General features: G+C 64.5%; 54 protein-coding genes, 1 tRNA gene and 3 pseudogenes (2 of these 58 cut by a window edge). 27 read left to right on the top strand and 31 right to left on the bottom strand.

Annotated elements, in window-relative coordinates; translation table 11 throughout:
* On the top strand, window positions 1-179 hold the 3' end of the coding sequence (locus D1F64_RS22560; protein ID WP_117414247.1) for a cyclic nucleotide-binding domain-containing protein. The gene continues 319 nt to the left of window position 1, outside the view; 179 of the gene's 498 nt are visible here — the last part of the coding sequence; the start codon falls outside the window, past its left edge; it ends in the stop codon at window positions 177-179.
* Between the two features lie 75 nt (window positions 180-254).
* Here D1F64_RS22560 and leuD read toward each other — a convergent pair whose 3' ends face one another.
* The 3 genes from leuD to D1F64_RS22545 form a co-directional block, all read right to left on the bottom strand.
* A complete protein-coding gene (gene leuD, locus D1F64_RS22555) occupies window positions 255-860 on the bottom strand; it encodes a 3-isopropylmalate dehydratase small subunit (RefSeq protein WP_117414246.1) in 606 nt (201 codons plus the stop codon).
* A 114-nt stretch (window positions 861-974) separates the two neighbouring features.
* Window positions 975-1934 carry an N-acetyl-gamma-glutamyl-phosphate reductase gene (gene argC / locus D1F64_RS22550; protein ID WP_117414804.1) on the bottom strand — a complete coding sequence of 320 codons (960 nt, stop codon included), beginning with the start codon at window positions 1932-1934 and terminating at the stop codon, window positions 975-977.
* Between the two features lie 136 nt (window positions 1935-2070).
* Complete coding sequence (locus D1F64_RS22545; protein ID WP_117414803.1) at window positions 2071-3822, bottom strand: DEAD/DEAH box helicase; 1752 nt, start codon at window positions 3820-3822, stop codon at window positions 2071-2073.
* A gap of 535 nt (window positions 3823-4357) precedes the next feature.
* Here D1F64_RS22545 and D1F64_RS22540 point away from each other — a divergent pair.
* From D1F64_RS22540 to D1F64_RS22525, 4 genes are all read left to right on the top strand, one after another.
* Window positions 4358-5314: a homocysteine S-methyltransferase family protein gene (locus D1F64_RS22540; protein WP_117414245.1), complete on the top strand. Its 957-nt coding sequence runs from the start codon at window positions 4358-4360 to the stop codon at window positions 5312-5314.
* A gap of 145 nt (window positions 5315-5459) precedes the next feature.
* A complete protein-coding gene (gene xth / locus D1F64_RS22535) occupies window positions 5460-6266 on the top strand; it encodes an exodeoxyribonuclease III (protein WP_117414244.1) in 807 nt (268 codons plus the stop codon).
* A gap of 5 nt (window positions 6267-6271) precedes the next feature.
* Window positions 6272-6664, top strand: a complete 393-nt coding sequence (locus tag D1F64_RS22530; protein WP_117414243.1) for a RidA family protein — start codon at window positions 6272-6274, stop codon at window positions 6662-6664.
* Window positions 6665-6947: 283 nt separating this feature from the next.
* Window positions 6948-7583 carry a carbonic anhydrase gene (locus D1F64_RS22525; RefSeq protein WP_117414242.1) on the top strand — a complete coding sequence of 212 codons (636 nt, stop codon included), beginning with the start codon at window positions 6948-6950 and terminating at the stop codon, window positions 7581-7583.
* 10 nt (window positions 7584-7593) lie between these two features.
* Here the strand turns inward: D1F64_RS22525 and pqqE are convergent, their stop codons facing one another.
* The 7 genes from pqqE to D1F64_RS22490 all read right to left on the bottom strand — a co-directional run bounded on the left by pqqE (window position 7594) and on the right by D1F64_RS22490 (window position 13864).
* A complete protein-coding gene (pqqE, locus tag D1F64_RS22520) occupies window positions 7594-8685 on the bottom strand; it encodes a pyrroloquinoline quinone biosynthesis protein PqqE (RefSeq protein WP_117414241.1) in 1092 nt (363 codons plus the stop codon).
* Entirely contained in the window at window positions 8682-8990 is a 309-nt protein-coding gene (gene pqqD, locus D1F64_RS22515; RefSeq protein WP_117414240.1) for a pyrroloquinoline quinone biosynthesis peptide chaperone PqqD, read from the bottom strand. Before pqqD ends, pqqE begins: the two co-directional genes overlap by 4 nt.
* A gap of 1 nt (window position 8991) precedes the next feature.
* Window positions 8992-9828, bottom strand: coding sequence for a pyrroloquinoline-quinone synthase PqqC (gene pqqC, locus D1F64_RS22510; protein ID WP_346432281.1), 837 nt, complete (start codon window positions 9826-9828; stop codon window positions 8992-8994).
* Window positions 9825-10790: a pyrroloquinoline quinone biosynthesis protein PqqB gene (gene pqqB, locus D1F64_RS22505; RefSeq protein WP_117414239.1), complete on the bottom strand. Its 966-nt coding sequence runs from the start codon at window positions 10788-10790 to the stop codon at window positions 9825-9827. Before pqqB ends, pqqC begins: the two co-directional genes overlap by 4 nt.
* Window positions 10791-10829: 39 nt before the next feature.
* Window positions 10830-10931 (bottom strand): pyrroloquinoline quinone precursor peptide PqqA, encoded by a 102-nt coding sequence (gene pqqA / locus D1F64_RS22500; protein ID WP_117414801.1) that lies wholly within the window; start codon window positions 10929-10931, stop codon window positions 10830-10832.
* Window positions 10932-11353: 422 nt separating this feature from the next.
* Window positions 11354-12385: an aspartate-semialdehyde dehydrogenase gene (locus tag D1F64_RS22495; RefSeq protein ID WP_117414238.1), complete on the bottom strand. Its 1032-nt coding sequence runs from the start codon at window positions 12383-12385 to the stop codon at window positions 11354-11356.
* A 417-nt stretch (window positions 12386-12802) separates the two neighbouring features.
* Window positions 12803-13864 carry an FAD-dependent monooxygenase gene (locus D1F64_RS22490; protein WP_162901718.1) on the bottom strand — a complete coding sequence of 354 codons (1062 nt, stop codon included), beginning with the start codon at window positions 13862-13864 and terminating at the stop codon, window positions 12803-12805.
* 168 nt (window positions 13865-14032) lie between these two features.
* Here D1F64_RS22490 and D1F64_RS22485 point away from each other — a divergent pair, with 168 nt between their 5' ends.
* Window positions 14033-14470 (top strand): sugar ABC transporter substrate-binding protein, encoded by a 438-nt coding sequence (locus D1F64_RS22485; RefSeq protein ID WP_117414236.1) that lies wholly within the window; start codon window positions 14033-14035, stop codon window positions 14468-14470.
* 77 nt (window positions 14471-14547) lie between these two features.
* Here the strand turns inward: D1F64_RS22485 and D1F64_RS22480 are convergent, their stop codons facing one another.
* The 3 genes and pseudogenes from D1F64_RS22480 to leuB all read right to left on the bottom strand — a co-directional run bounded on the left by D1F64_RS22480 (window position 14548) and on the right by leuB (window position 16670).
* Window positions 14548-14964 (bottom strand): hypothetical protein, encoded by a 417-nt coding sequence (locus D1F64_RS22480; RefSeq protein ID WP_117414235.1) that lies wholly within the window; start codon window positions 14962-14964, stop codon window positions 14548-14550.
* Complete coding sequence (locus D1F64_RS22475) at window positions 14900-15523, bottom strand: GNAT family N-acetyltransferase (RefSeq protein WP_117414234.1); 624 nt, start codon at window positions 15521-15523, stop codon at window positions 14900-14902. Before D1F64_RS22475 ends, D1F64_RS22480 begins: the two co-directional genes overlap by 65 nt.
* A gap of 35 nt (window positions 15524-15558) precedes the next feature.
* Window positions 15559-16670, bottom strand: a pseudogene (gene leuB, locus D1F64_RS22470) (3-isopropylmalate dehydrogenase).
* Between the two features lie 124 nt (window positions 16671-16794).
* On the opposite strand from leuB, the gene D1F64_RS22465 reads away from it, so the two are divergent.
* Complete coding sequence (locus D1F64_RS22465) at window positions 16795-17421, top strand: GNAT family protein (RefSeq protein ID WP_117414800.1); 627 nt, start codon at window positions 16795-16797, stop codon at window positions 17419-17421.
* On the opposite strand, the gene D1F64_RS22460 is transcribed toward D1F64_RS22465, so the two are convergent.
* The 7 genes from D1F64_RS22460 to tsaD all read right to left on the bottom strand — a co-directional run bounded on the left by D1F64_RS22460 (window position 17422) and on the right by tsaD (window position 22894).
* Window positions 17422-18594: a M20 aminoacylase family protein gene (locus D1F64_RS22460; RefSeq protein WP_117414233.1), complete on the bottom strand. Its 1173-nt coding sequence runs from the start codon at window positions 18592-18594 to the stop codon at window positions 17422-17424. It lies immediately after the preceding gene.
* 181 nt (window positions 18595-18775) lie between these two features.
* Complete coding sequence (locus D1F64_RS22455) at window positions 18776-19348, bottom strand: 50S ribosomal protein L11 methyltransferase (protein WP_346432280.1); 573 nt, start codon at window positions 19346-19348, stop codon at window positions 18776-18778.
* Between the two features lie 115 nt (window positions 19349-19463).
* Window positions 19464-19883, bottom strand: a complete 420-nt coding sequence (locus tag D1F64_RS22450; protein WP_117414799.1) for an EVE domain-containing protein — start codon at window positions 19881-19883, stop codon at window positions 19464-19466.
* 2 nt (window positions 19884-19885) lie between these two features.
* Window positions 19886-20173: a YciI family protein gene (locus D1F64_RS22445; RefSeq protein WP_117414231.1), complete on the bottom strand. Its 288-nt coding sequence runs from the start codon at window positions 20171-20173 to the stop codon at window positions 19886-19888.
* Between the two features lie 83 nt (window positions 20174-20256).
* Window positions 20257-21255 carry an NAD(P)H-dependent glycerol-3-phosphate dehydrogenase gene (locus tag D1F64_RS22440; RefSeq protein ID WP_117414230.1) on the bottom strand — a complete coding sequence of 333 codons (999 nt, stop codon included), beginning with the start codon at window positions 21253-21255 and terminating at the stop codon, window positions 20257-20259.
* Window positions 21252-21719, bottom strand: coding sequence for an NUDIX domain-containing protein (locus tag D1F64_RS22435; protein WP_117414229.1), 468 nt, complete (start codon window positions 21717-21719; stop codon window positions 21252-21254). Before D1F64_RS22435 ends, D1F64_RS22440 begins: the two co-directional genes overlap by 4 nt.
* Window positions 21720-21817: 98 nt before the next feature.
* Window positions 21818-22894 carry a tRNA (adenosine(37)-N6)-threonylcarbamoyltransferase complex transferase subunit TsaD gene (gene tsaD, locus D1F64_RS22430; RefSeq protein ID WP_117414798.1) on the bottom strand — a complete coding sequence of 359 codons (1077 nt, stop codon included), beginning with the start codon at window positions 22892-22894 and terminating at the stop codon, window positions 21818-21820.
* Between the two features lie 160 nt (window positions 22895-23054).
* Between tsaD and hemC the strand changes: the two genes are divergently transcribed.
* The 5 genes from hemC to D1F64_RS22405 all read left to right on the top strand — a co-directional run bounded on the left by hemC (window position 23055) and on the right by D1F64_RS22405 (window position 28746).
* Window positions 23055-23978 (top strand): hydroxymethylbilane synthase, encoded by a 924-nt coding sequence (gene hemC / locus D1F64_RS22425; RefSeq protein WP_117414797.1) that lies wholly within the window; start codon window positions 23055-23057, stop codon window positions 23976-23978.
* Between the two features lie 7 nt (window positions 23979-23985).
* On the top strand, window positions 23986-24735 hold the full coding sequence (locus tag D1F64_RS22420) for a uroporphyrinogen-III synthase (RefSeq protein ID WP_117414228.1): 750 nt from the start codon (window positions 23986-23988) through the stop codon (window positions 24733-24735).
* Window positions 24736-25407: 672 nt separating this feature from the next.
* Window positions 25408-26787: a hypothetical protein gene (locus tag D1F64_RS24055; protein WP_205470582.1), complete on the top strand. Its 1380-nt coding sequence runs from the start codon at window positions 25408-25410 to the stop codon at window positions 26785-26787.
* 17 nt (window positions 26788-26804) lie between these two features.
* Entirely contained in the window at window positions 26805-28508 is a 1704-nt protein-coding gene (locus tag D1F64_RS22410) for a heme biosynthesis HemY N-terminal domain-containing protein (protein ID WP_117414227.1), read from the top strand.
* Window positions 28509-28670: 162 nt separating this feature from the next.
* Window positions 28671-28746 (top strand) — tRNA-Thr (locus D1F64_RS22405).
* A 964-nt stretch (window positions 28747-29710) separates the two neighbouring features.
* Here D1F64_RS22405 and D1F64_RS22400 read toward each other — a convergent pair.
* From D1F64_RS22400 to galE, 6 genes and pseudogenes are all read right to left on the bottom strand, one after another.
* On the bottom strand, window positions 29711-30820 hold the full coding sequence (locus tag D1F64_RS22400) for a mannose-1-phosphate guanylyltransferase/mannose-6-phosphate isomerase (protein WP_346432279.1): 1110 nt from the start codon (window positions 30818-30820) through the stop codon (window positions 29711-29713).
* Window positions 30781-31128, bottom strand: a complete 348-nt coding sequence (locus D1F64_RS25575; RefSeq protein WP_346432278.1) for a sugar phosphate nucleotidyltransferase — start codon at window positions 31126-31128, stop codon at window positions 30781-30783. Before D1F64_RS25575 ends, D1F64_RS22400 begins: the two co-directional genes overlap by 40 nt.
* A 112-nt stretch (window positions 31129-31240) precedes the next feature.
* Window positions 31241-33172 carry a sulfate adenylyltransferase subunit CysN gene (gene cysN, locus D1F64_RS22395; protein ID WP_117414226.1) on the bottom strand — a complete coding sequence of 644 codons (1932 nt, stop codon included), beginning with the start codon at window positions 33170-33172 and terminating at the stop codon, window positions 31241-31243.
* Window positions 33172-34077, bottom strand: coding sequence for a sulfate adenylyltransferase subunit CysD (gene cysD, locus D1F64_RS22390; protein ID WP_248304554.1), 906 nt, complete (start codon window positions 34075-34077; stop codon window positions 33172-33174). The genes cysN and cysD overlap by 1 nt, the downstream gene beginning before the upstream one ends.
* 177 nt (window positions 34078-34254) lie before the next feature.
* A pseudogene (gene cysQ / locus D1F64_RS24970) lies at window positions 34255-35023 on the bottom strand (3'(2'),5'-bisphosphate nucleotidase CysQ).
* A gap of 119 nt (window positions 35024-35142) precedes the next feature.
* Window positions 35143-36132 (bottom strand): UDP-glucose 4-epimerase GalE, encoded by a 990-nt coding sequence (galE, locus tag D1F64_RS22375; RefSeq protein ID WP_117414223.1) that lies wholly within the window; start codon window positions 36130-36132, stop codon window positions 35143-35145.
* Window positions 36133-36466: 334 nt separating this feature from the next.
* Between galE and galU the strand changes: the two genes are divergently transcribed.
* From galU to D1F64_RS22315, 12 genes and pseudogenes are all read left to right on the top strand, one after another.
* Window positions 36467-37345, top strand: coding sequence for a UTP--glucose-1-phosphate uridylyltransferase GalU (galU, locus tag D1F64_RS22370; protein WP_117414222.1), 879 nt, complete (start codon window positions 36467-36469; stop codon window positions 37343-37345).
* A gap of 318 nt (window positions 37346-37663) precedes the next feature.
* On the top strand, window positions 37664-39259 hold the full coding sequence (locus D1F64_RS22365) for an ABC transporter substrate-binding protein (protein WP_117414221.1): 1596 nt from the start codon (window positions 37664-37666) through the stop codon (window positions 39257-39259).
* Between the two features lie 123 nt (window positions 39260-39382).
* Window positions 39383-40393, top strand: a complete 1011-nt coding sequence (locus tag D1F64_RS22360) for an ABC transporter permease subunit (RefSeq protein ID WP_117414220.1) — start codon at window positions 39383-39385, stop codon at window positions 40391-40393.
* Window positions 40394-40397: 4 nt separating this feature from the next.
* On the top strand, window positions 40398-41309 hold the full coding sequence (locus D1F64_RS22355; RefSeq protein WP_117414219.1) for an ABC transporter permease subunit: 912 nt from the start codon (window positions 40398-40400) through the stop codon (window positions 41307-41309).
* 2 nt (window positions 41310-41311) lie between these two features.
* Window positions 41312-42295 (top strand): ABC transporter ATP-binding protein, encoded by a 984-nt coding sequence (locus D1F64_RS22350; RefSeq protein ID WP_117414218.1) that lies wholly within the window; start codon window positions 41312-41314, stop codon window positions 42293-42295.
* 47 nt (window positions 42296-42342) lie between these two features.
* A complete protein-coding gene (locus D1F64_RS22345) occupies window positions 42343-43311 on the top strand; it encodes a dipeptide ABC transporter ATP-binding protein (RefSeq protein ID WP_305764475.1) in 969 nt (322 codons plus the stop codon).
* Window positions 43312-43610: 299 nt separating this feature from the next.
* Window positions 43611-45500, top strand: coding sequence for a feruloyl-CoA synthase (locus tag D1F64_RS22340; RefSeq protein ID WP_117414216.1), 1890 nt, complete (start codon window positions 43611-43613; stop codon window positions 45498-45500).
* 51 nt (window positions 45501-45551) lie between these two features.
* Window positions 45552-46757: a thiolase family protein gene (locus tag D1F64_RS22335; protein ID WP_117414215.1), complete on the top strand. Its 1206-nt coding sequence runs from the start codon at window positions 45552-45554 to the stop codon at window positions 46755-46757.
* Between the two features lie 49 nt (window positions 46758-46806).
* Window positions 46807-47226, top strand: coding sequence for a thioesterase family protein (locus D1F64_RS22330; RefSeq protein ID WP_117414214.1), 420 nt, complete (start codon window positions 46807-46809; stop codon window positions 47224-47226).
* A 271-nt stretch (window positions 47227-47497) separates the two neighbouring features.
* Window positions 47498-48571 (top strand): aromatic ring-hydroxylating dioxygenase subunit alpha, encoded by a 1074-nt coding sequence (locus D1F64_RS22325; protein ID WP_248304553.1) that lies wholly within the window; start codon window positions 47498-47500, stop codon window positions 48569-48571.
* A gap of 5 nt (window positions 48572-48576) precedes the next feature.
* Window positions 48577-49328 (top strand): annotated as a pseudogene (locus D1F64_RS22320) (GntR family transcriptional regulator).
* A gap of 31 nt (window positions 49329-49359) precedes the next feature.
* Window positions 49360-50364: a PDR/VanB family oxidoreductase gene (locus D1F64_RS22315; protein WP_117414212.1), complete on the top strand. Its 1005-nt coding sequence runs from the start codon at window positions 49360-49362 to the stop codon at window positions 50362-50364.
* A gap of 96 nt (window positions 50365-50460) precedes the next feature.
* On the opposite strand, the gene D1F64_RS22310 is transcribed toward D1F64_RS22315, so the two are convergent.
* The 5 genes from D1F64_RS22310 to D1F64_RS22290 all read right to left on the bottom strand — a co-directional run bounded on the left by D1F64_RS22310 (window position 50461) and on the right by D1F64_RS22290 (window position 53664).
* On the bottom strand, window positions 50461-50661 hold the full coding sequence (locus D1F64_RS22310) for a hypothetical protein (RefSeq protein WP_117414211.1): 201 nt from the start codon (window positions 50659-50661) through the stop codon (window positions 50461-50463).
* Entirely contained in the window at window positions 50655-51257 is a 603-nt protein-coding gene (locus tag D1F64_RS22305; protein WP_162901717.1) for a hypothetical protein, read from the bottom strand. Before D1F64_RS22305 ends, D1F64_RS22310 begins: the two co-directional genes overlap by 7 nt.
* Window positions 51258-51372: 115 nt before the next feature.
* Window positions 51373-51825 carry a DUF3237 domain-containing protein gene (locus D1F64_RS22300; RefSeq protein ID WP_117414209.1) on the bottom strand — a complete coding sequence of 151 codons (453 nt, stop codon included), beginning with the start codon at window positions 51823-51825 and terminating at the stop codon, window positions 51373-51375.
* Window positions 51826-51835: 10 nt separating this feature from the next.
* Window positions 51836-53131, bottom strand: coding sequence for a TRAP transporter permease (locus D1F64_RS22295; RefSeq protein WP_117414208.1), 1296 nt, complete (start codon window positions 53129-53131; stop codon window positions 51836-51838).
* A complete protein-coding gene (locus tag D1F64_RS22290) occupies window positions 53128-53664 on the bottom strand; it encodes a TRAP transporter small permease (RefSeq protein ID WP_117414207.1) in 537 nt (178 codons plus the stop codon). The genes D1F64_RS22295 and D1F64_RS22290 overlap by 4 nt, the downstream gene beginning before the upstream one ends.
* A gap of 709 nt (window positions 53665-54373) precedes the next feature.
* Between D1F64_RS22290 and D1F64_RS22285 the strand changes: the two genes are divergently transcribed.
* From D1F64_RS22285 to D1F64_RS22275, 3 genes are all read left to right on the top strand, one after another.
* Window positions 54374-55099, top strand: coding sequence for a crotonase/enoyl-CoA hydratase family protein (locus D1F64_RS22285; protein WP_117414206.1), 726 nt, complete (start codon window positions 54374-54376; stop codon window positions 55097-55099).
* Window positions 55100-55230: 131 nt separating this feature from the next.
* Complete coding sequence (locus tag D1F64_RS22280) at window positions 55231-55500, top strand: helix-turn-helix domain-containing protein (RefSeq protein WP_162901716.1); 270 nt, start codon at window positions 55231-55233, stop codon at window positions 55498-55500.
* A gap of 445 nt (window positions 55501-55945) precedes the next feature.
* Window positions 55946-56628: the 5' portion of a TRAP transporter substrate-binding protein gene (locus D1F64_RS22275; RefSeq protein WP_117414204.1), read on the top strand. The gene runs 352 nt beyond the window's last position; the window shows 683 of its 1035 coding nt (coding positions 1-683); its start codon is at window positions 55946-55948; the stop codon falls past the right edge of the window.

The raw sequence follows: 56628 nt of genomic DNA, 5'->3' as shown, positions 1-56628 counted from the left end.
GCATTCGCCGCGCGTTGTTCAAGCGGATGCTGCAGGAGTATCCCGACATCGCCGAGGCGCTGCGCGTCAAACTCACTGACCGGCTGCGCGCGACAACGAGCGAGATGAGCCGGGTCGCCGACACGCTCGACGAGATCAGCGCCTTCGCGGCCGCGGAAGCAGGCAAGACTGTGCGCTGAAGGCTTCCGGTTTGTTCAACAAAAAAGGCGCGGCCCTCGCGGGCGGCGCCTTTTCGATTCAGCGAATGCCCGCCCTTATGCCCAGGGATGGGTCTCGAGGTTCTTCGCCTCGAAGGCGGCGATGGAATCGGCCTTTTCCATGGTCAGGCCGATGTCGTCGAGGCCGTTGAGCAGGCAATGCTTGCGGAAGGGGTCGATCTCGAAGCTGATCGTGCCGCCGTCGGGACCCTTGATCTGCTGGGTCTCGAGATCAACGGTTACCGTCGAGTTGGAGCCGCGCGAGGCGTCGTCCATCAGCGCGTCGAGCTGTTCCTGGGTCACCTGGACCGGCAGGATGCCGTTCTTGAAGCAGTTGTTGTAGAAGATGTCGGCAAACGAGGTGGAGATCACGCAGCGGATGCCGAAATCCAGAAGGGCCCAGGGCGCATGCTCGCGGCTCGAACCGCAGCCGAAATTGTCGCCGGCCACGAGAATCTTCGCATCACGATAGGCCGGCTTGTTGAGAATGAAATCGGCGTTCTCCGATCCATCCTCGTTGTAGCGCATCTCGGCAAACAGCGCGGTGCCAAGGCCGGTGCGCTTGATGGTTTTCAGGAACTGCTTGGGGATGATCATGTCGGTGTCGACATTGATGATCGGCAGCGGCGCGGCAACACCGGTGAGCGTCGTGAACTTTTCCAAGGGAAACCTCTTTAATCTGGCGAACCGGACGCGACATCGGGCTGTGCGCCTTCGCGGCGTCGTATCCTCGTCTCACGTCGGTCTTTACAACAGGGTTCTGCGGCGCGGCAAGGCTCAGGCGGCTTCTTGTGCGAGGCTCTTGCGAGCGTCGCACCCAAGCATCAGGTTCAGGTTCTGCACGGCGGCGCCGGACGCGCCCTTTCCGAGATTGTCATAGACGGCGGCGAGCACCACCTGACGCCGCGCGTCATTGGCAAACACATACAGCCGCATGGCGTTGGTGCCGTTGAGCGTGCGCGGGTCCAGTTCCGGCACTTTTTCGACGGCCGCGTAATCGGCCACCTCGACGAAGCCGCTGGCGGGATCGAACCAGTCCGAAATCGCCGCATGCAGGGTCTTGCCGGTCACCGACGCGGGCAGATTGCCCAGTTGCAGCGGAACCATGGTGACCATGCCCTGCTTGTAGGCGCCCACGGCCGGCTGGAACAGCGGGTCGATGTCCATGCATGAGTAGCTGCGCATTTCGGGCAGATGCTTGTGGCCGAATCCGAGTGCATAGGGGATCCACGGCGGCGCCTCACCCGGAGCCATCGCCTCGTAATCCTCGATCATCTTTCGGCCGCCGCCGGAATAGCCCGAGATCGCGTTGACCGTAAAGGGATAGTCCGCGGGAAGCAGGCCGGCCTCGATGAGCGGTCGCACGCAGGCAATCACCCCTTGCGGATAACAGCCCGGATTGGCGACCCGCTTGGAGGCGGCGATCACGGAGGCCTGATCGGCGGTCATTTCGGCGAAGCCATAGGCCCAGTCGGGATCCACGCGATAGGCGGTGGAGGCGTCGATCACCCGGGTTTCCGGGTTCTCGATCAGCGACACGGATTGCTTCGCCGCATCGTCCGGCAGGCACAGGATCGCGATGTCGGCGGCGTTGAGCATGTCGCGCCGCGCGCCCAGGTCCTTGCGCCGATCGTCGGCGATGGACATCAGTTCAATGTCGCGACGAGGCGCCAGCCGCTCGCGGATCTCCAGACCCGTTGTGCCGGCTTCGCCATCGATGAAAATCTTCGCGACCATCGTCCTCTCCTGCATTCCTGCGATTGAAGGCACCTGATTACACCCGCGAAGGCGATTTGTCATCGTCCGCGGACATTGTCGGGCGACATATCAGGCATGGGCGGCGCGGAATCGAAATGCGTCCCGCGCGATGCGCCTATTTGCCCCGATGCGGCTTCTTCGTGTGCGTGCGCGCTGCCGCGCCGTCACGTTTGGGGCCGAATTTCTTCGGGCCGAAGCTTTTCGGCTTGTAGCCGGCCCCGGTCTCGCGTTCGCGGCGGCCGGGACGGGGTGCCGGCGTCTCGCCAGGCGCCAGCCGCTCGATGCGCACGGAGCTGTCTTCCTCGTCGGGTTTCGCGATCGCGGTGAGGAAACGATCCACCATGCGCGGTTCCATCTCGAACAGGGTCTCGTTTTCCTGAATGCGGATGGAGCCGATTTCCTTCTTGGTGACGTGGCCGCGGCGGCAGATCAGCGGCAGCAGCCAGCGCGGCTCGGCATTGTGCTTGCGGCCGACATTCATGCGGAACCACACGCCGTTCTGCATTTCCTCGCGCGCGGGGCGCGCGGGCTCGTCCTGGAAGGGCGCCACATCGAGCAGCTCTTCCGGAGCGGGCTGGCCGTCGCGATAAAGGCGCGCGTAGGCGAGTGCGATCTGGTCGGCGGTCTTGCTCGCCATCAGGGCGTCGGCGAACTCGCGAACGGTCTCGTCGGCTTCCGCGTCCCATGCGGGATCGGCCAACAGCCGTTCGCGATCGCGCTGCAGAATATCAGTCGCGGACGGGGGGACCTCCCAGCTCGCGGTGATGCCGGCGGAGCCCAGCAGTCGTTCGGCCTGACGCCGGCGGTTGTGCGGCACCAGCAGCACGCAGGTGCCCTTGCGCCCGGCCCGGCCGGTGCGGCCCGAACGGTGCAGCAGGGTTTCCTTGTTGGTCGGCAGATCGGCATGGATGACCAGGTCGAGATTGGGCAGATCGATGCCGCGGGCGGCGACATCGGTGGCGACGCAGACCTTGGCGCGGCCGTCGCGCAGCGCCTGCAGCGCATGGGTGCGCTCGTTCTGGCTGAGCTCGCCCGACAGCGCGACGGTCGAAAACCCGCGATTGAGCAACCGCGCGCTCATGCGCTTGACGGTCTCGCGGGTGGAGCAGAACACCAAGGCCGCGCCCGCCTCATAGAAGCGCAGCGCATTGATGATGGCGTTCTCCTTGTCGTTGGGAGCGATCCGCAGCGCCTTGTAGTCGATATCGACGTGCTGCTCGCGCTCGCTCACCGTGGAGATGCGCAGGGCGTTGTTCTGGAAACGCTTGGCGAGATCCGCGATGGGTTTCGCTACGGTCGCCGAGAACATCAGGGTGCGGCGTTCGCTGGGCGCGGCGTCGAGAATGAACTCGAGATCCTCGCGAAAGCCCAGATCGAGCATCTCGTCGGCTTCGTCGAGCACGACGCACTTGAGTTGTGAGGCATCCAGCGAACCGCGCTCGAGATGGTCGCGCAGGCGGCCCGGAGTGCCGACGACGATATGGGCGCCGAAATTCAGTGCCCGGCGCTCGACGCGCATTTCCATGCCGCCGACGCAGGAAACGACCTTGGCGCCGGCCGGGGCATAGAGCCACTCGATTTCGCGGCAGACCTGCAGGGCCAGTTCGCGGGTGGGCGCGACGACGAGGGCCAGCGGCAGCTCGGCCTTGCCGAAGATCTCGGCTTCTTCCAGCAGCGTCGGCGCGATCGCGAGGCCGAAGGCCACGGTCTTGCCGGAGCCGGTCTGGGCGGAGACCAGAAGGTCGCGGCCGTCGGCATCCGCCTCAATGACGGCGCTCTGCACCGGGGTGAGATCGGTATAGCCTTTTTCGCTGAGGGCGCGGGCAAGGGTAGGGACAATGGACGTCGAATAGCTATTCAGGGGCATCGTGTGCTCGGTGTTCGCAGGCATGGCCTGATCGATCCGCTTTCCGCCGGTGATGTTCCTGGCCGGGATGGCGATCGATTTCAAAGTGAGTGAGGCAAGATCCGGGTCCGGAGGGACCCGACATGCTCACATCAGACAATGAGCGCCATACCAAGCGGCGCGCCAAAGGGCGCCCGTGCAGCGCATCTGCCTGATCGGGAAGTGCGCCCCTTGTACACGGCGCGGCGCATTTGCCACGAAGAATCTTGCCGCAGGGCACAAAAAACCCCCGATCAAAGTGAATCTGCGGATGGCGGCCGTGGTCCGGACCGCGGCTCCGGCTTGAAACCGGGCGTTCGTGCAAAAATTTTCGCTATGTGATTTTTCCTACAGGCGCATGCGTCCCGACAGGTTTATGGCAGGCGCATCGTGCATATGCACCAATCGTCCGGCTCATGCGCCCACGCGACGCAGTCCCGTATCCCGGGCCCCGCCGGATCACATCATTGATCTTAACGGCTGGCCCCGACAGGCCGACATTCCAACAGGTTTCGAGATGAGCAAATACAGACATTCATTGCCGCAACTGGGTGACGCGTTGTTTCTGACCGATGGCGGGCTGGAGACGACGCTGGTTTTTCACGAAGGTTTCGATCTGCCCCACTTCGCCGCCTTCGATTTGTTGAGGCGGCTCGATGGCATCGAGGCGCTGGAAGCCTACTACCGCCGCTATTCGCAGATCGCGCGGGATGGCAATGTCGGTTTCATCTTGGAAACCGCCACCTGGCGGGCGAGTTCCGACTGGGGCAGCAAGCTGGGTTATTCCGCCGACGAGCTTGCCCGGACCAACCGCCGCGCGGTGACCCATCTGGCGGATCTGCGCCGCGAGTTCGAGGGATATGGGCAGCCGGTTGTGCTCAGCGGCTGTGTCGGCCCGCGTGGTGACGGATATGTCGCCGGCAAGGCGATGACGGCCGCGCAGGCGGAGGCCTATCATACGCCGCAAATCGCCGCCTTTGCCGAGACGGATGTCGACATGATTTCGGCCATCACCATGACCAATGCGGCGGAGGCGATCGGCATCACCTGCGCCGCGCAAGCGGTTGGAATGCCCGTGGCGATTTCCTTCACGCTGGAGACCGACGGCCGGCTGCCGACCGGTCAGACGCTGAAGGACGCCATCGCGCTCGTGGACATGGCGACCGGCAAGGGGCCGGCCTACTACATGATCAACTGCGCGCACCCGAGTCATTTCGAACGCGTCCTGGCGGCCGGCGAACCATGGTTGTCGCGATTGCGCGGGGTTCGGGCCAACGCCTCGCGCTGCAGCCATGAAGAGCTCGATGCCGCCGAGACGCTGGACGACGGCAACCCCGATGAGCTGGCACGGGACTACGTCGAACTGCGCCGCCGCAATCCGTACTTCACGGTGCTGGGCGGCTGTTGCGGCACGGATCATCGGCATGTCGAGCAGATTTGCCGCGCGTGTGCCACGGCGCGCATCGCCGCATGATTGCAACCGGCGCCGGGGCGGACAGGCTTGCCCCGGCGCTCAAATGGCCGGGCGGGAGTGGTGGACAGTTCCGGTGAGGGCGATAGGCCCGAGGTGGAAAGCGCGATAGGCTCGCGTCTCCCGTTGATTCTCGCGAAAGTCCTCCATGTCCGACCGTCTTTCCTTCGCCACCTGGAACATCAATTCCGTGCGCCTGCGCATGCCAATCGTCGAGCAGTTCATCGAGACTTATCAGCCCGATGTGCTGTGCCTGCAGGAGACCAAGTGCCCGGATGCGAATTTTCCCTTCGCGCCGCTGCGCAAGCTGGGCTTTGAGCACATCGAGATCAACGGCCAGAAGGGCTATCATGGGGTTGCGACCGCCTCACGCCGGCCGCTGTCGAATGTCGAGAAGCGCGGCTTCTGCGACATGGGCGACAGCCGGCATCTGGCGGCGGATGTCTCTTTCGGTGACGGATACTTCCGGTTGCACAATTTCTATGTGCCGGCGGGCGGCGACGAGCCCGATCCGGTGATCAACGACAAGTTCGCCCACAAGCTGAAGTTTCTCGACGAGATGCAGGCGTGGCTCGGCGGCACCGAGGCGCCGAGCATCGTTGTCGGCGATCTCAACATCGCGCCCTATGAGGAAGACGTCTGGTCGCATAAGAAGCTGCTCAAGGTGGTCAGCCATACACCGCTGGAATGCGAGCGTTTCGAGCAGGTGCGGGAATCGGGCCCGTTTGTCGACATGATGCGCCGTTTTGTGCCGATGGACGAGAAGCTTTATACGTGGTGGAGCTACCGGGCCAAGGACTGGTCGGCGGCCGACAAGGGACGGCGGCTGGATCATGTCTGGGTCACGCCCCAAATGGAGCCCAGCGTGCGCGAGATCCGGGTCATCCGCGACGCCCGCGGCTGGGAGCGCCCGTCCGACCACGCCCCGGTGATCACCGTTCTGGAATGCGAGTAACATCAATGGCCGATCCGTCCGCAAGACGCCTGATTTCCACCGGCTCGCCGTTCGAGCGTGAGGCGGGATATTCGCGTGCCGTCGTCGACGGCGACTGGGTTTTCGTTTCCGGCACCACCGGTTTCGACTACGCCACCATGGAAATGCCCATCGGCGTCGCCGACCAGACGCGCAACGCGCTCGCGACCATCGCCGCGTCGCTGCAGGAGGCGGGCTCCTCCATGAGCGACGTGGTGCGCGCGCGTTACTATGTTTCCGACCGCACCTATGTGGATGTGGTGTTCGCCGAACTGGGTGTGGTCTTTGGCGAGATCCGCCCGGCCGCGACCATGGTGATTTGCGATCTGATCAAGCCGGAGATGCTGGTGGAGATCGAAGTGACTGCCAAGCGGCGATAATTCCCGGACGTGAAACGGCAGGCGCGGAGACCATACCTGCCGAAAGGCGCGCAGTGGGCGGCGCGGCCGATCGGTTGGTCAGCACCCCGTCCTGGTTGGAAATATCCTGCAGTCCGATACTCCTTGGATTAATCGAGGGTATTCGCGACTGGGCAGTCAGCGCGACGGCTTTCGGGGGACGGTGTTTCGCTGTCGTGATTGCCCGACGATTTCCCTCCGTGCCGTAATGATTTATGACGGCAGCACGTGTCGACGATGAACCGGTCACAGGAACAGCGAACGCATGAGCATGTTTCCCGAAGAGCTGCTGGCGGGCTACGGCCGCTACCGCGAGAAATCCAAACCCAACCGCGAGGCGCTGCACGATCTCGCCATCTACGGCCAGAAGCCGAAGGTGATGGTGATCGGCTGCTGCGACAGCCGGGTGACGCCCGAAGGAATCTTCGATGTGGGTCCGGGCGAGTTGTTCGTCGTACGCAACGTCGCCAACCTTGTGCCGCCCTACGAAGAAAACGGGGATTATCACGGCACCAGTGCTGCACTGGAATTCGCCGTCCAGGCGCTGAAGGTGGAGCACATCATCGTGCTGGGGCACGCGCGCTGCGGCGGCATTGAGGCGTTTCGCGCCGAGGATTCCGTGCCGCTGTCGCCGGGCGATTTCATCGGCAAATGGATCACTCTGCTGCAGCCGGCGGCCGATACGCTGGCCTGCATGCCGCTGGACAAGGACGTCGCGCCGCAACTGGCAATGGAATATGCCGGAATCCGCCAGTCGCTGAAGAACCTGCGCACCTTTCCCTGCGTGCGGATTCTCGAGGGACGCCAGCGCATTGCCCTGCATGGCGCCTGGTTCGACATCGGCTCGGGCGAATTGCGGGTGATGGATCCGGAGAACGAGAAGTTTTCAGTGCCCGTCTAGGCGCGCGCCGTCAGGCCGCCCCGCCGATCACCCGGTGGCGGACGGGTTCTTCCGGCGGCAGGTCGCGCAAGGCCGCGTGGTGGGGTGACTTGATGCAGGTTGGATCGGCGGCCGCCGCATCGCCCGTCATGGCGAAGGCCTGGCAGCGGCAGCCGCCGAAATCGATCTCCTTGCGCTCGCAGGAGCGGCAGGGTTCCGGCATCCAGTCGAAGCCGCGGTAGCGGTTGAAGGCGTCCGAATTCTCCCAAATCTCCTTCAGCGGCCGCTCGGTGACGCGGTCGAAGCTCAGCGCGGTGATCGATTGCGCCGCGTGACAGGGAAGCACCGTGCCGTCCGGCGTGATGGCGAAGGCGTCCGATCCCCAGCCGCCCATGCAGGGTTTGGGATAGTCCGCGTAGTAGTCGGGCGTGACGAAATCGATGTTGAGGATGCCGGTGAGCTCTTCGCGCACGCGCTCCACATAGTCCACCTGGCGCATGACCGAGTCGTAGTTCGGCAGGAGTGCTGCGCGGTTGAGATAGGCCCAGCCGTAATATTGCACGTTGGCGATTTCCAGCCGCTCCGCGCCCAGCTCCAGCGCAAGCTCGACGAACAGCGGCACCTCGGCGATGTTGAGCTTGTGGATCGGTGCGTTGATGGTCAGCGGCAGCCCTGTTTCGACCACCCGTTGCGCGGCCTGGCGCTTCTTCTCATGCGCGCCTTTGTAACGGCCGACGAGTTCGGTGGTTTCCGGCCGCGCGCCCTGAAAGCTCACCTGCACATGATTGAGCCCGGCGCGGACGTAGGCGTCGAGCTTGTCACCGGTCAGCGTCACCGCCGCGGTGATGAGATTGGTGTAGACGCCCCGGCCCGAAAGCGCGGCGATGAGCTGGTCGAGATCGCGGCGCAGCGTCGGCTCACCGCCAGACAGATGCACCTGCAGGATGCCGAGGTTGGCGGCCTGATCGAACGCATTGATCCAGGCGTCGGTGTCGAGCTCGCGGTTGGCTTTGAGCAGTTCCACCGGGTTGGAGCAATAGCCGCATTGCAGCGGGCAGCGGTGGGTGAGTTCCGCGAGGATTCCCAGCGGCGGGCCGACCGCGGGAGGTGCCGGTGTGGTCATGCCTCCACCTCGCAGCGCACGAGCAGCTGGTCCGACCATTGCTGCAGGAAGGCCATGACATCGGGGCCGATTTCGTCCTCCGGCGCGTTGTAGTCGCGAATCAGCGCCGCGATGATCTCGTAGAGGCTTGCGGTGCCATCGCAGCGCTTCAGAATGTCAGTGGAGATATCGTCGGGCCAGAGCACCTTTTCGGGCGCCAGAACCGCCCAGCGGCCGCGCAGGTCGTCATATTGCAGGCGCACATGGGCGCCAAGTCTTGGCCGGCTTTCCGGCGTGATCACTGTGCGGACGCGCGGCGCGTGCATGTCAGGCGTCCGGATCGGGACGGAAGGCGCCCGGCGCGATCAGCCCCGGCTCGACATAGGCGAAATGCAGCGCGTCCAGCATCGCCCACAGGATGTCGCACTTGGACAGCAGCGCATCGACCGCGTCGGCCTGCTTGTCCGGGGTATCCGCCCAGCGGGTGACCAGCGACAGCGCGTGCTCGGCGTCGCGCGGGGCCTGGTGCAGGCGCGGCGTGAAATACGACAGGGTGTCCTCGGTGATGTAGTCGTAACGCGCCAGCATCGCCGGCACGCGCTCGCCGATGGCCACCGGCGAGAACAGCTCGGTCAGCGACGAGGCGACGGCCGTGAGCAGCGATCCTTGCGAGACCAGATCGATATAGGCGCCGACGGCGAAGCGGGTGGCGGGCAGGGCGAAGCGGCGCGACTGCACCATCCCGGTGTCGAGGCCCAGCCCTTCGGCCAGCTTCAGCCAGCGTCTGATGCCGCCGTCCTTCTCGCCATTCTCCTCGCCGTCGTGATCGATGATGCGCTTGCGCCATTCGCGGCGGAATTCGGGATCCTCCGAGCGCGACAGGATGATCGCGTCCTTTTTCGGGATGGCCGCCTGATAGCAGTAGCGGTTCAGCGCCCACGCCTGCATCTGGACCTTGGTCAGTTCGCCGGCGTTCATCAGCCGGTGAAACGGATGGTGGATGTGGTAGCGCTCGAAACCTGCGGTGCGCAGCACCTCTTCGAGCTCGGCAGGGCTCAGCAGCCGGCCTTCCGCGCGGATGGCGTCGCTTGCGGGGCGCGGACTATCGGCGATTGCGTCGCGGTCAGGACCCTTGCGGGCTCGTGCGGTGGCTTGGGTGTTCACAGGTCCAGCTCCATGCCGTCGTAACCGATCTCCCAGCCGGCCCCGGTGACCGCGCGTTCGGCGGCGGATCCCGGCTCCAGGATCGGATTGGTGTTGTTGATGTGGACGAAGATGCGCCGGTCGAGCGCCACATCGCTCAGGGCCTCGATCGAGCCGCCGGGCCCGCCGATATGCAGATGCCCCATACGCTTGCCGGTCTTTTCGCCAACGCCGGCGTCTCGCATTTCCGTGTCGTTGAAGACCGTGCCGTCGAAAAGCAGGCAGGACGCGCCGTCCAGCCGCGCCTTGAGCGCGTCGTCGACCGCGGCGCAGCCCGGAATGTAATAGGCGCGGACGCTGTCCCGGCGCAGCACGCCGTCCGCTCCCGGCAGCAGCGTGTCGCCGGCGCGCAACGCGATACCGATGGTGTCGCCGGGCGCGGTGCCGAAGCCCTCCGCGGCGTTGTCCTCGAGGAACAAGGCCACCTTGCCCGGCACCGCAAAGGTCTCGACGCTGAGGCCGAGGGGGCCGTCCGGACCGGAAATCTCGGTGACTCCCTCGATCGGCAGTTCGCGACGCTCGACGACGTCAGCGGCCAGAACCTGAAAGATGCTGTTGTCCGCAAGCGTCTTGAGCACGCGCGCAGTTGCGTAGATCACCAGAGGCGTGCGCTCGCGTAGCGTGAGCAGCCCCGCGATGTGATCCACGTCGGCGTTGGTCAGCACGACCACCTTGATCGGCGAACCGCGCAAGGGGCCATCGGGCGGCGGCTGCAGCTCCGGGGTGTTGGCGATCTGCTGACGAATGTCGGGCGAGGCATTGAAGAGCGCCCAGCTTTCGCTGTCGGCGCTTGCCGCCATGCTCGACTGGGTGCGGGGCAGAAAGCCGGGCCGCATTTCGCGTACGGCCCGGCTCAGCGGTGCGTTGCAGTTCCACTGCGGAAATCCGCCGCCGGCGGCCGAGCCGATGATCCTGAGTTTCACCTGGGTGTGCCGCGCGCTGTCATTACCGGGTTGTTTCGGTTATTTGCGACGGCCGCATTTGCCGATCTCGGCCGACATGTAGCGGGTCACTTCGAAACCGGCTTCGACGCTGGCCATGGCGGGTTTGGTCCAAGTCTTCATGATCATTCCTCCTCTTGAGCACGCCGCGCTCGTGTGAACGCAGCCAAGCCGCGTGACCATGGCCATCCTGAACAATCCGGATGGGTAGTCTGCGGTGGCCGGAATGATACCGTAGGGTCAGACGTCTCAAATAGTACTTTGGTGCCAAGCTCCGCTTACAGTAAGGCGCGTCGATCTACGACGCTGTTTTAATTGAATAAAAAATTCGCTTGATCTGCAAAGTGTTGACGTTCGGCGGCGTCTTCGGGCGCCGACCGCATGACGTGCGGCTAACGGTAAGCTGGCTTGCGGCGGATTCGCCGCGCTCTCTCCAAAGGGATATCTGCCGGGCCCTCGGGTGCGTCCGGAAATGAAAACGGGCGCATCCGGTCCGATGCGCCCGCTCAATCATCCAGACGATGAAACCCGCCCCGACTTCCGGGTCACGCGGCCTCGCGCTTCTTCAGCAGTCCGCGGTTGACCAGCACTTCGGCGATCTGCACCGCGTTGAGCGCCGCCCCCTTGCGCAGGTTGTCGGAGACCACCCACAGGTTCAGGCCGTTCTCCACGGTGGCGTCTTCGCGGATGCGCGAGATGTAGGTCGCATCCTCGCCGGCGGACTCATAGGGCGTCATGTAGCCGCCGTCCTCGTGCTTGTCGATGACCAGGCAACCGGGCGCCTCGCGCAGGATGGCGCGGGCCTCGTCGGCCGAAATCTCGTTCTCGAACTCGATGTTGACGCTCTCGGCATGGCCGATGAACACCGGCACGCGGACGGCGGTGCAGGTGACCTTGATCTTCGGATCGAGCATCTTCTTGGTTTCGGCCAGCACCTTCCACTCTTCCTTGGTGTAGCCGTCTTCCATGAAGACATCGATGTGCGGAATGACGTTGAAGGCGATCCGCTTGGTGAACTTCTTCGGCTCGATGGGGTCGTTGACGAAGACCGCGCGGGTCTGGTCGAACAGCTCTTCCATCGCCGCCTTGCCGCCGCCGGAGACCGACTGGTAGGTGGAGACGACGATGCGCTTGATGACGGCGGCGTCATGCAGCGGCTTGAGCGCCACCACGAGCTGCGCCGTGGAGCAGTTCGGATTGGCGATGATGTTCTTCTTGGAGAAGCCCTCGATGGCGTCGGCATTGACTTCCGGCACGATCAGCGGCACGTCGGAATCGTAGCGCCATGCGGAGGAATTGTCGATCACCACGCATCCCTGGGCGGCGATCTTGGGCGCCCATTCCTTGGCCACATCGCCTCCGGCCGACATCAGGCAGATGTCGGTGCCGGTGAAGTCGTAGTTCTCCAGCGCCTTGCACTTCAGCGTCTTGTCGCCGAAGGAGACTTCGACGCCCTGCGAGCGCCGCGAGGCGACGGCCACGACTTCATCGGCGTCGAACTGCCGCTCGTCGAGAATGTCGAGAATTTCGCGGCCGACGTTGCCGGTCGCACCAACGACCGCGATTTTGTAGCCCATGGATTCATTCCTTTTCGATTTTCCGGCCACGCGATCGGAAGCCGGCCTCGTTCCCTGAAGGTCGTGGCCGTGTCCGGCCCGCGACCCCGATCGCCCCCCGGCCCGGGGAACGCGGGACGAGTGGCGCCGTCAGACGGTCGTCTTGGCGGTTGTTTTCGTCGTGGTTTTCGTGGAGACGGCAGCAGGGTTCGTCGCGCGGCGGCGCGCGAACGCAAGATCGGACGTGGACAGTGCGGCGAGATGCGGCATGACAATCCGTGAGCCTGAAACCAGTTCCCGCTCTATTGCGGTCAAATGCGGGAAAAGTCAAGCCGTGGCCGTGTCCGCGCCGATGACTCACCGAGCCAACAAGGGGTGCGGCAGGCTAGCCGTGCCGCCGCGGGGAGCGCTGAAATCTCGCCTGAAAACGGACCGCGGCTATCCATGCAGAAATCGGTTCGCGATGCGGCGCCGCAGCGGCGGCAAGGCGCCCGCAAGCGTCAGCGCGGCGCGGATCGTGAGCGTGTTGACGGCGCGCGATGACGACAGAAACAGCCGCAGCCGTTCGGTCTCGGCGAGGATTTTCGCGCCTGCCGCGTGTCGGGCATCGTGATAGCCGTCGAGATCATCCGCAATCAGGCGGCGGGCCAGGTCGGCGGCATCCGCAATGCCGAGATTCATGCCGCGCCCGCCCACGGGCGAATGGCAGTGGGCTGCGTCACCGGCAAGAAACACCCGGCCCATCTGGTAGCGCTTCGCTTGACGGGCCGCGAGATGAAATTGTCCCTGGCGGTTGATGCGGGTGACGTCCATCGGCAGTCGCAGGCTCTTGAGTGCGTCCGGCGTGTTGGAGACCACGCGATAGCGCTGTGGCGCCATGTGCGCGACCACGGCCATGTGCCCGGTGTTCGCGCGCGCCAGGACGAAACTGCGGTCGTGCGGCCAGTCGCGCGCGTTGACATCGGCGATCGACCAGATTTCCTCGATGTCGCGGCCCCCGTAGGCGATACCAAGCGCCGTGCGTATCCGGCTGTGCACGCCATCCGCCGCGATGACATAGTCCGCCCTTTGGCGCCTGCCATTGGCGAACGACACGTCGACTCCCGTCGCGTTCTGGGTGATGTCGACCACCTCGCGATCGAAGGAGACGGCGCCACCGAACGCGGCAAGGCGTTCGCGCAGGATTTCCTCGGTCCGGTCCTGGGGCAGCGCAACTGCGGTGTCGTGCAAATCATCCGAGATATCGAGCGGAAGGGTCACCTTGAGCGTGTCGCCAAGAAAGATCTTTGCGCGTTCGATCCGCATGGCCTTGCGCAACAGGGCCTGGGCTGTGCCGGATGGCGCGAGCAGCTCGAGGCTTTCGGGCAGGATACCCACCGCGCGTGAGAGCCCCGATCCCTCGGGCCGCTTTTCGGCAACGACCGGAACAATGCCCTGGCGTGCAAGTTCCACGGCAGCAGTCAGCCCCGTTGGCCCCGCCCCGACAACCAGAATGTTCATGCTGCGACGTCTTTCATTGTCCCACTTGAAATCATGTGCGGCGGACGATGGAGGGACGTTACCAGAAAACCGGAGGAAATCGACGGCCCTGGTGTGCCCTGAAACCATAAGCGCCGCTTATGGCGCACTTCTTATTTCGTATTTCCCCTGTGGAATTCCGGTCTTCTAGTGTGGGTCATCTCGGGCGCGGCGCATGCCGAAGGGAGGACGATTGCCGTCTTCACAAGGAATCTGATCAATCCCGCCTATGCGGCCGCCCGGCGCGGCGCCGATTTGATCGCCGAGGAAAAGGGCGCCACGACGCGGCACCATGTTCCCGAGAAGCCCGACAACGTGGACCAGCAGAAGGCGCTGGTTGCGGAGGCCCTCGCCGCGAAGCCTGATCTGGTGATCTTCGTGCCCGTGGACGACAAGGCGATGGTGGAGTTCAGCGCCTTCAAGATCGCCTGTACCGCGGCGCGCGCCGGCCTGCGGCATCTCGATGGCGAGGAGGTGCCCGACGACATCACGGTGCCGTCCGTTCTCATCGACAAGAGCAATCTCGGGCCCTGGAAGGTGCCGCTGAACGAGTGTGCCTGCCCGGGCTGGGAGGAGATCGTCCACTGAGCGACAGATGGGAAACCGATCGGGCGGCGCACAAGGCGCTGCCCTCTCGCTTTGGCCCGCCCTCACGGGCAGACGCACTACTGGGCCCGGCGGTAGACCATCGTATTGGTGGTGGAGGTGTCGTCGGGCAGATGCACGGTCTGTTCGATGATGAGCGTGGCGCCGTTGTCGGCGAGGCGACGCACGGCACGCATGATGACCTTGCCCTCCCGGCGGGCCTCCGATACAAGCCCGCCTCCGGTTTCCAGATAGAGCGCCAATGCATCAGCAAGCCCGCTCTGCTTGAGCCTCTCGTCGCGGGTGCCGGGCATGCCCGTGAAGGAAACGGCCTCTTCCTTGCCGTTGGCATCGATCCAGCGCATGTGGAACGTCAGACCGAAATCGGCGGCCTCTATCCGATAGCTGCCCGACAGCGGCGGTTCGCCCTGCTCAAAGTCGCTCGCCTCGATGTCGAGGATCCAGGCACCGAGAAAGGGCGCGATCGGATCGGACATGACTGTCTCCTTGCAGGCGGTGTCCGGCGCAGACTTCGCGCGCCGGTATTGGGACCGCGTGACTAGCAATCGCCGGCGAGCTTCGCAACCGCATCGCCGTCGAAACGGTAAAACAGCTTGCTCGTTTCGTGCCGGCCGCCGAGACGGCATAGAAGCGCGCGGCTCCCGTATTCGGAGCGTCGACGCTGAGATCGATGCGGCTCACGCCCTTGTGCAGGGCAAAACGGGCTACGAAGCGCATCAAGGCCTCGCCAATGCCCGCGCCGCGCGCCGCGTCGCTCACGTACAGGTCCTTGAGAAACAGGGAGCCGGGCGTGACGAGCCCATGCCGGGCGAGGATGAAGAAGGCGGCGCCCACCGGCCGGCCGGCCGTCCGCGCAAGAGCATATCGAAGGCCGTTTTCGGCTTCCGCGAGAAAACGCCCGGCCTGGGCCGCGCGCTCTTCAACGGGCAGCGTGCGGCCCTGATAGTGGGTGTCGATCTCCGCCATCAGGATGGCGAGATCCGCCGCATCCCCGGGGCCGGCAAGCGTGACAGCAGGCTTCGCATCTTCCGCCATCGCTTGCCTCCCGTGGGGACTCCGGTTCGTATCGATCAGGCGCTGAGCGCGTTCAGTTCGGCGAGGATCGCGTCGCCCATCTCCGTGGTGCCGACTTTGGTCATGCCGTCCGACATGATGTCGCCGGTGCGCAGGCCCTTGTCGAGTGCGCCCGAGATCGCCCTTTCCACCAGATCCGCTTCCTTGACCAGGCCGAAGGAATAGCGCAGGGCCATGGCGAAGGAGGCGATCATGGCGATCGGGTTGGCGGCGCCCGTGCCCGCGATGTCGGGGCGGAACCGTGTACCGGCTCGTAGAGCGCCTTGCGGGTGCCTGTCTTGGCGTCCGGCGCGCCGAGCGAGGCGCTGGGCAGCATGCCGAGCGAACCGGTCAGCATGGCGGCGACGTCGGACAGCATGTCGCCGAACAGGTTGTCGGTGACGATGACGTCGAACTGCTTGGGCCAGCGCACGAGCTGCATGCCGCCGGCATCGGCCAGCATGTGGGTGAGCTCGACGTCCTTGTACTCGCGCTCGTGCACCTGGGTGACGACCTCATTCCACAGCACGCCGGACTTCATGACGTTGCGCTTTTCCATCGAGCAGACGCGGTTGCCGCGGGTGCGGGCCAGCTCAAAGGCGACGCGGGAAATGCGCTCGATCTCGAAGGTGTCATAGACCTGCGTGTCGACGGCGCGCTTCTGGCCGTTGCCCAGGTCGGTGATTTCCTTCGGCTCGCCGAAATAGACGCCGCCGGTCAGCTCGCGGATGATTAGGATGTCGAGGCCGTCGACCACCTCTTTCTTGAGCGAGGACGACTCGGCGAGCGCGGGATAGCAGATGGCGGGGCGCAGGTTGGCGAAGAGCTCGAGATCCTTGCGCAAGCGCAGCAGGCCGGCTTCGGGGCGCACGTCATAGGGGACGTTGTCCCACTTCGGGCCGCCGACCGCACCGAAGATGATGGCGTCGGCAGCCATCGCCTTGTCCATGTCGGCATCGGAAATCGCCTTGCCGTGCGCGTCATAGGCGGCGCCCCCGACGAGGCCCTCGTCCGTGGTGAAGCTGTCGCTTCCGCGGGCGTTGAACCATGCGATGATCTTCTTGACCTCGACCATGATTTCGGGGCCGATGCCGTCGCCCGGCAGAAGGAGGAGATTATGCGATGCCATATGTTTCTTCCCGCGTTCTCGAATTGTGAGCTTGCGCGTTTCTGCTAAAGGCTCGCGTGGCTGTTGGCAAGGTTTCAGGCGTGTGCGAAAAGCGGCAAACACATTTGCCGAAGGGATGCCGCGCATGACGGACTTCGCCCCCAAGACGCCGCCGCTGACCCTGGAACCCGTTGTTCTGGAAGGTCGCTTCGTGCGTCTGGAACCGCTGGATGAGCGGCACCATACGGGGCTTGCGGCGGTGGTCGCCGATCAGGGTGAGCGGATTTTCGCCAATTCGCCGCTGGGGCCTTCGTTCGACGCCTATTTCGACGCGGCGATGGCGGCGCGCGCGCCCGATGATCACCTGCCCTTCGTGGTGCGCGAACAGGCGACGGACGCTTTTGTCGGCATGACCCGGCTGTTCGATATCCACCCGGCGCACCGGGGGCTGGAGATCGGCTACACGTGGTATCATCCGGATTTCTGGGGCGGCGTGGTCAATCCCGAATGCAAGTGGCTGCTGATGCGCCATGCTTTCGAGACCGCCGGCTACGAGCGCGTGCAGCTGAAGACCGATGCGCGCAACCTGCATTCGCAGGCCGCCATGCTGAAGCTCGGGGCAACCCGTGAGGGCATGCTGCGCCACCACATGGTGCTGCCCGATGGCCGCTGGCGCGACTCGGTGTATTTCTCGGTGCTCGCCGGCGAATGGTCCATGGTGCAGGCCGGGCTCAAGGCCCGGCTTCAGGCTCTTTCAGACGCACAGGGATGATCAGGCGGCTGCGGGCAGCGCCGTTTCGACCAGTTTCACCCAATAGGAACAGCCGACCGGGATCAGGTCGTCGTTGAAGTCATATTTCGGGTGATGCAGGCCGGCGCTGTCGCCGTTGCCCGCAAAGATGAAGGCGCCGGGACGCTCCAGCAGCATGTAGGAAAAATCCTCCCCGCCCATCATCGGCGCCGTGGCCGTGTCGACGCGCTCCTCACCCGCGACAAGGCTCGCCACCGAGGCCGCGAACTCGGTCTGGGCGTCGTGGTTCACCGTAACGGGATAGCCGCGCGAGAAAGAAATCCTTGCCGTCGCGCCAAACGCTTCGGCGACCGAGCCGGCGACAGCCTTGAGCCGCGTCTCGGTCATGTCGCGCACCGTTTCCTTCAATGTGCGGATCGTGCCCCGCAGGACGGCCGATTGCGGAATCACGTTGAAGGCCGAGCCGGCGTGGAACTGCGTGACGGAGACGACGGCGGATTCCAGGGGGTCCGTGTTGCGGCTGGCTATGGACTGCAGAGCGGCGACCACATGCGATCCGGCGACGATCGGATCGATCGTCTCGTTCGGCTTGGCCGCGTGGCCGCCGCGGCCCTCGATGGTGATCTCGAAGCTGTCCGTGGCCGCCATGATGGCGCCCTTGCACATGGAGAACGCGCCGACCGGCAGGCCGGGCAGGTTGTGCATGCCGTAGATCTCGTCGATGCCCCAGCGGGTGATCAGCCCGTCTTCGATCATCGCCTTGGCGCCCGCGCCGCCCTCTTCGGCCGGCTGGAAGATGACAACCACGGTGCCGTCGAAATTGCGGGCCTCGGAGAGGTACTTGGCCGCGCCCAGAAGCATCGCGGTGTGGCCGTCGTGGCCGCAGGCGTGCATCTTGCCCGGCGTCTGCGAGGCGTGTTCGGCGCCGGTTTCCTCGGTGATCGGCAGCGCGTCCATGTCGGCGCGCAGGCCCAGCACCCGGCCGGATGCGGAATTGCGGCCCTTGATGACACCGACGACGCCAGTGCGGCCGATGCCCGTGGCGATGTCGTCGAGGCCGAATTCCTCCAGCTTCTGCGCGACGAAGCCGGCCGTGCGATGGGTGTCGTACAGCAATTCCGGATTGCGGTGCAGATCGCGGCGCCAGCCGGCGATCTCGTCCTGAAACTCGGCAAAACGATTGATGATCGGCATATGCCGATACTCCTCTAGAGCAATGTCCCGGAGCACCTTGTCCGCAAGCTTGTCAGATGTGTCCGGAGTGTCTCGAAGGCGATCCCTTGAAGGTCGCTATCTGATAAGAGCCAATGGAAAAGCGCAAGCGCATTCCGTTGGAATGGTGACGGTCCGCCTGCCGCGATTGGCGGCGCCCGCGTCACGTTTGTACCGCGTCGCGGGTGAAGCGCCAGACGGTGGTGTGCAGTGTGTCGGTGTCTTCCAACGGCTGGGTTGCCGGCATCTCGTATGTGGCGAGCTTTTCCAGCCGTTCGTAAGGGAGGTAGGAGCGGCCGGGATCTCCGATCAGCACCTCGCCCGCATGCCGGCGGCTCCGCTCGAGCCAGTCGAAGATCGCTTCCGCCATCGGCTTTTCGTAAAACACATCCCCGCACAGGATCACGTCGTATCCCGTCGCCGGGGCGCCGGTGATGTCGCCCTGTTGCATCTCCAGCGTGACCCCGTTGGCGGCGGCGTTCAGACCGGCCGCTTCCAGCGCCATTGGATCGATGTCGTTCGCCACGACACGCGCGGCGCCCGCCAGCGCCGCCGCGATACCGACGATGCCGGAGCCGGTCGCGAAATCGAGTACACGCTTTCCGCGCACGGCTTCGGGATTGTCGAGCACGAACCGGGCGAGCGCCTGACCGCCGACCCAGGCGGAGGCCCAGAACGGCAGGTGAGCGATGCCGATGGCGTCAAGGTCCTCGGTCGAGCGCTGCCACAGCGGCATCGATTCGCCGGCGACATGAAGCCTGATCCGGGGGGACGAGGGGACCGGCAGAAGCTCGGTGTTCTCTCGAATGAAATCTGCCTTGTCCACATTCATGAGCGATTATGGACACAGGCTAGAGATCAAGACCACCCATTTTGCAGACGATCTTCCATTCCTCCGGCGTGACCGGCTGGACCGACAGACGCATGGAGGTGACCAGCGACATTTTCTCAAGTTTCGGCTCCGCCTTGACGTCGGCAAGGGTCACCGGTTTGGGCATGTCGCAGACGGCCTTGATGTCCACGCATTCCCAGCGCGGATCGTCCGTGGTGCTGTCGGGATGGACTTCCTTGCAGACCTCAACGATCCCGACGATCTCCTTGCCGATATTGGAGTGATAGAAGAAGCCCCGGTCGCCGATCTTCATGGTGCGCATGAAATTGCGGGCCTGGTAGTTGCGAATCCCGTCCCATTCCTCGCCGGCGTCGCCCCTGGCCTTCTGCATTTCCCAGGACCACTTGTTCGGCTCGGATTTGAAAAGCCAGTACGCCACGCTCATGCCTCCGGATTGTTGACGGTCCATTTCCAGCCACGCGCCTCGACGGAGGCGAAAATGCCGGCCTTGGCATAGGGATCCGCGTTGCCTATGGCGACGGCGGCTTTCTTGTTGTCGGCTTCAACGACCAGAAGCGAGCCACAGGGATCGCCATTGTCGTCGAGGAAGGGGCCCGCGAATTTCAGCGTGTCGCCCAAGCCCTTGAGATGCTCGAGATGCGCGGGGCGATTCTCGGTGCGGGCGGCGACGGAGTTCGGATTATCGTTACAGATCAATGCGTAGAGCATGGGAATCTCCCTAGGGTTGGTTTCACCGTACTCAGGCGCGCAAGCGAACTCAATCGCCTGCGATGCGCGCGACGGCGTATGGTTCAGCTTTCGCGTTTCAGCGGGCGCGTCATGAGGGTGTGCAGGGCGGCGTCGACGCTCATGGAGCCGGCAAGCACGGCGGCCACCGTCTGGCAGATCGGCAGGTCGACGCCGTGTTTCTGGGCGAGCGCGACCGCAACAGGCGCGGTGAAGAACCCCTCCACAAGCTTCCGGCCCGGCGCGGTGAGCTCCGCGAGTTGCCCGCCGCGGCCGATCTCGATGCCAAACGCCATGTTGCGCGATTGCGGCGAGGAGCAGGTGAGCACGAGATCGCCAAGGCCGGAGAGGCCCGCGAGCGTTTCCTGTTTCGCGCCCATGGCGGCGCCCAGCCGGCCCAGTTCGGCGAATCCGCGCGCGATCAGCGCTGCCTGTGCGCTGGCGCCCAGCGCCCGCCCGACCACGACGCCACAGGCAATCGCCAGTACATTCTTCAGCGCGCCGCCGATGAGAACACCGGTAACGTCCGTTGTGGCATAGGGGCGGAAGCTGTCATTTGCCAGCGATCGTGCAAGCGCGTCGGCGAGGGCTTCGCCGGATGCCGCGATGGTGACGGCGGTGGGCAGGCCGGACGCGACGTCGGCGGCGAAACTCGGGCCTGACAGCACCGCGATGGGGGTGCCAGGCAGAGCCTCGGCGAGCACCTTGTCCAGCAGATCACCGCTGGCGCGTTCGATGCCCTTGGCACAGATGACCACAGGAATCCCGGGCTTCAGCAATGGCCGCATGGCCTGCGCCACGTCGCGGGTCGATTGCGCAGGGGTGACCAGAAGCACCGCATCCACGTCGAGGGCCTGCGCCATGTCGGTCGTCGCATGCAGTGCTTTGTCGAGGCGAATGCCGGGCAGATGGCGCTGGTTCTCGTGCCGTTGATTGATTCCGGCGACCGTCTCAGGGTCGCGGGCGTAAAGCGTCACGTCGCGCCCGGCGCGGGCCGCGACAAGTGCCAGTGCCGTGCCCCAGGAGCCGCCGCCGATTACGCCGATTTTCCGGAAATCACTCATGCCGGGGTCCCCTGGACGCGCGCGCGCACCGCGTCGAGCTGGGCTCCGAAGCCCTCATAAAAATTATGCGCCTCATGCGCCTGCTGTGAGAAGACATCGAGCCAGAACAGCCGGAACAGAATCGGAGGACCGCCTGCGCTCGGTGTCATTTCGTAGTGCTCCCATTCTTCCGCCGGAATGCGCGCGAGCGCGCCATGGAAGTGGCGGCGCCTGTGCAACCCGTGCAACTCGCCGCTTTCCATGTGGAAGACATGGTCCTGATCCGCGAGATGATCCAGCGCCAGATCGAGCGCAAGCCCGGTCTCCTCGAGGAACTCCCGCCTTGCGCCGTGCAGATAGCTTTCGCCGGAATCGAGCGTGCCGCCCGGAACCTGAAGGCCCACGTGCGGATTTTCCGGCTGCTCGAAGACCAGCAGCTTCCGCCCGCAGGTCAGATAGACATAGGCCTTGTGATAGACGCGCATGAGATATCCGTTCGGCGGGAGGTATGCCTTACCTAGCAAGTTCGCCCGCAGGGGGGAACCGGGGCGATGGGCCGGCCGCGGCAAAGACCCGCCGCGGATCAGACCTTGGCGCCCTTGCGGCCCTCGCCGAGGATGGGCAGTGCGGTCTCGTCTAGCGGCCATCGCGGGCGCGGGCCTGTGTCCATGGGATCGGAGTAGCCGAACGCGAATCGTTCCGCCCCGGCCCAGGCGATCATCGCCGCGTTGTCGGTGCACAGCGCCGGCGGCGGCGCGATCATGGTTGCGCCCGCCTGTTCGGCGGCTTGGGTGAGCACGGCGCGAATGCGCGCGTTGGCAGCGACCCCGCCGGCGACCACCAGCACGGGAGGGGTTTGCGGAAACTCTTGTGTGAAGCGCGTCAGCGCCCGGTGTGCCCGGTCGCCGACCACATCGGCCGCCGCCTGCTGGAAGGAGGCGCAGATGTCGGCAATGTCCTGCTCGCTGACCGGCTGTATCTTTTCGGCCTGGGTGCGCACCGCCGTCTTCAGGCCGGCGAAGGACATGTCCAGTCCCGGCCGGCCAGCCAGCGGACGGGGGAAGGCAAAACGTTTCGGATCACCGCGGTGCGCGGCCTTTTCCACCTCGGGGCCGCCGGGATAGGGAAGCCCGAGAAGTTTCGCCGTCTTGTCGAAGGCCTCGCCGAGCGCGTCGTCGATGGTCGTGCCCAGGCGTTCATAGGAGCCGACGCCGTTGACCTGCACGAATTGCGTGTGCCCGCCGGAGACCAGCAGCAAGAGATAGGGAAAGGCGACCGTGTCCGTCAGCCGCACGGTCAGCGCGTGGGCTTCCAGATGGTTGACGGCGACGAGCGGCTTGTCCGCGGCGAACGCGATGGCCTTGGCGGTCATCAGTCCGACGATGACACCTCCGATGAGGCCCGGGCCGGCGGTGGCGGCGACGACATCGAGTTCATGATAGCCGAGTTCGGCCTCCTCCATGGCGCGCCGGATGACACCGTCGAGGTTGGCGATATGAGCGCGCGCCGCGATCTCCGGCACCACGCCGCCGTAGATCGCATGGTCGTCCACCTGCGACAAAACGACGTTGGAGAGGATTTCGCCGCGTCCGTTCGCATGACGGCGCACGACGGCGGCGGCCGTCTCGTCACAGCTCGTCTCAATGCCGAGAACCGTCAGGTCGTGCATGGTATGTCCTGCATTGGCCGCATTGGCCTTGCCACGCGCTGCGCCTATCATCGCGCCGCGCTCATGGAGTTCTTCAGCGGGATGGGGCCGGAGACTTCCCTTGAAGCCTACAAAGTTCTAGTACCGGGGCCTAACATCGGGAATGAGAATCTTGCAATCGAAACCTGTCCGTATCGGAACGCGCGGCAGCGCCCTGGCGCTGGCCCAAGCCCATGAAACCCGCGCGCGCCTGATGGCGGCGCACGGCATGAGCGAGAATGATTTCGAAATTGCCGTCATCAAGACGATGGGCGACCAGATCCTCGACCGGCCGTTGTCCGAGGTAGGCGGCAAGGGTCTTTTCACCAAGGAAATCGAGGATGCGCTGCTGTCCGGCGATATCGATATGGCGGTGCATTCCTCCAAGGATATGCCGACGGTGCTGCCCGAAGGGCTCGAGATTTCGGCGTTTCTGCCGCGCGAGGACGTGCGCGACGCCTTTATCAGCCCGAAAGCCAAGACGCTCGCCGATCTGCCGTCCGGCGCGATCGTCGGAACCGCATCACTGCGGCGTCAGGCGATCGTCAAGCGGTTGCGGCCCGATCTCGAGGTGGTCACCTACCGCGGTAACGTGCAGAGACGGCTGAAGAAGCTGGCCGACGGCGTGGTCGATGCGACGCTGCTGGCCTATTCCGGCCTGAAGCGGCTTGGCATGGAGGACGTTGTGACGTCGGTACTGGACGAGGACGCCTTTCTTCCGGCCGTGGGCCAGGGGGCGATCTGCATCGAAACCCGGGTGGGCGACGCGGCGACGGGAGCGCTGCTCGGCGCCATCCATGATCAGGCAACGGCCGAATGCCTTGCCGCCGAGCGGGCGTTTCTCAAGGTGCTCGACGGATCCTGCCGCACCCCGATCGCGGGGCTTGCGCGGTTGGCGGACCGGCGGCTGTCGCTGCGCGGGATGATCTTGCGGCCCGACGGCAGCGAGGCGCATGAAATGTCGGGTGAATGCGATGCCGCGGACGGTGTGGCGCTCGGCCAGCGCATCGGCCAGGCGCTGAAGGAGCGCGGCGGGCCGGGGTTCCTGATCGGATGATCCTGTCATGCACCTGTTGCTGACACGGCCGATCGAGGAGGCGCGGACAAGCGCTTCGAAGCTTGTTGCCATCGGCCACAAGGTGACCGTCTCGCCGGTGCTGGAGGTGGTGCTTGATCCATCCGTGCCGATCGAACGCGATGGTGTCTGCGCCCTTGTTGTCACCAGCGCGCGGGCAATCGCGGCATTGAACCAACGCACCGATCGCGCCCGCCTCAAGGATTTGCCGGTCTACACGGTCGGAGATGCGAGTGCCGAGGCGGCGCGCGACGCGGGGTTTGCGTCCGTTCATAGCGCGTCGGGCGATGTCGAGGCTCTCGGCGCCTTCGTGTGTGCGCGTATCGATCCGGCGGAAGGCGCCCTTCTTTATGCCTGTGGCCGGGACCGGCACGGGGCGCTGGAGGAGCAACTGGCCGGGGCGGGATATTCAATCCGGGTGGCCGAGGTCTATCGTGCGGAGGCCGCAAATGCTCTGAGTGTGGAGGCGCGGGACGCGCTGGCGCGCGGCGAGATTGATGGGGTGGTGGTCTATTCCGCGCGCAGCGCGCGGATATTTCTGGACCTTGTGGCGCATGCCGGCTTGCGTTCGGCGTTGCGGCGGCTCACACTTTTCGCAATCTCCCCGGCGGCGGCCACGGCGCTTCGCGCTGCGGCGCAAGCGGGAACCGCCGAAGAGGCGGGGTCAGAAATGCGGATTGTCGTCGCCGACAGGCCGGATGAAGCTTCGCTTCTCGATTGTGTCGCAATGGCACGGTAGATCTCGTGCTGCGCAATTCGGTCCGATTTGAGTCCTAGGAATGGAATTGCGACACAAAACGGACGTGTACCTGAGGCCGAAACGCAGCCTTGAGCGGGAAACACGCCGTGGCGACAGGACCGCTGACGCGGGCCGGTGATTCGTCCATCGCGCGTGATCATGCGCGGTTCGACGGGTGAGACAGACAAACGCACGACGGGGTGCGCGCGGCAGCGCACCGATCGCGGGGAATGGCATGGCTTCCGAAAACGACAAGACCGCATCAGCTTCCGGCAAGCCGGGAGGCAGTTCATCGGCCGGTGCAACGGACGGCGGCGCGGATAAATCCGCTGCAGCCAAGGCCGGCGCGCGCGGCAAGCCGGTGACAATCGACTTGAAGGCCGAGGAAGTGCGCAAGGAGCAGGCGAAGGCTGCCGCGACGAAGCCCGAGGCTGCGAAATTCGCGCCGGGCGCCGCCGCTGGCGGACAGACGGCGCCCGCGTCGGGGGAACCGCCGCGAGACCATCCACGGGCGGCAAAGACGCGCCTGGTCCAAAATCCTCCGAGACGGCGAAAGGTGCCGCGCAGGCCGCGCCAGGCGCCGAAGCCGGCAAGAGCGCGGCGGATGCCAAGAGCGCCGCTAGCGGCTCGAGCGCGTCCGCCGGTAAGGGGACGTCACCGCAACCCTCCGGAATGAAACCGCAGATCATGGCGGCGGGAATCGGCGCCGCCGTCGCGGTGGCGGGGACGCTTTTGGTCGGCCAGTTCACGGGTGGAACCAATGTCGACCGCGTGCTGGAAGATCTGCAACTGACGCTCAGTGATACCGATGCGCGGTTCCGGCAGCTGGAGACGCAACTGACTGAACTCAAGCAGGTGGAAGCGGGTCCCGCCGTCGCCCCCTCCGTGGTCAACGATCTCGCCGAACGGATCGACGCGTTGGAAAGCAACACCGAGTCCGTGGCGCAGGGCGCGGGCGCCGATCGCGAAACGACCGAGACGTTGCGTGCCGATGTGGCCGTGCTGACCGAAGGGCTGGCGGAGATCCGCCGGTTCGTCTCGACCGGCTCCGCGGGAGAATCGGCCGCGCTGGCGACGCTGAGCAGCACGGTAGACAAGCTGCAGAGCGAGATTGCGTCGCTCAATGAGGTAATCGATGGCGATGTCGCCGAGCGGCTTTCCCAGCTCGAGGGCGGCACCGGCCGGGACGCGGCCCTGAGCGAGGCGCTCGCGGGTGTCGAGGAGCGGCTGGACGCCTTGGACGGCCGCATCAATTCCGCGGCAGAGGCGGCGAATGCCGCGGCCAAGGCCGCCACGGAAGGCGATACGGTCGCCAGCAACTCGCTATCCGCTTTCAGCGAGCGGCTCGAGACCCTCGGCAAGGCGGTAGCCAAGGTCGACGAGACGGTTACCGAGCTTGATGGACGGATCGTGGCGTCGGGCATGCGCATGGACGGGGTGACCGATACGCTGGAAGGCGTGACTGGCCGGCTCGACGAGATGTCTGATCGCATTGGCGAAATCGAAACCGTCGTCGGCGGGCCGGGCGCGCGGGAAATGGCATCGCGCGCCGTCGCCGTCTCGCTGCTCAAGAGCGCGGTGGATTTGGGCCGTCCCTATGAGACCGAACTCGCCGCCGTGCGGGTGGCATTGCCCGAGGGGACCGACCTGACTGCGCTGGAGCAGAATGCGTTCACCGGCATCGCGCCGACAACCCGGCTGATCGCCGAATTCCCCGATGTTGCACGGGTGATGGCGGGCACGCTGGAGAAGGTGGAAACCGGCAACAGCGTTGTCGACAAGTTCCTCAACAACGCGCGCTCGCTGGTCAGCGTGCGGGCCACCGGCGATGTGGTCGGCGGCGGGCCGATGGCGGCCATTGGCCGGATGGAGGCGCGCGTGCGCGAGGGCGATCTCGATGCGGCGCTGGAGCATTACGAAACCCTGCCTGACGGCACGCAGGCCGCGGGCAAGGAATGGGCGGCGGCCGCGCGCGGGCGTCTGTCCGCCGACCGTCTGGTCGATCAGGTTACGGCTGACGTCATCAAGGCGCTTGCAGCCTCCGACAGCTGAGCCGGGAGAGACCTTTCATGATCCGCGTGTTTGTATTTTTCGCCGTTGTTTTCCTCATCGCCATCGGCGGCGCCTGGCTCGCCGACCGGCCGGGCGAGGTGATGATCGACTGGCAGGGCTATCGTATCGAGATCAGCCTGATGACGCTGGCCATCTCGATCGGGGTGCTGGTGATGGCCGGGTTGATGCTCTGGAGCATCCTGCGCTGGCTTGTGCGCTCTCCCGACCTTATGGCGCGCTTTTTCCGGCGGCGGCGCAAGGACCGTGGCTTTGATGCCTTGTCGCGCGGGCTGATTGCGTTGGGAGCGGGCGACGCGCGTTCCGCCCGCAAGCTCGGAAACGAGGCGATGCGCCTGCTGGACAATGAGCCCGCGGCCAAGCTGTTGCTGGCGCAGACGGCGCAATTGAGCGGCGACCGGGACGCGGCGCGGCAGCACTTCGAGGAGATGCTGGAGGATCCGGAAACCCGGCTTCTGGGCCTGCACGGGCTTTTCGTGGAAGCCGAACGGCAGAACGAGCCGGTGGCCGCGCGCCACTATGCGCAAGAGGCTCACAAGATGTCGCCGGGACTTGGCTGGGCCGGTAAGGCCGTGTTGGGCTATCAGGCCGCCGCGGGTGATTGGGAAAACGCCATCGCGACCCTGGAGCGCAATGCGCATGCGCGACTCATCGACAAGCCGGCGCTGCGTCGCCAGAAGGCCGTGCTGCTCACCGCGCGCGCCATGCAACTCGAAGACGGCGAACCGGATCGGGCGCGGACCCTGGCCGTGGAAGCGCATGGGCTGGCGCCGGATCTGGTGCCGGCGGCGGTTATCGCGGCGCGTCTGCTGACCCGGCGCGGCGACGTCCGCAAGGCCTCCAAGACGCTGGAAACGACCTGGAAGCAGTCGCCGCATCCGGACATCGCATCCGCCTACGCCCATGTGCGCAGCGGCGACAGCGCGCGCGACCGGCTGAAGCGGGTCAAGGCGCTGGTGGCCATGCGTGGCCATGTGGTGGAAGGCGGGCTGGCGATTGCCCGCGAAGCGATCGATGCGCGCGACTGGAGCGAGGCGCGCGAACGGTTGCGCGAGGTGCTGCGCAGCCGGCCGACCCAGCGCGCGTTCCTTCTGATGGCGGAACTGGAAGAGGGCGAACACGGCGACCGGGGACGCATGCGCGAGTGGCTGTCGCGCGCGGTGCGGGCGGCGCGTGATCCCGCATGGACCGCGGATGGCGTGGTGCTGGACGAATGGGCGCCGGTGTCGCCGGTGACCGGACGTCTCGACGCCTTCGAATGGAAGGCGCCCGTGGAGGAAATCTCGGGTCCCGCCGTCGAAGGCCTGGAAGAGGCGCTGGTTGATCTGGCGGTTCTGAAATCCGTGGAGGCGCCGCCTGCGGAGAGCGACGCCAGGGTGATCGAGGCTGACTCTGGGACGGCTGCGGCCGAACCGGCCCGAAAACCCGACGCCGCGCAAACGCCGGCCGCCGCCAAGCCGGCCGAAGCGATCGAACCGGCCAGCAAGCCGGCAACGCCGCCAGCCGCAGCGAAGAAAGCGGAGCCCGAGGCAAACAGCGTGGCGAAGCCGGTGAACTCAGCCAAGACGGTCGTCAAGCCGGCCGCAAAGGCGGATGCGGAGGAGGTTGAGGACATCGACTTTCCGCTGCCGCGCCGGCCCGACGATCCGGGACCCGATGCCGAGGACGAGCCCGAGCCGAAGCGCTCCAGACTGTTTTCGTGACCACGAATACCGGGCGAGGCGTTGCTTGTACGCCACGCCCGGACACGCACTCCGCTGGGTTTCGGGCTGCGCGAAGTCGGCGGCGGATCAATGGCAGTTGCCCCTTGCATCGCTGCCGCGATCCGTATATCAAGCGCACACTTCCGGACCGTCTCCGGCAATGCCGCTTTAGCTCAGTTGGTAGAGCACATCATTCGTAATGATGGGGTCAGGTGTTCGAATCACCTAAGCGGCACCATTCTCCTCCTCCATGCATTTGAGAGCCTGATCGCGCTGGCCCCATTGGCCCGTTGCGCGCTGATTACATGCGTCTGCATCGCGGTGTGGGCGCTCGATCCAGGCTCTCGCCAGTTGACCATGACCTGAATGCTGGAGCATTTCCGGTCTTCGCGGGATCGGCCGTTTCGACGTGCCACGGCGCGCAGGCCTGAAATCCCAAGAGATGGAGGCCTGGTCGAACAAGCGGCCGATCCTTCGAGACAGCCGTCTCCGACGGCTTCCTCAGGATGACGTCATCCTGAGGATATCTTTACAAGATCACCACACACGCAACGTCACCCTGAGGAGGCGCGAAGCGCCGTCTCGAAGGGTCGGCCACGCGTCCAGAGGCCGCCTCCGCAGAGCCCCTTGATGGATCGCAGCGGCTGTTTGTTTCCATGAAGAACGGATCTTCTCCAGACCCGGGAAAATGGCTCCAAGGCGCGTTTCCGCGCGTCCGTCGGGCCTCGATGGCGGGGCGTGGCGTTCCGGCGCCGCGGCGAAAACATCCCGGATCTCAATCGGATAGCCCCTTCAGTCTGGAAGGGTTCCAATGTTGCGAAGCCCGTGTTTTTTATCTTGACTATAATCCTCAAGTTTTAGTATCAAGGAGATGGGCGTCGTCGGGAGCCGTGTTGTTCGGTCTTTCTCCCATTTCTCCGATGCATGTCGTCGGCGACGCCCGAATGCCCGGCGGATTTCATGCTCGCCGGTGACTGAAACGATGGGGCTGCGCGGTCTGGCGATCCCGTGAGCCTCGTTTTGGGGAAGGTTGCCGTAGCCAAGGACGGTGGCCTTCCCCTTTTTCGTGCAATGCTCCTGGGACCGCTGCGATGCCCGCGCGTTCTCCTGTCCCGCCCGGCCGGTTCCGCGGGATTCTCAAAAATTCAAAATCAGGATTGCGGTGGCGTGCTGGTTGACCGATCGCGACCGTGTGACGCCGCTCAGGCCTTGTCGCGTCCGTAGACATCCTCGTAGCGGATGATGTCGTCCTCGCCGAGATAGGCGCCGGACTGCACCTCGATCATGTAGGTCGGGATCTTGCCGGGGTTGGCGAGGCGGTGCACGGCGGCGAGCGGGATGTAGGTCGACTGGTTCTCGGAGAGCAGCGTGACCTCGCCGTCGATGGTCACTTCCGCGGTACCGTTGACGACCACCCAGTGCTCTGCGCGATGCACGTGGCTTTGCAGGGAAAGCTGTGCCCCGGGCTTCACCATGATGCATTTGACCTGGAAGCGCGGGCCCTGGCTCAGCCCCTCGTACCAGCCCCAGGGGCGGTAGACGCGCTTGTGCTCGACCACCTCGATGCGGTTCTCCGCCTCAAGCTGCTCGACGATCTTCTTGACGTCCTGCGCCTTGTCCTTGTGCGCCACGAGCAGCGCGTCGCGGGTGTTGACCACCATGACGTCATCAAGACCCAGCAGCGCGACGCAGGCCTCGTCGGAGTAGACGAAATTGTTGGAACTGTCGAAGAAGCGTGCGTCTCCGAGCGCGCTGTTGCCCGCCTCATCCTTTGGGAAGGCGTCGCGGATCGCCGTCCAGGATCCCAGATCGCTCCAGCCCGGATCCATCGGCACGCAGGCGATGGTTCGCGCGCGCTCCATGATCGCGTAATCGAAGGAGATGTTCTCGATGGCCGCGAAGGCGGTGGCGTCGAGCCGCAGAAAATCGAGATCCGCGCTTGCCGCGTCCAGCGCCGCGCGTGCGCCTGTCAGCACATCGGGCGCGTGCGCCTCGAAGGCTTCCAGCATGGCTTTTGCGGAGAACAGGAAAATGCCGGCGTTCCAGATGAAATTGCCGTCCGCCAGATAGCTTTCGGCGGTCGCCAGATCCGGCTTTTCCACGAAGGCGCGCACGTCGCGCGCGCCGGCGTCCGTGCCGCCGCTTTCAAGATGAACATAGCCGTAGCCGGTGTTGGGCTCGGAGGGGCGGATGCCGAAGGTGACGATGGCGCCGGCACGGGCCGTGGGCGCTCCTTCGTTGACCGCCTGCAAAAACGCCGCCTCGTCGGTGATCAGGTGATCGGAGGGCAGCAGCAGGACCAGCCCGTCCACATCCGTCTCGCCCACCACAAGCGCGGCGATGGCGGCGGGGCCGCGGTATTCCGGCCCATCGGCTCCAGGATGATGCGGTCAGCGGCGAGCCCGTGCTCGGACAGTTGCTCGCCGACCAGAAACCGGTGGTCCTGATTGGCGATCACAATGGGTTTGGCGAACCGCTGCGCGTCGCCGACCCGGCGGCAGGTCTTCTGAAACAGGCTTTCGCCATCGAAAATCTGCAGGAATTGTTTCGGGTAGGCCTTGCGCGACAGCGGCCAAAGCCGCGACCCGGACCCGCCGGACAGAATGCAAGGATGGATCATGGAAGGCTCCGGCCGCGTGACGTCGTTGCCTTCTTCTATGCGCGCGCGCCTCCGCTCGCAAGGCAAAGGCGTGGAAGCCTCCGGCACAATGCCCGGGCCTCCACGCCTTTGCCTACGCGACGATTCCGCGTGCTTTCAGCTCCGCGATGATACGGTCAGCGACCACGTCGGGCGCGCCTTCGGTAGTGTCGACGCGGATTTCGGCATTCTCGGGCACCTCGTAGGGGCTGTCGATGCCGGTGAAATTCTTGATCTCGCCGGCCGCGGCTTTCTTGTAGAGCCCCTTGGGGTCGCGCTTCTTGCACTCTTCCAGCGGTGTGTCGACGAAGACCTCGAGAAACTCGCCGTCCTCCACCAGCTCGCGCGCCATGCGGCGTTCGGAGCGGAACGGTGAAATGAAGGACACCAGCACGATCAGCCCGGCGTCGACGAAGAGTTTCGCCGTCTCGCCCACCCGGCGGATGTTCTCCACCCGGTCGGCGTCGGTGAAGCCGAGATCCTTGTTCAGTCCGTGCCGCACGTTGTCGCCGTCAAGCAGGTAGGTGTGCTGGCCGAGCGCCAGAAGCTTGCGTTCCACGGCGTTGGCCAGTGTCGACTTGCCGGAGCCCGACAGGCCGGTGAACCAGAGAACCGCGGGCTTCTGGCCCTTGAGGGCGGCGCGCGCGGTCTTGTCGACGTCGAGCGCCTGCCAGTGAATGTTGGTGGCGCGCCGCAGCCCGAACCAGATCATTCCGGCGGCCACCGTTGCGTTGGTCCGCCGGTCGATAAGGATGAAGGAGCCGGTGTCGTGATTGGCCTCATAGGGATCGAAGGCGATGGGCTCCGACAGCGCCAGATTGCAGAAGGCGACCTCGTTGAGGTCGAGCTTCTTGGCGGCCAGGTGCTCGAAGGTGTTGATGTCGATCCGGTGCTTGAGGTCTGTCACCGTGGCGTTGACGGTTTTCGCGCCGCATTTGAGCAGGTAGGGCCGGCCAGGCAGAAGCGGCGCCTCGGTCATCCAGATCAGGTGGGCGGCGAACTGGTCGGAGACTTCCGGCCGGTTGGCGGCAGACGCGAGCAGATCGCCGCGCGAGATGTCGATCTCGTCCGCCAGCGTCAGCGTGACCGCGTCACCCGCGACCGCCTGGGCCAGATCGCCGTTCATGGTGACGATGCGGTCTACCTTGCTGGTGATGCCGGATGCGGCCACGACGACCTCGTCGCCGGGCTTGATGCTGCCCGAGGCCAGCGTGCCCGAGTAGCCGCGGAAATCCAGGTTCGGACGGTTGACCCATTGCACCGCCATGCGGAAAGGACGTTCGCGGGCGTCGTCGCCAATCTCGACGGTTTCCAGATGTTCGATCAGCGACGGGCCCTTGTACCACGGCGTCCTGTCGCTGATCGACGAGACGTTGTCGCCAAAGCGCGCGGACATGGGGATGGCGGTCAGCGTGTCGAACTCGAAGGACGCGGCGAAGCGCTCGTACTCGGCGCGGATCTCCTCGAACCGTTCCTCGCTGAAGTCGACGAGATCAATCTTGTTGATCGCCAGAACCACGTTGCGGATGCCCAGCAGCGAGGCGATGAAGGAATGCCGCCGGGTCTGCGTGGCGATGCCGCTGCGCGCGTCGACCAGCAGCACCGCCAGATCGGCGGTGGAGGCGCCGGTCGCCATGTTGCGGGTGTATTGTTCGTGGCCCGGGGTGTCGGCGACGATGAACTTGCGCCGCTCCGTGGTGAAGAAGCGATAGGCCACGTCGATGGTGATGCCCTGTTCGCGTTCCGCGTCCAGTCCGTCGACCAGCAGGGCGAAATCGATGTTCTCGCCGTCGGTGCCGTGGCGCAGGGAATCGCTCTTGAGCGTGCTGAGCTGGTCCTCGAAGATCAGTTTGGCGTCATAGAGCATCCGGCCGATGAGGGTTGATTTGCCGTCGTCGACGCTGCCGCAGGTGAGAAAGCGCAGCAGGCCCTTGTGTTCCTGGGTGGCGATGTAGTCGACAATCGCTTCACGGGCGGCGTCGCTGTCCGCAGCTGGTGCGGGTGTGGTGAGGTCGAGTTCGGCCATCAGAAATACCCCTCGCGCTTCTTTTTCTCCATGGAAGCGCTTTCGTCCTTGTCGATCAGCCGCCCGGAGCGTTCGGACGTTCTCGCGATCAGCATTTCGGAAACGATCTCCGGCAGCGTCGCGGCATCGGATTCAACCGCCGCGGTCAGCGGGTAACAGCCGAGGGTGCGGAAGCGCACCGTGCGCTGCTGCGGTGCCTCGCCGGGCAGCAGGGGCATCCGCTCGTCGTCGACCATGATCAGCTGGTCGTCGCGCTCCACGACGGGACGGGGCGCTGCGAAATACAGAGGCACGATGGGAATGTCCTCGGCCAGGATGTATTGCCAGATGTCGAGCTCGGTCCAGTTCGACAGCGGGAAGGCGCGGATCGATTCTCCCTTGCCGACGCGGGCGTTGTACAGGTGCCACAATTCGGGGCGCTGGTTCTTCGGATCCCAGCCGTGACTGGATGAGCGGAACGAGAACACGCGCTCCTTGGCGCGGGACTTTTCCTCGTCGCGCCGCGCGCCGCCGAAGGCCGCGTCGAAGCCGTATTTGTCGAGTGCCTCCTTGAGCGCGTCGGTCTTCATCGTGTGGGTGTAGAAGGACCCGTGGTCGAAGGGATTGATGTTGTCGCGGATTCCGTCGGTGTTGCTGTGCACGATCAAATCGACGCCGAGACGTTTCACGATGTCGTCGCGAAACTGGATCATTTCGCGGAACTTCCAGGTGGTGTCGATGTGCATGAGCGGGAACGGCGGCTTGGACGGATAGAACGCCTTCATTGCGAGATGCAGCATCACCGAGGAATCCTTGCCGATCGAATAGAGCATGACCGGGTTGGAGAATTCCGCCGCCACTTCGCGGATGATTTGAATGCTCTCGTTCTCGAGGCGTTTCAGATGCGAGGTTCGATCAAGGGACACGGGGAGCCTACTCAACGCCACGCGCCGGGCGGAGCATCTGCCGCGGGCGGGATGGTTCATGATTCACGCGGGCAACGCGCGATACCGTAAGGGTACCCGCCTGATGCTGCGACGCAACTGTTGAGGCACACTCTAGTCGCAGCGATGCGCTCGATCAAAGGCGGCACAGTCTGCCGTTCATCGGATCCGGGGAAGAATTTTCGGATCGCCTGCGGCAATGAAGTATGGATTTGCGAAGTCGCTGTCGTGGCTCTGATTGCGCTTGCCGTAGGCCAGCGGCGCGCCGTCGAGCGTTTCGACGCTGCCGCCGGCTGCACGCAGCACGGCGTCTCCCGCCGCAGTGTCCCATTCCATCGTCCGGCCCAGGCGCGGATAGAGATCGGCATCGCCCGCGGCAAGGCGGCAGAATTTCAAGGATGATCCAGCGGAGACCAGACGCTCGACCGGCAGGCCCGCGATCAGATCGCGGGTTTCATCGCTCATGTGCGAGCGGCTGGCGATGACGGTCAGTCCCGTCTTGGGCTGCGGGCGAACCTGCATTGCGGTGGCCGATGCGAGGATGTCATCCGGCGTGCAAGTCCGTGCGGGGGCCGTGCGGCGCGGAAGGCGCCCTTGCCTGTTTCACCCCAGAACACTTCACCCAGCGCGGGCGCATAGACGATGCCCTGCACCGGGACGCCCGCCTCGATCAGCGCGATGTTGACCGTGAACTCGCCATTGCGGCCGATGAACTCACGCGTGCCGTCGAGCGGATCGACCAGAATGAATGTGTGTCCGGTCTGCGGAATGCGCCCCGCGGCGACTTCTTCCTCCGCCACGACCGGCACCCCGGGGCACAGCCCGCAAGGCCCGCGAGTATGATCGTCTCCGCCGCCGTGTCGGCCTCTGTGACCGGCGATCCGTCGCCTTTGGTTTCAACCTCGATGCCGCGCTCGTAGATGTCCATGATCGCGGCGCCAGCGCGCAAGGCGATGTCAATGAGGGCGTTGGCTTCAAGGCGGATTGTCACGATGATGTCCTGTGAATCGGTCTGGAGAGGAATGACGGGTGCGGGAAATCGGATGGCTATAGCCGGTTCCGGCGCGCCAGGCCATCTTCCCAGGCGAGGGCATGGCCGACGATGGTGTCGAGGTCGTCGTACCGCGGCTGCCAGCCCAGGGTTGCGCGGATCTTATCGGCGCGGGCGACGACTTTCGGGGAATCCCCGGGACGGCGCGGCTCCTCAAGAACCTTGAAGTCCTTATTGGAGGCCCGGCGCACGGCGTCGATCACCTGGCGCACCGAAAACCCCTCGCCGTAGCCGCAGTTCATGACGCGGCTCTCGCCCGTGGCGCGCAAATCCTTCAACGCCAGGGCATGCGCCTCGACGAGATCGGAGACATGAATGTAGTCGCGCACGCCGGTGCCGTCGGGTGTGTCGTAGTCGGTGCCGAAGATCGACAGGTGGTCGCGTTTGCCCAGCGCCGCCTCGCAGGCCACCTTGATCAGATGCGTGGCATTGGCGGTCGACTGACCGGTGCGGCCCTTTGGATCTGCGCCCGCGACGTTGAAATAGCGCAGCGCCGTGTAGTGGAAATCATGCGCCTTCGCCGTGTCGGCCAGCATGATTTCGGTCATCAGCTTGGAGGACCCGTAAGGCGACAGGGGACACAGGGCCGCATCCTCGGGAACCGGCACCGTCACCGGATCGCCGTAGACCGCGGCGGTCGAGGAGAAGATGAAATTGCGGACCTTGTTGCGCACGCAGGCTTCAAGGAGCGTGCGGGAGTTGGCCGTGTTGTTGCGGTAGTATTTGAGCGGATCGGAGACCGATTCCGGCACGATGATCGAGCCGGCGAAATGGATCACCGCGTCAATCTCGCCGCTTCCCAGAACCTGATCGAGCAGTGTCTCGTCAGCGATGTCGCCGTGAACGAGCCGGGCGGCATCCGCGATCGCCCAGTCAAATCCGGTCGACAGATTGTCCAGCACCGTGACGCTCTCGCCGGCGTCGACAAGGTTCCACACCATATGCGAACCGATATAGCCGGCGCCGCCGGTCACCAGAATACTCATGCGTCGTTCCGTCATCCAATTGGCGCCCGCCGGCAACCGTCCGAGGCCTTCCGCGCCGGAGCAGCCGGCTGTCGCGTGGAACCATCCGGGGTGCAAACCGTTGACAAATGCGGTGGGTCTCGCAGTCTCCGTGTGCGCGGCGACTATGTCCGCTCCAGGCCGCAAGGGCAATCGTGCAGTCTTCCGCCGCCGGACATTTGTGCAATGCACATCGGTTGCAACGCGGCGTCAACCGGGGTTGGTTTGATGTGTTATAGCGTTTAGCTTCGGGCTGGCGCGTCGCCGTATTATTGTTCCCCCGCCGATCCCGGCGTCACTTCCAAGGTAAGCCCTTATGCCCGCTCCCATCCGCAAAGCCGTGTTTCCGGTTGCCGGTCTCGGCACCCGGTTTCTTCCCGCCACCAAGGCGGTGCCGAAGGAGATGCTCACCGTGGTTGACCGGCCGCTGATCCAGTATGTGGTCGACGAGGCGCGGGCGGCGGGCATCGAGCATCTGATCTTCGTCACCGGGCGCAACAAGCATGTCATCGACGATCATTTCGACATCGCCTACGAACTGGAGGCAACCTTGCGCGCGCGCGGCAAGCACGGCGCGCTCAAGCTGCTGGAGGAACTGCGGCCGACCGCCGGCACCGTCAGCTTCACCCGCCAGCAGGAGCCGCTGGGGCTGGGGCACGCGGTGTGGTGCGCGCGCGAGCTGGTGGGGGCCGAGCCCTTTGCGGTGCTGCTGCCCGACGTGTTGGTGAAGGCCGAGCGCGGCTGCCTGGCGCAGATGATCGAGGCCTATAACGAGCGCGGCGGCAACGTGATCGCGGTGGAAGAGGTCCCGAAGGACCAGACGCATAATTACGGCGTGGTCGACGTGGCCGAGGGCGACGGGCCTTTTTTCGACGTGCGCGACATGGTGGAGAAGCCGGCGCCCGGCACGGCGCCGTCAAATCTCATCATTACCGGGCGCTACATCCTGCAGCCGGAGGTCTTCGGCCTGCTGGAGGCGCAGGAGACCGGCGCGGGCGGCGAGATCCAGCTCACCGACGCGCTGCTGAGCCTGATGAAGAGCCAGAGCATGACCGGCGTGCAATTCGACGGCAAGACCTACGACTGCGGCTCGAAATCCGGCTTTCTCGCCGCCAATGTCGCCTATGCGCTCGACCGCCCGGACCTCGCCGACGAGCTGAAACCCGTTCTGCGGGAACTGCTCGACGCGCGCTGAGCTGCCGCAGCGGCATCGCGGCGCTTTGGGTTTGTGCACCGGATGGTGTGGCGGGCGATCACATTTCTGCGATCAGGTGGCATCGCCATGCCCGCATTCCTGTCGGAACCGCCGCGCGGGGGGCAGGACGGCGCAATTTTTTTCATTCAATAGAGTATTTTTCATTCAGTCGGGGATGGTCATGGATCAATTGGTAAAAACCCTTGAGTTCCTCGACCAAAAGAGGTGCAATCGAGCCTCCTGACGCACCGTGCGCATGCCGATCCAAAAAAATCATGAGGGAGGTCGGCACCGGTTCGATCAGCAGAGGAGAAAATAATGTCTATAGGCACCCTAATTCGTGCTGGCGCGGTCGTGTCCGCAGTGACGCTGTTCGCGGCGCCGGCTCTTGCTAAGACCTTCGTGTATTGCTCCGAAGGTAGCCCTGAAGGCTTTGACGCCGCACTCTACACGTCCGGGACCACGTTCGACGCGTCTTCGCGCGCGGTCTACAACCGTCTTGTCGAGTTCGAGCACGGCGGCACCAAGGTTGGTCCGGGCCTGGCCGAAAGCTGGGACGTATCCGACGACGGGCTGGAATACACATTCCACCTGCGTCCGGGCGTGAAATTCCAGTCGACCGATTTCTTTACGCCGACCCGCGATCTCAACGCTGACGATGTGGTGTTCAGCTTCACCCGCCAGATGGACAAGGAAAGCCCCTGGTATTCCTATGCCGGCGGTTCGTGGGAATATTTCAACGGCATGTCCATGCCGGACCTGATCAAGGAGATCGTCAAGGTCGACGACAGCACGGTCAAGTTTGTGTTGAGCCGGCCGGAAGCGCCGATGGTTGCCAATCTCGCGATGGATTTCGCCTCCATCGTGTCGAAGGAATACGCCGACAAGCTGGAAGCCGACGGCAAGCTCGAAATGCTGAACCAGCAGCCGATCGGAACCGGTCCGTACCAGTTCGTCGCCTACCAGAAAGACGCCGTGATTCGCTACAAGGCGCACCCGGATTACTGGGCCGGCAAGCAGCCGATCGATGATCTGGTCTTCGCGATCACCACCGACAACTCGGTGCGCTACCAGAAGCTGAAGGCGGGCGAATGCCACGCGATGCCGTATCCGAATCCGGCCGACGTCGAGACGATGCGGGCAGATGACAGCATCAACCTTGGCGAAAAGGCCGGTCTGAACGTCGGCTATCTCGCCTACAACACGCAGGTTGCGCCGTTTGACAATCCGAAGGTCCGCAAGGCCCTCAACATGGCGATCAACAAGCAGGCGATCCTCGACGCGGTGTTCCAGGGCTCGGGCCAGGCGGCCAAGAACCCGATTCCGCCGACCATGTGGTCGTACAACGACGCGGTCCAGGACGACCCGTTCGATCTCGACGCGGCCAAGAAGATGCTCGACGAGGCCGGCGTCACCGACCTGTCGATGAAGATCTGGGCGATGCCGGTGCAGCGTCCGTACAACCCGAATGCGCGCCGCATGGCCGAACTGATCCAGTCCGACTTCGCCAAGATCGGCGTCACGGTCGAGATCGTGTCTTATGAATGGGGCGAATACCTGAAGCGCTCCAAGGAATTGGACCGCGATGGCGCGGTGCTGCTCGGCTGGACCGGCGACAATGGCGATCCGGACAACTTCCTGGCCGTTCTGCTGGGGTGTGACGCCGTTGGCGGCGCGAACCGCGCGCAGTGGTGCGACAAGGAGTTCGACGACCTGATCCAGAAGGCGAAGGTCACCTCGGACCGCGACGAGCGCACCAAGCTCTACGAGCAAGCGCAGGTGGTGTTCAAGGAGAAGGCCCCGTGGGCGACGATCGCTCACTCGACGGTGTTCATGCCGCTGGCGAAGAATGTGACCGGCTTCCACATGGACCCGCTCGGTTATCACCGCTTCGACGACGTCGACCTGAAATAGGTCCCGCCATGTCCTGATAACAGCGATCCCGGCCGTGCGAGCGGCCGGGATTTGCCGTTTCGGATCTCGTGATCCGACAGCCTCCCTCTTGACCGTCCGGCGGACGAGGGCCTTGGAACGCACATGCTGCGATTGATACTCACTAAGATCGGCCTGCTCATCCCGACCTTCATCGGCGTGACGATCATCGCCTTTCTGTTCATCCGCCTGTTGCCAGGCGATCCGATCCTGCTGCTCGCGGGCGAGCGCGGCGTGACGCCGGACCGCTATGCCGAGCTGATGCATCTGTTCGGATACGACCAGCCCTTGTGGCGGCAGTATATCGACTTTCTCGGCGGCGTCCTGCAGGGCGATCTGGGCACCTCGCTTTCCACAAAGAGGCCTGTGGTCAACGAGTTTTTCACCCTGTTTCCCGCGACGATGGAACTGTCGATCTGCGCCATCATTTTCGCGATCGCGATCGGATTGCCGTCCGGGGTGATCGCGGCGCTCTATCGCGGCAAGACGCCCGATCATGCTGTGATGACCACGGCGCTGGTTGGTTATTCCATGCCGATCTTCTGGTGGGGCCTTCTGCTGATCATCCTCTTTTCCGGAATCCTTGGCTGGACTCCAGTCTCCGGGCGTATCTCGCTTCTCTACTATTTCCCGACAGAGACCGGATTCATGCTGATCGACAGCTTCATGTCGGGCCAGGCCGGCGCCTTCCAGTCGGCGCTGAGTCATCTGGTTTTGCCCACCATCGTGCTGGGAACGATTCCTCTGGCGGTGATCGCGCGTCAGACGCGCTCCGCGATGCTGGAAGTGCTCGATGAGGACTATGTGCGCACCGCGCGGGCCAAGGGGCTGAGCCCGTTCCGGGTCGTCGGCGTACACGCCCTGCGCAACGCGATGATCCCGGTGATCACGGTGATCGGACTGCAGATCGGCGTGCTCTTCGCCGGCGCGATTCTCACCGAAACGATCTTTTCCTGGCCGGGAATCGGCAAGTGGATGGTGGATTCGATTTCCCGGCGCGACTACCCGTCCGTGCAGGGAGGCCTCATGCTGATTGCCGTCATCGTGATGCTCGTCAATCTGCTGGTCGATCTGACGTATGGCCTGATCAACCCCAAAATCCGGCACACGAGGTAGCCCCATGAGCGAAGCAACCGCGCCGGCCCCCGCAGTGGAACGGGCCAGTGGCCGAATGGCGCTGATTTCCGAATTCTGGATGTATTTCCGCACCAACCGCGGCGCCGTCATCGGCCTTGTGTTCTTCGTGGCCATCATCGTGGTGGCGGTGTTTGCCGATTTCATCGCCCCGCACGGCGCGACCACGCAGTATCGCGATGCGCTGCTGGTGCCGCCGGTGTGGGAGGCGGGCGGCGACGCGCGGTTCCTGCTGGGCACCGATCCGGTGGGCCGCGATATCGTCTCGCGGCTGATCTATGGCAGCCGCTACTCGCTGTTCATCGGCTGCGTTGTCGTGACTCTCGCCCTCGTGGTCGGCATCTGCCTCGGTCTGATCGCCGGCGCGATGCGGGGCTGGGTCGACACCATCATCATGCGGGTGATGGATGTGATCCTGTCGTTTCCAAGCCTCTTGCTGGCGCTGGTGCTGGTGGCGCTGCTCGGTCCCTCGCTGGTCAACGCGATGATCGCGATCGCCATCGTGCAGCAGCCGCATTACGTGCGGCTGACCCGAGCCGCGGTGATGAGCGAGATGTCCAAGGACTATGTCACGGCGGCGCGCGTCTCCGGCGTCAAGGGCATGCGGCTGATGTTCGTCACTGTGCTGCCCAACTGCATGGCGCCGCTGATCGTGCAGGCGGCGCTGTCGTTCTCCACTGCCATTCTCGACGCGGCCGCGCTGGGATTTCTTGGCGTCGGCGCGCAGCCGCCGACGCCCGAATGGGGCACCATGCTGGCGGAGGCGCGCGAGTTCATCCTGCGCGCCTGGTGGGTGGTCACCTTCCCCGGCGTCGCCATCCTGTTCACTGTGCTGGCCATCAACCTGTTCGGCGACGGCCTGCGCGACGCGCTCGACCCGAAATTGAAGAGGTCGTGACCATGTCCCTCCTCGAAGTCTCGAACCTGTCGGTTGAATTCCAGACGTTGAACGGCGGCTTTCGGGCCGTGGACGGTGTGTCGCTCTCCGTTGCGCCGGGTGAGGTCGTCTCCATTGTCGGGGAAAGCGGATCGGGCAAGTCCGTATCGATGCTGGCCGTGATGGGGCTGCTGCCCTGGACGGCCGATGTGAGTGCCGATCATCTCACGTTCCAGGGCCGCGACCTGCTCGGCATGTCCGGGCGCGAGCGGCGGAAGATCATCGGCAAGGAGATCGCGATGATCTTCCAGGAGCCGATGTCGAGCCTGAACCCGTGTTTTACGGTCGGCTTCCAGTTGACCGAGGCGATGAAGGTGCATCTGGATCTGACCCGCGCGCAGCGGCGCGAACGCGCCGTGGATCTGCTGAACCTGGTCGGCATCCCGGAACCGCACAAGCGGCTCTCGGCCTTTCCGCACCAGATGTCGGGCGGCATGAATCAGCGGGTGATGATCGCCATGGCGATCGCCTGCAATCCGAAGCTGCTGATCGCCGACGAGCCGACGACCGCGCTTGACGTGACCATTCAGGCGCAGATTCTGGATCTTCTCTTGAAGATCCAGGAGGAAACCGACATGGGGCTGGTGCTGATCACCCATGATATGGGCGTGGTGGCGGAAACAGCCCATCGGGTGGTGGTGCAATACGCCGGTCAGCAGGTGGAACAGCAGCCGGTGGAGGGCCTGTTTGCCGATCCGTGTCATCCTTACACGGCGGCTCTTCTGGCGGCGCTGCCCGAGCGCTCGACCGGCGATCATCTGCCGTCGATCCCCGGCGTCGTGCCGGGGCAGTTCGACCGGCCACCTGGCTGTCTGTTTGAGCCGCGGTGCGCTTTCGCGACCGATCTTTGCCGCGCGCGCAAGCCCGTGCCGGCGTCGGCTGCCGATGGCCGCGCCCTGTGTCACACGCCCTTGCATGACGGCATCCCGAAAGGAGCAGCCGCATGACAGGCGCACCGGTAACCACAGCGCAGGACCGCGCAACCCCCAATATCCTGGATGAGACGGTGCTGGTCGCCCGCGATCTCAAGCGTCATTATGAGGTTCCGACCGGCGCCTTCTCCAAGCCGAAGATCCTGAAGGCGGTCGACGGCGCCAGTTTCACATTGCAGCGCGGCCGGACGCTGGCCGTGGTGGGCGAATCGGGGTGCGGCAAGTCGACGCTCGCGCGGCTTGTGACGATGATCGAACCGGCGACGGCGGGTGAACTGGACATCGGCGGCATCGACGTGGTCAACGCGTCCAAGGCCCAACTCGCCTCCTTGCGCTCGCGGGTGCAGATCGTGTTCCAGAACCCGTTCGGTTCGCTCAATCCGCGCCAGCGCATCGGCGACGCGCTCGAGGAGCCGCTGAAGGTCAACACAACGCTCAACCGCAGCCAGCGCGAGGACAAGGCGCGGGCGATGATGAAGGAAGTCGGCTTGCGGCCGGAATTCTACGACCGCTATCCGCACATGTTCTCCGGCGGTCAGCGCCAGCGAATCGCTGTGGCGCGCGCCCTGATGCTGGATCCCGAGATCCTGGTGCTGGACGAGCCGACGTCGGCGCTGGATGTATCGATTCAGGCGCAGGTTCTCAACCTGCTGACCGACATCCAGAAGAAGCACAATCTGGCCTATCTGTTCATCAGCCACGACCTCTCGGTGGTCAAGCATATCGCCGACGAGGTGATGGTGATGTATCTCGGTCATCCGGTGGAGCAGGGCTCGCGCGATGCGCTGTTCGCGGAGCCGCGCCACCCGTACACGCAGGCGCTTCTTTCCGCCACGCCGATGGCAGATCCAGGGCGCAAGCACGAAAGAATCGTGCTTTCGGGCGAGCTGCCGTCCCCGATGGCGCCTCCGCCCGGATGCACGTTCCATCCGCGCTGCCCCAGGGCCGCCGACATCTGCCGCGTCGAGCTGCCGCCGCTGGATCAATCCGGCGGCACGGCCAGCTGGTGCCATCGTCCCTGGGAATCGTGAGCCGATTTCCAGCTCCTCGCGCCGCTCCGGCGCGAGGCGATCGGTGTCCCGGATATGGCCTCCGCAAGCGATGGGTTGTCGCCCCGCATATTCGTATTGAATATAACTGTTTTGTACAATAACAATAGCGCTGTCGACGCCGTGTTCGACGGGCGCTATCGGTATGGAAACGCCGCACCAGCCAGCCTCGGGAGAAGGGGGCTGCGCGCGATCCATGCACCGTGACGGGCGTCTTGCAAAAGCGAGCGCGCCGGGGCAGGGCGGAAGACGCGGCGAATTCAGGGAGGACGGACGTGTCGATGCAGTCTCGAGTTGCCGGGCAGCGCGCCGGCGGTTATCGGCGCGAGGACTATCGCGATGTCGCCCTCGCGACATTGGCGGTGACCGTGGAGGAAACGCGGGAGGGCGTGATCTATGTGCATCCCGTCGCCCCGCTGGGCCGCTACCCCGACAAACTCACGGACCGTCTGGACCACTGGGCCATTGAGGCGCCGGATCGCACGTTCATCGCGCGCCGGGGACCCGACGGGGAATGGATCCGCGTCAGCTATGCACAGACACGGGCGACGGTGCGCCGCCTGGCGCAGGCGCTGATCGACCGGAAGCTCTCGCCCGAACGGCCTCTGGTGATACTGTCAGGCAACGATATCGAACACGCGATGCTGGGTCTGGCGGCGTCGTATGCGGGGGTTCCCTACGCGCCGATCTCGCCGGCCTATTCGACGATTTCGAGTGATTTCGCCAAGCTGCGTCACATCGTCAATCTGCTAACGCCGGGCATGGTGTTCGCCGCCGACGGCGATCGCTTCGGCAAGGCGATCGAGGCGGTGATCCCGCCTGAGACCGAGATTGTCGTCACGGCCAACCAGTTCGCCAACCGCGCCTGCACGCTCTACAGCGAACTCGCCGGCATCGAGGAAACAGAGGCGGTGGATGCGGCGCACGCCGCCGTCGGGCCGGACACCATCGCAAAGCTGCTGTTCACCTCCGGATCCACGGGTCTGCCCAAGGGCGTCATCAACACCCAGCGGATGCTGTGCTCCAATCAGGTGATGCTGAACGGCGTGCTGGAATTCCTCAAGCACGAGCCGCCGGTGATCGTCGACTGGCTGCCGTGGAACCACACCTTTGGCGGCAATCACAATGTCGGGCTGATCCTGTTCAACGGCGGCACGCTGTACATCGATGACGGCAAGCCGGTGCCGGGCGGCATCAAGGAGACGATCCGCAACCTGCGTGAGATTTCGCCGACGGTCTATTTCAACGTGCCGAAGGGCTGGGAAACGCTGGTCGACTACCTCCGCGCCGAGCCGGACTTGCGCAAGACATTCTTCGCCAACTTGAAGCTGAACTTCTTCGCGGGCGCCGGTCTCGCCAAGCCGGTTTGGGACGCGCTGGACGACATCGCGGTTCAGGAAACCGGCAAGAAGATCGTCATGCTCACGGGTCTGGGCGCCACCGAGAGCGCGCCGTTCGCGCTTAGCTGCGGTCCCGACACCACGGCGTCCGGCCACGTCGGCGTGCCGGTGCCGGGGCAGGAGCTGAAGCTGGTGCCGATGGAAGGCAAGCTGGAAGCGCGGCTCAAGGGTCCGAACATCACACCGGGTTACTGGCGCGATCCCGAGAACACGAAGAAATCCTATGATGAGGAAGGCTTCTACAAGCTCGGCGACGCGCTGGCCTTCATCGACCGCCAGCAGCCCAACCTGGGCTTTCGGTTCGACGGGCGGGTGACCGAAGATTTCAAGCTGGCGACCGGCACATGGGTCAGTGTCGGACCGTTGCGGGCCAATTTCATCAACCATTTCGCGCCCTATGCGCGCGATGTGGTAGTCGCCGGGATCAATCGCGACGACATTACGGGGATCGTGATCCCAGATGTGGACGTCTGCCGCAGACTGGCGCCGGACCTGCCGAAGGACGCGGAGGCCTCGGCCGTGCTCAACCACGACAAGGTGCGGGCTGAATTCGCCTTTCTGCTCACCGCGATGAGCCGCGAGTCGACCGGATCGTCGACCCGGTTCGCGCGGCTGATCATTCTTGAAGACCAGCCGTCCATCGATGTTGGCGAGATCACCGACAAGGGCTCGATCAATCAGCGCGCGGTGCTGGCCCACCGCGCCGAGATGGTCGAGGAACTGTATCAAACGCCCCGCTCACCCCGGGTCATCGAAATTGCGAAAGGATAACGCCATGACCGCACATCAGGGGGGCTTTGCTCGACCTTCGACGATGCATGGCTGCTCGACGGCGCCCGCACGCCCTTTGTCGACTACAACAAGGAACTGGGGCTGATCTCGCCGATCGATCTGGGTATCAAGGCGGCCAAGGCAACGTTTGCGCGCTCCGGCGTTGATCCGAAAGACGTAGGCACCGTGGTGTGCGGCAACATGGCCCAGGCGAGCTATGACGCCTACATGCTGCCGCGTCATATCGGGCTGTATTCCGGCGTGCCGGTGGAGGTGCCCGCGCATCTGGTGCAGCGGGTCTGCGGCACCGGCATCGAGGCGATCATGCAGGCGGCCGATGCGACCTCGCTCAATCGCGCTGAACTGGCGCTGGTGGTGGGCGCGGAATCGATGAGCCGTAATCCAATCGCCGCCTACACCCATCGCGGCGGCTTCCGCATGGGCCAGGTCGAGTTCAAGGATTTCCTCTGGGAAGCGCTGCTCGATCCGGCCGCAAGCTGCACCATGGGCGACACGGCGGAGAATCTTGCCAAGCGCTACCAGATCACCCGCGAGGAAGTCGACGCCTTTGCATCGCGCTCCTTCGACCGCGCAATCGCGGCGCGTGATGCTGGCTATTTCGATGGCGAGATCGAGCCCGTCGTCTCGGAAGTGTTTGCGCTGGAGGGCTACAACGACCGCGGCATCCGGCTGTCGCGCAGCGTCGAGTCGGTGAGCCGTGACAGCCATGTGCGGCCGTCGCCGGTGGAAGCGCTGGCGAAGATCCGTCCCGCCTTCGGCGGCGTGCAGACCGGCGGCAACTCCTCAGCCGTGGTCGATGGCGCAGCCGGGGCGCTGGTCTGTTCCAGGGCCTATGCCGACAAACATGGCAAGGCGCCACTGGCGCGTATCGTGGCTGGCGTGTCGGTCGGCGTGCCGCCGGAGATCATGGGCATCGGTCCGGCTCCGGCAATCGCGCGGCTGTGCGAACTCACGGGCGTCGCCATCGGCGACATCGGCCGGATCGAGATCAACGAGGCGTTCGGCGCGCAGATTCTCGCCTGCATCCGCGAACTCGGATTGAACGAGGGCAAGGTCAACGTCAACGGCGGGGCGATCGCTATCGGTCACCCGCTGGGCGCCACCGGCGTGCGGCTGTCGCTCACCGTCGCGCGCGAGTTGCAGCGCTCGGGCCTGCGCTACGGCATCGCGTCTGCCTGCATCGGCGGCGGTCAGGGCATCGCCATGCTGGTGGAGAACGTGGCGGCGGTGGACTGACGCCCCGCATACCGGTAGACAAAGCCGCGTTGCGCGGAGGGGGAAAATCATGCTCGTCAGTTCCAGAAACATCCAGATCGAATGGGGAGATTGCGATCCCGCCGGAATCGTCTGGTATCCGCGCTATTTCGGCATGTTCGATGCCTGCACCGCCGGGCTGTTCTTCAAGGCCACCGGCCTCAAGAAGATCGCGCTGATCGACAAGTATGATTTCGTCGGCTTTCCCATGGTGGACACCCAGGCGAAATTCATGATCCCATCGAAGTTCGGCGACGAGATCCGCATCGACACGACGATCACTGACCTGCGCCGCTCGTCCTTCGATATCCTGCACACCGTGATGAAGGGCGACCAGATCGCCATCGAGGCGACCGAGACCCGCGTCTGGGTCGGCAAGCACCCGGACGATCCCGACCGGATCAAGTCCAAGCCGATTCCTGACGACGTCGTGGCCGCGCTCAAGGGCTGAGACGGCCCGCCTGTGTGACGCGGGTTCCTCGGAGTCCGCGCCCGCGGTCTTGCTCCTGAAACATGCTTTTGGCAACAGCCCCTTCGAGGGGTTTCCGGCGCGTCCAGGCCTGCGCGCCGGGCTTTCGTATGCAGGCGCGCATGATGTATACATTAGTCATTCATTATCGGCGATATTAGGCAATTATCGGCAGAAATATCCACTTGAGTCCGATTAATGTATGCAGTATGTATACAATTACGTCTTGGCAAGCCGAATGGGAGGAGCTGTCGTGTCGGACACAAATGCGCCGGAGCAAAAACGCTTTCCGTTGAACGCGTGGTACGCGGTCGCCTGGGACTTTGAAATCAAGCGCGAACTGTTTCCGCGCACAATCTGCAACAAGCGCATGGTGTTCTATCGCCAGTCCGACGGCACGGTCTCCGCTCTGGAAGACGCCTGCTGGCACCGGCTTCTGCCGCTGTCCAAGGGCCGCATCGAGGGGGATCAGGTGGTCTGCGGCTATCATGGCCTCAAGTTCAACGGTCACGGGCGCTGCACCTTCATGCCGTCGCAGGAAACCATCAACCCGTCGGCCTGCGTGCGCACCTATCCGATTTTCGAGGCGCACCGCTTCATCTGGGTCTGGCCGGGCGATCCGGCGCTGGCCGATCCCGCGCTGGTGCCCGATTTGCACTGGAATCTCGATCCCGAGTGGGTCGGCGACGGCAAGACGATCCAAGTCGGGTGCGACTATCGCCTGGTCATCGACAACCTGATGGATCTCACCCACGAGACCTATGTGCACGGTTCTTCGATCGGCAACGAGGCCGTGGCCGAATCGCCCTTCGACGTCACCCACGGCGAGCGCACCGCCACCGTCACCCGCTGGATGGTCGGCATCGAGCCGCCGCCGTTCTGGGGCGGGCAACTGGGCAAGCCCGGCGACGTGGATCGCTGGCAGATCATCCGCTTCGAGGCCCCGTGCACCATCGCCATCGACGTCGGCGTGGCGCCGACCGGCACCGGAGCGCCGGAAGGCGATCGCAGCCAGGGCGTCAACGGCTTCGTGCTCAACACGATCACGCCGGAAACCGACACCTCCTGCCACTATCACTGGGCGTTTGTGCGCAACTACAAGCGCGACCAGCAGATGCTGACCACCCAGCTGCGCGAAGGCGTCGCGTCGATTTTCCGCGAGGACGAGGAGATTCTCGAGGCGCAGCAGCAGGCGATGAACGAGCATCCGGGACGTGAGTTCTACAATCTCAATATTGATGCCGGCTCGATGTGGGCGCGGCGGCTGATCGACAAGATGATCGCAGAGGAAGACGGCAAGCCGGCCGCACTGCAGGCGGCGGAGTAGCGGCCATGTCCGACAAGAGCGGCAAGGCGACGTCGCAGACCGTCAAGGCGTTGCTGGCCCTGCGCGACCTGATCCTGACCGGTGAGCTGAAGCGCGGCGAGCGTATCGCCGAGTTGGCGGTCGTCGACCGGCTCGGCGTGTCGCGCACGCCGCTGCGCATGGCGCTGGTGCGGCTCGAGGAGGAGGGCCTGCTGGAGGCGCTCCCTTCCGGCGGTTTCATCGTCAAGGCGTTCACGGAGCGCGACATCTTCGACGCCATCGAGGCGCGCGGCACCCTGGAAGGGCTCGCGGCGCGATTCGCGGCCGAGCGGGGTGTGTCGTCGAGCGGGTTGAGCGAGCTGCACCGCTGCCTTGCGGATCTCGACGAGCTGATCGGGCGGGGTCGCTCACCGAGGATGATTTCTCCGACTATGTCGACCTCAATGAGCAGTTCCACAACCTGATCATGCAGATGGCCGACAGTCCGGTTCTGGCCCGCCAGATCGAGCGCGCCAGTACCCTGCCGTTCGCCGGGCCGAGCGGTTTCGTGATGGCCCAGGCGGCCCTGCCCGAGGCGCTGAAAATCCTGACGATCGCCCAGGACCAGCACCGCTGCGTCGTCGAGGCCATCGAGAATCGCGAAGGTGGGCGGGCGGAAAGCCTGATGCGTGAGCATGCCCGGCTCGCCAAGCGCAATCTGATCCTGGCGCTGCGCGACCAGGGGTCGTTCGAACTCGTTCCCGGCGCTGTGCTGATCCGTCGCCGCAACGTCGCCTGATACACTTTTCACCGCAAATGGGAGGCGGTTCATGAGGTTTCATCTGGTCTGGGAAGACGCCGTGATCCGGTCGATCCGCACCGTGACGCCGACGGTGCGCGAATTCATTATCGCGCCTTCAAGCGGCGCGGCAAAACGCTTTGCCCCGGGCAGCCATCTCAACGTCACCGTGTTGATCAACGATCAGCCGGACACGCGATCCTATTCGCTGGTGGGCGAGCCGATGGGCGACGCCTATCGCATCGCCGTCAAGCGGCAGCCGGAAAGCCGTGGTGGCTCCGATTACATGTGGTCTCTGACCGAGGGCGCGCGGATCACGGTTTCGGATCCACACAATCTGTTCGAGTTGGATCTTGGCCGGCCGCAGTATCTGTTGCTGGCCGGCGGCATCGGCATCACGCCGATCTACGGCATGGCCCTGGCGCTGCAGCGCCGCAACGCGGACTTCCGTCTCGTCTATGCGGCCCGCACGGCGGACGAACTGGCTTTTGCGGACGATCTTCGCGACGCACTCGGCGACCGGCTGGAGCTGCGCACCGACGACGGCACACGGCTCGATCTGGCAGCGGAAATCGGTCGACTCGCGCCGGATGGCGATCTCTATCTGTGCGGACCCATGGGACTGCTGGACGCTGTGCGCCGCGCCTGGGCGGACGCCGGACGCCACCCCGCCAATCTGCGCTATGAGACCTTCGGCTCCTCGGGCCACGCGGCGCCGGAAGCCTTCACGGTCAAAATCCCCAATCTGGGCGTAGAGGTCGTGGTTCCCGAGAACCAGTCGATGCTCGATGCCCTGGAGAGCGCAGGCGTCGCGGTGGTGTCGGACTGTCGTCGCGGCGAATGCGGCATCTGCAAGGTGCGGGTGCTGGCGAGCGACGGAGAGATCGACCACCGCGACGTGTTTTTCTCGGAAGAAGAAAAGGACGCGGGCGAGGCCATGTGCCCCTGCGTGTCCCGGGTCACCGGCGGCAGCGTCACCGTCGATACCTGGTATCGGGCGGATGCGATTTCCAAGTCTTTGGAAGCGGCGGAATAACGCCGCTCCCACCGATCAACAGGCAGTTTGGCCGAATGGCCCGATTCGGCCCCAGCTCCCAAAGGGCCGCGGCCTTTGCCGTCGTCGAAAGGCCGGCTATTCGGCTTCGGCGCGATCGACTGCGAATTTGTAGAAACTGGTGATGACACTGGTGAATATGATGAAATCGATCATGTTCAGGGTGGTCTTCAAGGCAATCAATGCAGGTGATAGCAGTTGGCTGACGCCGCTTTCCGATGTCCGCTCGATGATCGATTGCAGCGTGATGTCCAGGATGGCAAAAGGCAGGGCTACCACGGCGACCGCGACAAACAGGGGCCAAACAATCCTTTGCTCAGCCGCATTGCTTCATCCAGCGAAATCGGCCGATCGACTGAAACTGCCGGGAGAATCAGCGCGAGGCTTGATACCGCCGCGATTGCCAGAGCGGCGACTACAGCCAGGGCCCCATCGGTGACGGCGTCCGGCGCATTTTCCAGCAACGCTTCCGGCAGGAACGTCTTCAGAATGGAATAGAGGTTTCCGATCAGAAGCACCGCGCCCAGATAGATCAATCCGATTTTCAAGCCGTTGAGGGCGTAGAGGATCTCTCTGGCACCGAGACGCGGTAGATATGTGAGGGGCTGCTCGTCGAACAGGGCGAGGCGGCTCCATGCCACGCCGATGGACGCGTGGGCGGCACCCATGAGGGCCGTGCCGCCGAGTACAAGTGCGAGGGCGACGGCAGGACTTTCACCAAGGACGCTGGAGTAATTGTCGAGCGTCAGCCCGACTGACTGGTCGGCAATGCGAAGCAGGACCGTCAGGAGGATCCAGATGCCGGAAATGCGTAAAACGTTCCCGGATTGCTCCATGCAAAGCCAAACCGCGCGGCCAAGCAGCATCTTGAACATGCAAAATTCCTTCAAAAACAGATGATTATCCGAAAAATCTCTGAATTCCCGGTTGCGGGTCGCGGTAATATGGTGCGCTGACATGCGTCTCGGAACCGTGCGAAGGACCTTTGGCTCACAGCACCTCGTACAGCGTCAGAACCACCGCGGCAGCTTCGCGCGCGCCGGTGCCGACAACGATCGTGCGGTTGAGCCAGTCGTAGCGCGGATCTCCGGTCTCGAACCGCGGCGTGGTGCGCATGTAATAAAGTGAGGGGTCGACGTCCTCGCCGCGCGCCAGCCGTGCGATCACCTCGGCCGGGCCGTGCCGGTAGCCGAAGTTGCGGATGTCGAGGATCGCGCCGTCGTGCGTCTCGATCATGTAGCGCGTATCGAGTTCCGCCGAACCGTCCGCGAACACCGTCTGCCAGTCCGCGCCGCCATTCAGGATTGTGCCCGACACGCGTTCACCGGTGACCGTGCCGCCGATGATCGGGATGATGCGCCTGCGGCCCGGCGGCGCATCACCCAGTTCCAGCGGCGGTCCGAGATCGATGCGCGCGTCGCACAAATGTTTCAGTTCCAGCATGGCCGTCTCCTCATTGCATCGTATGCGGCAGGAACAGAACGATCGCCGGGAAGGCGATGAGCAGCGCCAGGCGCAGCAGATCGACCAGCACGAACGGCATGACGCCCCTGAAGATGCCGAAAAGATTGGTGTCCGGCGCGATCGAGTTGATGACGAAGACATTCATGCCGACCGGCGGTGTGATCAGACCGAGTTCCACCGTCATGACGATGATGACGCCGAACCAGATCGGATCGAAGCCGAGCTGGGTGATGACCGGAAAGACGATGGGCACCAGCAGGATGATCATCGCCATGGCGTCGAGAATGCACCCCAGCACCACGAAGAACAGCAGGATCAGCAGCAGCGTTCCATAATTGCCGAGATCCATCGCGATCAGAATGCTGGTGATTTTCTGCGGCGTCTGGGTGATGGCCAGGAAATACCCAAACAGCAGCGCGCCGATCAGCACGGTGAAGATGGCGACGGTGGTGCGCAGCGCCTCGATCAGGCAGTGCAGGATCGAGGAGGCGTTGAGCCGGCCGCGCATCACGCCGATCAGCGCGGTGAGAAAAGCCCCGGCCGCGGCCGCTTCCGTCGGCGTGACGATGCCGGCGTAGATGCCGCCGATGATGGCAACGAAGAGCAGCAGTACGGCCCAGATTCCCTGAATGGACCGAAACCGGTCGCCCAGCGACACGGGCTCTCCGGCGGGGAGTTCGCGGCCGTAGGCGATCCGTACCGTCGCCATATACATGATGACGGCGAGTATCCCCGGCACGATGCCCGCGATGAACAGCTGACCCACGTCCTGCTCGGTGATGAAGGCGTAGACCGCCAGCACCACCGATGGCGGAATGAGAATACCGAGCGTGCCGCCGGCGGCGATGACGCCGGTCGCCACGTCGTCGCGGTAGCCGAAGCGGCGCATTTCCGGCAGAGCGATCTTGCTCATGGTGGCGGCGGTGGCGACCGACGACCCGCAGATGGCCGCGAAGCCGCCGCAGGCGCCGATGGTCGCAAGCGCCAGTCCGCCCTTGTAGCGTCCGAGCCAGGCCTGGCCGGCGCGGAACAACTCGCGCGACATGCCGGAGTTGGTGGCCAGCACGCCCATCAGGATGAACATCGGGATGAGGCTGAGGTTGTAGTCGGTGACCGTGCGCAGCGGCGAAATCGCGAGCAGGTTGAGCGCCGGTCCCCAGCCGGCGATCGCGGCAAATCCACCGATGCCGACCAATCCCATGGCGACACCGACGGGGACGCGGATGACGATCATAGCGAAGAGGGCGAGGAACCCGGCGAGCGCGACGAGATCAGGAGTGCTCATGAGTTCGGGCCTTCTTCGATGTCGGCTTCCACCGTTTCGTAGTGTTCAAGCTTGCTGCGCTCGTCGAGCAGCAGCAGTGCGATGCGCGAGAAGATGGTGAAGACGGAGGCGAGAACGCCCAGCCAGATCACGGCCAGAAACGGCCAAACGGGAATGCGCAGGTCGAAGGTCGCCTCGCCGCTGGAATAGGCGCTCGAAACGCGCGTCAGCAGCATCCAGGTCAGCGCGAGGGTGAAGCCGAGCAGGACGGTCCAGGCAAGGATGTCGAGCCAGCGGCGCACCCGGTCGGGCAGCCATTCCGCAATCAGATCGACCTTGATGTGCGAGCCGCGATAACCGACGGAGGCAAAGCCCCACAGAACGGCGACGCCCATCATCAGCCGCGAGATGTCGAAGGAATCGGGCAGCGGCGTCGCGAACAGGTAGCGGCCGATCGCGGAGACGAAGACAAGAATCGTGATGGCGGCCAGGAACACGCCGGCGATCTTCTCGATCGTCAGCGACAGCCGCTCCAGTCTCGTGGCAAAGGTCATGGGCAGGGGCTCGCGGGCAGGGTCTGTGACGATGGCTATGCGGTGGCGCGGGAGGCAGGGGCATTCACCCTGGCTCGCGCGGCGCGGAACCGCGGCATTCTCGGGCGTTTCCGCGTCAAGATCTAGTCGCGCAAGGCGTCGCACATCGTCAGCGCCGCGTTGAGCGCTGCGTGTTTGGCCTCCACGGCGCGGCTGCCTGATGCGGACACGATGCGGGCTCCGGGGCGACCGGCGCCGCCGTTTTCACGATATTCATTGATTCCCTCCCACGGCGCTTGAGGGCGCCTTATGACTTTGTTGCCGGCTTGCGTTTCCGGATCGGCTTTAGAGCCGACCCGCCCGGCATGATCTTTCCTCCGGCCGCCACTCCTCCCGGCGGCCGCAAAAAGATTTCATTTGCAACTGTATCGCCAGCCTTTGCTGAGTGACAATACTCGCCATGGTCGGCGTCCCGCACATTCGCCAAGGCTATGTTTATGCTATAAACTGTTTTGTCGATTTACAATCTCTGGAATTCGCTGTTCAATGCGCGCGCCGCTGCCTGGTACGGTCCGCGCTGGTCGCGCCGGTAGACGCAGGCACCCGCTGGTGGCGGGCACACGGCAGGCTTCAGCAGAATGGATGACTAGGGAATGACGATGGCGAATGCAGGTTCGACTTCACCGGGTGCGGGTTCGACGACGTTTCTTGATATCCGTGTCGAGGGCGCATCGCGCATCTGACCCTGCAACGGCCTGAAAAACGCAACGCGCTGAACGACGGTTTGATTGCGGAACTCGGTGCGTTTTTCACAAATCCGCCCAAAGGGGTCGCGGTTGCCATTTTGTCGGGCGCCGGCGGACATTTTTCCGCCGGACTCGATCTGAGCGAACACGTGGCGCGTGAGGCGCCCGAGGTGATGCGTCATTCGCGCAACTGGCATGCGGTGATGGATTCGATCCAGTTCGGCGGCTTGCCGGTTGTGGCCGCGCTTGAGGGCGCGGTGATGGGCGGCGGGCTGGAACTCGCGGCCGCCTGCCACGTGAGGATCGCCGAACCCTCGACCGTGTTCCAGCTGCCCGAGGGTCGCCGCGGCATCTTTGTGGGCGGCGGGGCTTCGGTGCGCATCGGCCGCATCCTCGGCCCGGACAGGATGGTCGAGATGATGCTGACGGGCCGCAAGTATGATGCCGAGGAAGGCCGCGCGCTGGGTCTCGCGCATTACGCGGTGACGGCGGGCGAAGGCCAGGGCGAAGCGCAGCGTCTGGCGGAGCGGATCGCGGGCAATGCGCCGCTGTCCAATTACATCGTCATTCAGGCGCTGTCGCGCATCGACGACATGGCGCGGTCCGACGGGCTGTTCACCGAAAGCCTCTGCGCGGCGTTGACCCAGACCAGCGCGGACGCTCAGGAAGGCCTGAAGGCGTTTCTGGAAAAACGCGACGCCCGCTTCTAGCGATCTGTGCGTCGTCGGCACGCCGCCGATTGACGCGGTGCGCCGCATTCGCGAACGTGGTCGGTGCGGGTCGATCGACGCCTCGCTGGGCGCAACGGGCAGGGCAAAGTGGAATGGACACGGGCGATACAATGAACAAGCAGCAAGGCGCCGGCGAGGCCGATCTGGACTCGGGCGTGCTGAGCGGTTTCATCGGATATGCCCTGAAGCGCGCCTATCTCAATTTTCAATCCGATTTCATCGACAGTGTTTCGCATCTCGGGCTCCGTCCGGGACAGTTCGCGGCGCTGTCGATCATCATCGACAATCCCGACATCAGTCAGAGCCGTCTCGCGCGCGCCCTTGCGATCGAGCGGTCCGGGGTGGTGCTGATTGTCGACGAGCTTGAGGGCGGGATCTGATTGCGCGCAACAAGGTGCCCGGCGACCGGCGCAGTTACGCCCTGCGTGCCACACCGGCGGGCGAGGCTCTGCGCGCGGAAGCGGTCGTGGCGATCAACGCTCACGAGGATCGGCTGCTCGCCAGCTTTACGGACGCCGAGCGGGAGGATTTGTCCCGCCTTCTTTCCCGCCTTCTGTAAGCGGTTTTGGACGCGCATGCTGTCAAAACCGCGGTCCTGGCGGCCAGTTTGTAGGATTTAAAATTGTAATGCCATTTAACTGTTGTGAATCCGCGCCTGTGGATGTTTGACTATGTGGCATGCCGTTGGGCGCTTGCCCGCGGGCGTGCGGCGACGGGCCGTAGTGGCGCGTCGCGGATGCGGTCGGATGGCCGCGAGGATTTCATGTCGGGCGGTGAGGAGGATCCGGAGGGATCCGGTCCGGCACATACCGGGAGGACTGTTGAATGTTGAAGCATGCATTGCGTGTGGGCGCTCTTGCGGCGTCGGTCGTGGTCATGGCGGCGGGCGCGAATGCGCAGGACGTCACCCTCAAGCTGCATCAGATGTTGCCGCCGCAGGCGTCGATCCCGGCCGGGTTCCTGACGCCCTGGGGCGAGAAGGTGGAAAAGGACTCCGGCGGCCGGATCAAGGTCGAGCACTATCCCTCGATGCAGCTGGGCGGCAAGCCGCCGGCGCTCTACGATCAGGCCAAGGACGGGGTCGTCGACATCATCTGGACGCTGACCGGCTATACGCCCGGCCGCTTCCCCAAGACCGAAGCCTTCGAGATGCCCTTCATGGCGGCCAGCGCCGAGGCCACGTCTGCCGCAGCCTGGGACTACTATGAAAAGCACCTGCGCGACGAGTTCGCCGATACCCACGTGCTCGCGGTGCATGTGCACGGACCGGGCCTGCTGCACATGAAGGGCGATCCGGTGACCAAGCTGGAGGATCTCAAGGGCAAGAAGCTGCGCGGCCCGACCCGCATGGTCAACGCCCTGCTGCAGGAACTCGGCGCGGTGCCTGTCGGCATGCCGGTCCCGGCTGTTCCCGAGGCGCTGTCCAAGGGCGTCATCGACGGCACCGTGATCCCCTGGGAGGTGACGCGGCCCTTGCGCATCGCCGAGCTTGTCGACAGCCACACCGA

Source organism: Breoghania sp. L-A4 (assembly GCF_003432385.1).
Taxonomy (GTDB): Bacteria; Pseudomonadota; Alphaproteobacteria; order Rhizobiales; family Stappiaceae; genus Breoghania.
This window is presented reverse-complemented; position numbering and strand designations above follow the sequence as displayed.

Bases quoted from the DNA above. Each gene is read 5' to 3' on its own strand.
- argC (WP_117414804.1), bottom strand. From the start codon at position 1,934: ATGGTCGCGAAGATTTTCATCGATGGCGAAGCCGGCACAACGGGTCTG.
- D1F64_RS22545 (WP_117414803.1), bottom strand. From the start codon at position 3,822: ATGCCCCTGAATAGCTATTCGACGTCCATTGTCCCTACCCTTGCCCGC.
- D1F64_RS22540 (WP_117414245.1), top strand. From the start codon at position 4,358: ATGAGCAAATACAGACATTCATTGCCGCAACTGGGTGACGCGTTGTTT.
- xth (WP_117414244.1), top strand. From the start codon at position 5,460: ATGTCCGACCGTCTTTCCTTCGCCACCTGGAACATCAATTCCGTGCGC.
- D1F64_RS22530 (WP_117414243.1), top strand. From the start codon at position 6,272: ATGGCCGATCCGTCCGCAAGACGCCTGATTTCCACCGGCTCGCCGTTC.
- D1F64_RS22525 (WP_117414242.1), top strand. From the start codon at position 6,948: ATGAGCATGTTTCCCGAAGAGCTGCTGGCGGGCTACGGCCGCTACCGC.
- pqqE (WP_117414241.1), bottom strand. From the start codon at position 8,685: ATGACCACACCGGCACCTCCCGCGGTCGGCCCGCCGCTGGGAATCCTC.
- pqqD (WP_117414240.1), bottom strand. From the start codon at position 8,990: ATGCACGCGCCGCGCGTCCGCACAGTGATCACGCCGGAAAGCCGGCCA.
- pqqA (WP_117414801.1), bottom strand. From the start codon at position 10,931: ATGAAGACTTGGACCAAACCCGCCATGGCCAGCGTCGAAGCCGGTTTC.
- D1F64_RS22495 (WP_117414238.1), bottom strand. From the start codon at position 12,385: ATGGGCTACAAAATCGCGGTCGTTGGTGCGACCGGCAACGTCGGCCGC.
- D1F64_RS22490 (WP_162901718.1), bottom strand. From the start codon at position 13,864: ATGAACATTCTGGTTGTCGGGGCGGGGCCAACGGGGCTGACTGCTGCC.
- D1F64_RS22480 (WP_117414235.1), bottom strand. From the start codon at position 14,964: ATGTCCGATCCGATCGCGCCCTTTCTCGGTGCCTGGATCCTCGACATC.
- D1F64_RS22475 (WP_117414234.1), bottom strand. From the start codon at position 15,523: ATGGCGGAAGATGCGAAGCCTGCTGTCACGCTTGCCGGCCCCGGGGAT.
- D1F64_RS22465 (WP_117414800.1), top strand. From the start codon at position 16,795: ATGACGGACTTCGCCCCCAAGACGCCGCCGCTGACCCTGGAACCCGTT.
- D1F64_RS22460 (WP_117414233.1), bottom strand. From the start codon at position 18,594: ATGCCGATCATCAATCGTTTTGCCGAGTTTCAGGACGAGATCGCCGGC.
- D1F64_RS22455 (WP_346432280.1), bottom strand. From the start codon at position 19,348: ATGCCGCTGTGGCAGCGCTCGACCGAGGACCTTGACGCCATCGGCATC.
- D1F64_RS22445 (WP_117414231.1), bottom strand. From the start codon at position 20,173: ATGCTCTACGCATTGATCTGTAACGATAATCCGAACTCCGTCGCCGCC.
- D1F64_RS22440 (WP_117414230.1), bottom strand. From the start codon at position 21,255: ATGAGTGATTTCCGGAAAATCGGCGTAATCGGCGGCGGCTCCTGGGGC.
- D1F64_RS22435 (WP_117414229.1), bottom strand. From the start codon at position 21,719: ATGCGCGTCTATCACAAGGCCTATGTCTATCTGACCTGCGGGCGGAAG.
- D1F64_RS22420 (WP_117414228.1), top strand. From the start codon at position 23,986: ATGCACCTGTTGCTGACACGGCCGATCGAGGAGGCGCGGACAAGCGCT.
- D1F64_RS24055 (WP_205470582.1), top strand. From the start codon at position 25,408: ATGAAACCGCAGATCATGGCGGCGGGAATCGGCGCCGCCGTCGCGGTG.
- D1F64_RS22410 (WP_117414227.1), top strand. From the start codon at position 26,805: ATGATCCGCGTGTTTGTATTTTTCGCCGTTGTTTTCCTCATCGCCATC.
- D1F64_RS25575 (WP_346432278.1), bottom strand. From the start codon at position 31,128: ATGATCCATCCTTGCATTCTGTCCGGCGGGTCCGGGTCGCGGCTTTGG.
- cysN (WP_117414226.1), bottom strand. From the start codon at position 33,172: ATGGCCGAACTCGACCTCACCACACCCGCACCAGCTGCGGACAGCGAC.
- galE (WP_117414223.1), bottom strand. From the start codon at position 36,132: ATGAGTATTCTGGTGACCGGCGGCGCCGGCTATATCGGTTCGCATATG.
- galU (WP_117414222.1), top strand. From the start codon at position 36,467: ATGCCCGCTCCCATCCGCAAAGCCGTGTTTCCGGTTGCCGGTCTCGGC.
- D1F64_RS22365 (WP_117414221.1), top strand. From the start codon at position 37,664: ATGTCTATAGGCACCCTAATTCGTGCTGGCGCGGTCGTGTCCGCAGTG.
- D1F64_RS22360 (WP_117414220.1), top strand. From the start codon at position 39,383: ATGCTGCGATTGATACTCACTAAGATCGGCCTGCTCATCCCGACCTTC.
- D1F64_RS22355 (WP_117414219.1), top strand. From the start codon at position 40,398: ATGAGCGAAGCAACCGCGCCGGCCCCCGCAGTGGAACGGGCCAGTGGC.
- D1F64_RS22350 (WP_117414218.1), top strand. From the start codon at position 41,312: ATGTCCCTCCTCGAAGTCTCGAACCTGTCGGTTGAATTCCAGACGTTG.
- D1F64_RS22340 (WP_117414216.1), top strand. From the start codon at position 43,611: ATGCAGTCTCGAGTTGCCGGGCAGCGCGCCGGCGGTTATCGGCGCGAG.
- D1F64_RS22330 (WP_117414214.1), top strand. From the start codon at position 46,807: ATGCTCGTCAGTTCCAGAAACATCCAGATCGAATGGGGAGATTGCGAT.
- D1F64_RS22315 (WP_117414212.1), top strand. From the start codon at position 49,360: ATGAGGTTTCATCTGGTCTGGGAAGACGCCGTGATCCGGTCGATCCGC.
- D1F64_RS22305 (WP_162901717.1), bottom strand. From the start codon at position 51,257: ATGTTCAAGATGCTGCTTGGCCGCGCGGTTTGGCTTTGCATGGAGCAA.
- D1F64_RS22300 (WP_117414209.1), bottom strand. From the start codon at position 51,825: ATGCTGGAACTGAAACATTTGTGCGACGCGCGCATCGATCTCGGACCG.
- D1F64_RS22295 (WP_117414208.1), bottom strand. From the start codon at position 53,131: ATGAGCACTCCTGATCTCGTCGCGCTCGCCGGGTTCCTCGCCCTCTTC.
- D1F64_RS22290 (WP_117414207.1), bottom strand. From the start codon at position 53,664: ATGACCTTTGCCACGAGACTGGAGCGGCTGTCGCTGACGATCGAGAAG.
- D1F64_RS22280 (WP_162901716.1), top strand. From the start codon at position 55,231: ATGAACAAGCAGCAAGGCGCCGGCGAGGCCGATCTGGACTCGGGCGTG.